Here is a 57,671-nt window from a genome sequence, read left to right on the forward strand (position 1 = left end):
GTTATGCGGTATTAGCTACCGTTTCCAGTAGTTATCCCCCTCCATCGGGCAGATCCCCAGACATTACTCACCCGTCCGCCGCTCGCCGGCAAGGAAGCAAGCTTCCTTCCGCTGCCGCTCGACTTGCATGTGTTAGGCCTGCCGCCAGCGTTCAATCTGAGCCATGATCAAACTCTTCAATTAAAAGCTTGATTTGCTAAGTTAATAGCGATGCTCAAAGAATTTACTGTTCATTCGTAATGAATTAACTGTTGTTCACTCTTCAAGACTTTTTCGTATCTGATTGCGATAGTGTCTTGTGAGTGCCCACACAGATTGTCTGATTAAATTGTTAAAGAGCGTTTCGTTGCCGCCGTGGCGACTAACGTGAGGCCGCGTATACTACGCTTGCCTCATTCAGAGTCAACGACTTTCTTCGTTTTTCTCCGACTGTCACCGCGTCGCGTTGTCCGCTTTGCCGTGTCAGTGGGAGCGCATTATAGGGAGTTATTTCGGGCTGACAAGCGTTAATATGAAAAATATTATCGAGTGGATTTTTTTTACCCAAAGCGGATGTAAAAACCGCGATTTACCGCCATATCGTCTATAAATCACGCACCGTCAGCAACGATGACGATATGTCCCTACCGACTCCCGGACTGCCAGCTCCGGCGTCAACGTCAAAACATTCGGCGGAGAGTCCGGATCCGTCATTCGATACAGCAGTGTATCGATAGCGAGTTCACCCAATTCATCCTTAGGCTGATGAATCGTGGTCAACGGAGGAGAGAGATAGCGCGCCAGTTCTATATCGTCGTACCCCATCACAGCCATATCCTCGGGAATGGACAACCCGGCCTGATGCAACGCACGGTAAACGCCCACCGCCATTGCATCGTTACAGGCAAAAACGGCTTCCGGTGGTTGATCTAACGTTAGCAACTGCTGCATTGCGCGATAACCGGAGTCAAATTCGAAATCACCGGAGACCTCATAGAAAGGAAAACGAGGCAATCCCGCATCGTCCATCGCTTTCCGGTAACCCTCCAGACGATTATGCGCCGTGGTTTTATCCAGCGGCCCCGTGATACAGGCAATACGGCGATATCCTTGCGCTATCAGGTACTGTACTGCGATCTCACTGCCCTGCAGCGAATTGTCTTTAATGACTCCGCCGCACCCTTCGAAAGGCGCCCAGTCCATCATGACCGTCGGCATTGTAGGGTATCGGCTCATCATGTCCGGAGAGAGGGGGCAGCTCTCCGAGCACATCAACAGCAGACCATCCACCCGTTTTTGCAACAGCGTCTCCAGACTGCGGCTCATACGCTCGGAGTCGCCTTCCGTATTACACAGGATCAGGCTGTAGCCTCGCTCATAGCAGCTGCGTTCCACCCCGCGCACAACCTCTGCATAAAAGGGGTTGCTGCTCGCCGTCAACAGCATACCGATGGTGCGGGTTTGATTGATTTTAAGACTGCGGGCCAGCGCGGACGGCGCATAGTTCAACTGCTTAACCGCCAGCAAGACTTTCCCGCGCACGGCTTCGCTGACAAAACGGTCGCCATTGATAACGTGAGACACCGTTGACGTGGATACGCCCGCCACTCTGGCGACATCTTTCATCGTTGCCAAGAATTACTCCTGTTCCTGCAAAAAAGCCTCAACTTCATTACGCCACGGTACTGACGGCTGACCCCCACGTCGCGTTACTGCGATCGCAGCAGCAGCATGAGCGAAACGAACGGCTTCCAGCATCGACTTTTCCTCCAATAGCGCCGTCAGCAACGCGCCGTTAAAGGTGTCCCCTGCGGCAATGGTATCGACAGCCTCTACCTGAAAGCCCGGGATCAGCCGTCCGCGCCCCTGTTCGCTCACCCATGCGCCGCGACGTCCCAACGTAATAATGACGCTGCTCACGCCTTTGTCATGCAACACTTGAGCGGCGTGTCGGGCATCGTGCTCCGTTTCAACACAGATACCGGTGAGATGCTGCGCCTCGGTTTCGTTGGGCGTCATTATATCCACCTGCGTCAGGAGNTCGTCCGGCAGCGAACGCGCAGGCGCGGGGTTGAGGATGACGCGGGTGCCGTGTCGCCGCGCTAACGCCGCAGCGGCCATCACGGTTTCCAACGGTGATTCCAATTGCATCAACAGCGCGGACGCCTCAGCAATTTTCTGCTGAAACCGCGCCATCACACTTGGGCTTAAGGCCGCGTTCGCCCCCGAGTGAATGGCAATCATATTTTCAGCATCATCGTTGACCCAAATCAGCGCCACGCCGGTCGTCTGGCCGGGAACCGCTTCCACGGCGGAAATGTCGACGCGGTCTTCCGCCAGCTGCTGGCGAATACGTTGACCGATATCGTCGGCCCCCACGCAGGCGATAAAAGCGATATCCGCCCCACAGCGCCCGGCCGCGACGGCCTGATTAGCCCCTTTGCCGCCGAAAGCCACGTGATAATGCTTACCGATCACCGTTTCACCAGGCAAAGGAAACTGCGTCAGATTGAGAATATGATCCGCATTGATGCTGCCCAGCACCACCAGTTTTCCGGCTTTCATAACACGCTCTCCGAATGAAAACGCCGCGTAAGCCGCGACGTATCGTCAATACATCCCTTTGACGTTAGGGTTTGGTCGTTAATTTCAAATCGACGGGGATCACCGCAGGCACTTGTTCACCTTTCAGGACTTTATCCGCCGTCTGAACGCCGATGATACCAATCTGATCCGGTCGCTGAGCCACCGTGGCGGCCAGCTTGCCACCGTTCACCGCTTTTATCCCGTCCTCGGTGCCATCAAATCCCACGACCAGCACATCATCCCTGCCCGCCGTCTGCAAGGCGCGCAGCGCGCCCAGCGCCATTTCATCATTTTGTGCGAATACCGCTTTCACCGTCGGATGCGCCGTCAGCAGATTTTGCATGACATTTAACCCCTTAGTGCGGTCAAAGTCCGCTGGCTGGCTGGCCAAAATGTCAAACTGGTGTCGCTTCGCCGAGGTCATGAAACCGCGACCGCGCTCGCGGGCCGCCGAGGTTCCCGCCAGCCCTTCCAACTGGATGACCTTCGCCCCCTCACCCAGCTTATCGGAGATAAAGTCTGCCGCGGCGGCTCCGCCTGCGGCATTGTCCGACGCCACGTGGCTGACGACCTGACCGCTGCTGGAAACGCGATCCAGCGTAATCACCGGGATGTTGGCCTGATTGGCCATCTTGATGGCATTTCCCACGGCATCAGAGTCCGTGGGGTTAATCAACAACAACCGGGCGCCGCGAACGGTCAGGTCCTGCACGTTCGATAGCTCTTTCGCTGGATTATTCTGCGAATCCAGCACCACCAGGTTGTAGCCCTGCTTATCCGCCTCCTTCTGGACGCCATCCTTTAGTGAAACAAAGAAGGGATTGTTTAAGGTCGACACCACCAGCGCGATGGTCTCTTTGGCCGCCGCCTGCGTGGCAAGCGTTGCGCTTAAGGCAACGGCGGTCATCAACGTCACAAGCATTTTAATTTTCATCTTGATGATTCCTATATAGATGACGGTTATTTACTGCTTTTGTTGTCTACCAGAACCGCCAGCAGAATCACGGCCGCTTTGACGATCATTTGGTAGTAAGACGACACGCCCAGCAGATTCAGCCCATTGTTCAAGAACCCCAGAATCAATGCACCGATCAGCGTCCCCATGACTCGCCCTTTGCCACCGGCCAGGCTGGTGCCGCCCAGAACAACGGCGGCGATCGCATCCAGTTCATAGCCCGATCCCGCCGTAGGCTGCGCGGACGACAGACGCGCGACTTCGATAATGCCCGCCAGCGCCGACAGCAGACCGCACACCGCGTATACCGCAATTTTGACCTTATCCACGCTGATGCCGGAGAGACGCGTCGCCGCCTCATTGCCGCCCAGTGCATAGATGTAGCGTCCGAAACGGGTATGATGAAGGACATACCACGCCGCCAGAAACACGCCTGCCATCAGCCAGATAGGCGTAGGCACGCCCAGCGGACGCCCGATGCCGAACCAACCCAACACGTCCGCCGACGCTGAAAACCCGGCGTTGATCGGGCTGCCGTTGGTATAAACCAGGGTGACGCCACGCAACAGCAACATCATGACCAACGTCGCGATAAAAGCCTGTACGCGACCTTTAGCAACAATAAAGCCAGTGCCAGCGCCGATCGCCGCCCCCAACCCCAGCGCGACGAACACCGCCACCAGCGCATTGACCTCCATTCCCACCAGCGACGCCGCCACCGCGCCGGTCAACGCCAGCAGCGACCCGACGGACAAATCAATGCCCGAAGAGAGGATCACCAGCGTCATTCCCACCGCCATAATGGCGTTCACCGACGTCTGCTGGAGAATATTGAACAGATTGTTCAAAGTGAAAAAGTTGGGGCTTAGCGCCGACACCACAGCAATGAGGATCAGCAGCGCGATCAGCGACTTTTGTTCCAGCAGCCACGCTTTGCCGAACCGGCGCTTTGCGATGATAGTGTGAGTGCTCATATCGGCCTTACTCCTGCTCTATGCGGTAGTGTTGTTTTCCGACGGCGGCCGCCATCAGCGCTTCCTGCGTCGCTTCATCGCGGGAGAACTCGCCGCTCAGCCGCCCTTCGTGCATCACGATGATACGATCGCTCATCCCCAGAACTTCGGGCATTTCGGACGACACCAAAATGATGCTCAGCCCTTCTTGCTTGAACTGGTTAATCAACTGGTAGATTTCTTTTTTGGCGCCGACGTCCACGCCGCGCGTCGGCTCATCGAGGATCAGGACCTTCGGCCGCGTCATCAGTCCGCGCGCTATCGCCACTTTTTGCTGATTGCCGCCGGAGAGCAATCCGATAGGCTGCTCCATCGATGGGGTTCGGATATGAAACAGGCGGATAAAGTCGCTCACGGCCTGCGCTTCTTCACCGTGTTTCAGCGTTCCGCCGGTATGGCTGAAATAACGCAGCGCCGTCAGAGACATGTTTTCCTTTACCGACATACCGAGCACCAGACCGTCGCGCTTGCGATCCTCGGAAATATAGACGATGCCGTTCGCCAAACCGTCCTGCGGTGAGTGAGTCACCACGTCCCGCCCCTCCAGCGTCAGCGTGCCGCCGGTGCGGGGAAGGGCGCCGTAGAGGATTTTCATCAACTCTGTGCGTCCCGCGCCCATCAGGCCGGAAACACCGAGAATTTCGCCTCTGTGCAAGGTAAAGCTGACCGGCAGTACGCCCGGCCCGGAGACCCGATCGACGTTCATCCGGATCGCGCCCGGCGCCTGAGCCAGGCGGGGATATTGATCTTCCAGCTTGCGGCCCACCATCATCTCGATCAGCCGCTCTTCCTGCAGATCGCCCACGGGCAGCTCACTGATGAATTGCCCGTCACGCATCACCGTTACGTCATCGCAGACCTCGAAGATCTCCTTGAGGCGATGAGAGATGTAAACCAGCCCACAGCCCTGCGCTGTCAACTCGCCGATGACGCTGAATAAGGAGGCGGTTTCGGTATCGGTTAACGCATCCGTGGGTTCATCCATCACGATAACCCGGGATTTGAAGCTGAGCACCTTGGCGATTTCCACCATTTGCTGGTCGCCGATAGACAGCTCTCCCACCGGACGACGGCTGTCATAACGCAGATTCAAACGCTGCAACAGGCGATCCGCTTCGGCATACATTCGCTTCCAGTCGATGCGGCCCAGCGGCGTCGTGAATTCACGCCCCAGGAAGATGTTTTCCGCGATGGTGAGCTGCGGGATCAAATTCAGTTCCTGATGGATGATGCCAATCCCCGCTTCCTGCGACGCTTTAGGCCCGCTGAAGGCCACCTCTTCGCCGAGGAAACACACGCTCCCGGCGTCTTTGCGGTATATCCCGGTCAACACCTTCATCAGCGTGGACTTACCCGCGCCGTTCTCGCCCACCAGCGCCATGACTTTGCCCGGATAAACGTTCAGTCCCGCGCCAGACAGCGCTTTAACGCCCGGAAAAGATTTGGTGATGCCGTGCAGTTGCAGTAAAGGTTGCATAGCGGCCTCAGAAAGTGACGCCCGCGCGCAGGATGACGTTCGCATAAGGGGAGCACTCCCCGCTGCGGATCACGGCCCGGCTTTGAGCGCTTTGCTGTTTGAATGCGTCATGGGTGACGTAATGAAGCGAAATCGTATTGCCTTGACGTTGTTCAAGCTGGAGTAAATGCTGCAATAGCGCATCGTGAATACGAGGATTGTTCTCGATGATCTCTTTGGCCAGAATGGCCGCTTCCACCTGCATTTCTTCAGTCACGGCCGCCACGACCTGCATAAACTCGGGCACGTTGTGGGTGAGCGCCAGATCGATGCGGAGAATCTTCTCCGCCACCGGCAGTCCGGCATCCGCGATCGCGATGCTGTCGGTATGACCCAGACGAGCTATCACCTCAGAAATCGCGGTATTCAGCAACACACCTTTTTTCATCATTCCCCCTCAGCGAAACGTTTCGCTTGCCCGGATAATGAGCAAACGGGGCTGGGAAGACAATCATGATGTAACCAAAATGTGATCGCTATCGAAACGTTTCGCTCACACCATAAAAACAGCGGAGAGACCGTAAGAAAGGTGGAGGAAAGTGAAAGGATGCGAAGAGGGGCGGGGTAACCCGCCCGGAAAGGAGAGGTGTTCGAGACGTGTCAGTTCTGGATTTTCTTCACCTGTTTGACATCCAGCTCTGCCGAATTGAAGCCTTTATCCATCTCGCCTTGCAGCTCCACCTTGTCGGTCGGCGTCACGTTCTGGCCGTTCCAGTATTTGTCGTCGATCTCGACCGTTATCGTGCCGGTTTCGTCGCGGAACTGATAATCCTCGCTGCCGACGCGGCGTTCAATATGGCCGCGCACCGTCACCCAACTGTCGTCTTTCAGCTCTTTGGCTTTCGCTACCGTCGTCACGCTACCGTCGGGACCGGAAAACCCGCCGGCGGAATGTGCCGGGGATGAGGAGGCATTAGGTTCCACAAATCCGCCGGTCTGAGCGGCAAAAGCCGGGGCGGCGCACAGTGCGGTGATAGCGAATAACGCTGCTGTTTTTTTCATATAAAGACTCCTTATTAATATTTGATTGCCGTAGGGTAAAACTGCGTTTCATTTGCCTTACAGCGCCACTTAAACAAAATCTTCTTAACAGGATCTTAAGGATAGCCAATCATCCGTTATCTTTATCCATACGGTGGTCTGCGCCACATTTCCGAACCTTTGGGCTGTTCTGTCAGTACCGTCCCCCGATAACATCCCCCCAACGCAAGGTGGAAAAAAATGAGAATACTGCTGATAGAAGATGACCGGCTGATAGGCGACGGCATCAAAGCCGGATTGACCAAACTGGGGTTTAGCGTCGACTGGTTCGTGCAAGGCGAACAGGGTATGCAGGCGCTGCACGCCGCCCCTTACGACGCGGTGGTGCTGGACCTGAGCCTGCCCGAAATCGATGGTCTGGTCATTCTGCGACGCTGGCGGCAGGCCGGGGAGACAATCCCCGTACTGATTCTGACCGCGCGCGACGCGCTGGAAAATCGGGTTCAGGGATTGCAGGAGGGCGCAGACGACTACCTGTGCAAACCGTTCGCCCTCACCGAAGTGGCCGCTCGGCTACAGGCGCTGATCCGCCGCCGTCACGGCGAGCTGCGGCCAAAGCTCGTCTACGATAACGTGGCGTTAGAGCCGGGAACGCGCGCCGTCACCGTCGACGGTCGGCCGGTCGAGCTGAAGNCGCGCGAACTGGCGCTGCTGGAGCTGTTCATGATGAACGCAGGTCGGATCCTGACGCGCGCTCAGTTGGAGGAAAAGCTGTACGGCTGGGACGATGACGTCTCCAGCAACGCCGTGGAAGTCCACATTCATCATCTGCGCAAAAAACTGGGCAGCCATGTCATTCGAACCGTCCACGGCGTGGGTTACCGACTGGGAGAGGCCCCATGAGCCGTTTGAATCTGCGCCTGCGTCTGCTGCTGGGATTTATGCTGCTAACGCTGCTGTGCTGGGGCGCAGCCGCCATACTGGCCTGGCAACAGACTCGGCATAACATCAACGAGCTGTTCGATACCCAGCAACTCCTGTTCGCCAAACGGCTGGCCACCCTCACGCCGCAGGATCTCCAACCTCAGGCGCTACCGGCCGCCCGGCAAATCACGAAAAAGGCGCGAGGCGAACAGGATGAGGATGCGCTGGCCTTCGCCATTTTCCGGACCGACGGACAGCGGGTACTGAGTGATGACGATAACGGCAAACGGTTTCTGTTCTCGGACTATCGACACGATGGCTTCACCACCGGCCAATTGCACGACGACGATGATCTCTGGCGGCTGGTCTGGCTGACCATGCCGGATAAACGCTATGTGGTGGCCGTCGGGCAGGAGGTGGAATATCGTCACGATATGGCGCTCGATATCGTAAAAACCAATCTCACGCCCTGGCTGGCCGCCCTGCCAGTGATGCTGATCCTGCTGTTCCTGCTGGTCACCTATGAGCTGCGGCCGCTGACGCCTATCGCGCGCCAGCTCGGACAGCGCCGTCCCGACGACGACTCGCCCATCAGNGCGCAGAGAGTTCCGCCAGAGGTGCGCCCGCTGGNAGATGCGCTGAACGGCCTGTTCGCCCGCATCAACGCCATGCTGACGCGGGAGCGTCGTTTCACCTCCGATGCCGCCCATGAACTGCGCAGCCCGTTAGCCGCGCTGAAGGTGCAGGCCGAAGTGGTCCAGTTGGCTCATGACGATGACGCGATGCGTCGACGCGCGCTCGGTCAGTTGGACGCGGGCATCGACCGGGCGGCCCGGTTGGTCGATCAGTTGCTGACCCTTTCTCGTCTCGACGTCGACGACAATCCTGCCTCTTCGGAAACGGTGCATTGGCAGCCGCTGCTTCAGCAGGCCGTCGCCGATCAGACCGAGGAAGCCCGGCGTCAGGGCATGATGCTGAAGCTCACTATGCCGGAAACGCCCGTAGAAACGGCGGGCAATGCGTTGTTGTTGACGCTGCTGGTGCGCAATTTGCTGGATAATGCCCTTCGTTATGGCAGTAACGGCACAGGCGGCGTCGTGCGCATCATGTTAACGAGGGAGGGTTTGGAAGTGGCCGACGAAGGGCCGGGCGTACATGAGGAGATTTTGCAGCGATTGGGCGAACGCTTCTTTCGTCCGCCCGGTCAGGAAGCTTCGGGAAGCGGACTGGGCCTGTCGATAGTGAACCGGATCGCCCACCTGCATGGTATGACGACACGGTTCGCTAATCTGCCGGGCGGCGGATTCTCCGCCCAGCTGACCTGGCCACTAACCCGAGGTCACTAGATTTCCACCTGGATACCAAGCTCAATCAGCCGGTTAGGCGGTATTTCGAACTGGTCTGCAGCTCTCAGCGCGTTGCGGCTCAGCATCATGAACAGCTTGCCGCGACCGCGCATATACCAAGGCCGTTTTCCCATAATCAGCGATTCGTTAGACATGAAGAAAGTGGTTTCCAGCATCTGACAGGTCAGGCCGTCCTGCCAGCAGCGGTGGAAGACCTCTTCCACATTAGGCGTTTCCCGCCACCCATAGCTGGCGATAACGCGCCAGAAGGACGGAGAAAGCTGTTCGACCGTTACCCGGCGAGCGTTATGCACGTACGGCGCATCTTCGGTCCTCATCGTCAGCAGAACCACGCGTTCATGCAACACCTTGTTATGTTTCAAGTTATGCAGCAACGCAAAGGGGATGACGTGCGTGGCGCGGGAAAAATAAACCGCCGTGCCCGGCACCCGTACCGGCGGGTTTTTNTCCAGTGAAGCAATCATCGCCTCCAGCGAGTTGCCGTGTTCATTTAACCGCCTCATCAACCGGAAACGCTCACTCTTCCAGGTGGTCATGATGATGAACATCACCATGCCCAGCGCCAGAGGCAACCAGCCGCCAGAGAAAATTTTCACGGCGTTGGCCAGGAACATCGGCACATCGATCATCAGCAGTAACGCCAACATCAGATAGACCACATAGCGATACCAGTGCCAGTTTTTGACCGCGACGATACACACCAGAATACTGGTCAGCACCATCGTGCCAGTCACCGCAATCCCATACGCCGCAGCCAATCGGCTCGAGTGTTCGAAGCTGACGATCACTAACACGACCGCCACATACAGCAGCCAGTTGATCACCGGAATATAGATTTGCCCGGACTCCATATCGGAGGTGTGCACAATCTTCATCGGCGGCAAATAACCGAGACGAACCGCCTGACGGGTAAGGGAGAAAACGCCAGAGATGACCGCCTGCGAGGCGATGATGGTCGCTAAGGCGGCCAGTACCAACAGCGGGATCAGCGCCCAGTCAGGGGCCAGCAGGAAGAAGGGGTTTTTAATGGCTTCGGGATCTTTCAGCAGCAGCGCGCCCTGACCGAAATAGTTAAGTATCAATGATGGCAGCACCACCAGGAACCAGGCGATACGAATAGGGAGTTTGCCGAAGTGGCCCATATCGGCATATAAGGCTTCCACCCCGGTGATGGCCAGCACCACGGCGCCCAGCGCGAAGAACGACACCATCTTATATTTGACGAAGAAATTCACGGCCCACATCGGGTTTAGCGCCTGCAAGACCTGCGGATTATCGATCACGCTGCGCGCGCCGAGAATGCCGAGCGTCAGGAACCATACCAGCATCACCGGCGCAAACAGACTCCCCACGCGTCCAGTACCGTGTTTTTGGATCATGAACAGCAGCGTCAGAACGGCGATGGAAACGGGGACAATATAAGATTCTAATGAGGGCGCGACGATATCCAACCCCTCTATCGCCGACATCACTGAGATAGCCGGTGTTATGACGACTTCGCCGTAGAAAAAGCTGCCGCCGATCAACCCCATAATAACGACTATCGCCGTGACCCGGTCCGTGGTGTTGCGCCCGGCCAGAGACATCAACGTCAATATGCCCCCTTCCCCGGCGTTGTCCGCCCGCATGACGTAACTCAGGTATTTCATTGAAACGACGAGTATCAACAACCAGAAAATCAGCGACAGAAACCCGTAGACAGAATCTGATCCCACCCCGAAACCGAACTGCCCGGACAAACATTCCCTGAGCGTATAGAGAGGACTAGTACCGATATCGCCGTATACTACCCCTATAGCTGCCAGCGTAATTGCTGGCAATGGACGTTTATGTTCTGAATTCATAAAGCCTATCTTCTATAGTCCATTAACACATAGAACCACCCGTTCGTTGAGCGGCCCCAAAAACGCTCAGTATGCACAAATCACGCTAAAAGCCCATTTTTAAAACCCGCCTTACCGTTTCGTTTACGGGACAATTATTGATTAACGCGGCTAACAATGCCCATAATCAGCTAATAATTCTCCTGCCAGACTGGTAATCTCAAACCGTGATTGACGGCAATGATGGATAAATAATGATACAACCCACCGCGCTGGCTGACCGAATCGCCCGCCTGAGCCAAGCCCTCGAACACGGTCTGTATGAAAGACAACATGCCATACGCTTATGCCTGCTGGCCGCGCTCAGCGGAGAAAGCGTCTTTTTACTTGGTCCGCCGGGGATTGCGAAAAGCCTTATCGCCCGCCGTCTGAAATATGCGTTCAGGGACTCCCGGGCTTTCGAATATCTGATGACGCGTTTTTCCACGCCGGAAGAAGTCTTCGGACCGTTGTCTATCCAGGCGCTGAAAGACGAAGGACGCTACGAGCGTCTGACCTCAGGCTNCCTGCCGGAAGCGGAAATCGTTTTTCTGGATGAGATATGGAAGGCGGGTCCGGCAATACTGAATACCCTGCTGACCGCCATCAACGAACGACGTTTTCGCAATGGCGACAGCGAAGAGCCTATTCCCATGCGCCTGCTGGTCACCGCCTCTAACGAACTGCCAGAAGCCGACAGCAGTCTGGAAGCGCTATACGACCGTATGTTGATCCGCCTGTGGCTCGGCCGCGTGCAGGATAAACAGAACTTCCGGGCCATGCTGACCACCAGCAACGGGGAACGCGAGAATCCGGTCAGCGACGCCTTGAGCATCAGCGGCGAAGAGTATGTGAAGTGGCAATCACTTATTAATCAGATAACGTTGCCGGATGCGTGCTTCNATTTAATTTTCCAACTACGCCAGCTGCTGGACTCGCAGGAAAACGCGCCCTACGTCTCCGATCGCCGGTGGAAAAAAGCTATTCGTCTGCTTCAGGCCAGCGCCTTCTTCAGCGGGCGGGACAACATCACGCCGGTGGATATCATCCTGCTCAAAGATTGCCTGTGGCACGACAATACCTCGTACGATCTGGTGAAACAGCTGATGATTCAACTGATGACCGAGCATGCCTACCAGCAGCAGACGCTGCTTTACCGACTCCAGCAGCTCAATCTCGAACGGCAGCAGTATGAACAGCAACAGAGNGAGCTTCAGGCCTTTCGGGTGGAAAAACAGGGGAATTTCTTCGCTCGCAAGCCGCATTACACGCTGCCTGAAACCCTCGCCGACGAGACACTGACGCTGGTGCTGCGAACCCCGCTGGTGCTGAATGACCGAACGGTCACCCATCTGGTCTTCGAGACCAAGGCTTTGTCGCACTGGCTGAATGCCGGAGGAGAGATTCGCGCCAAACTCAATGGGCTTGGATTCGGGCAGCGTATTGATATGAAAGTGGACGACGCCCAGCATCTGGTGGTCCATGACATCAGCCTCCAGAGCACCACGCTTTCATTGCCGGACAAAAACAACATCAAGCTGCCCGAGTCTTTGGTACAGCAGTACGACACGCTAAAACTTCAGCTCAAGGAACAGCAGCGCCGCTTCTCGCAGCATCAGCCTTGTCTGTTCGTCCCTAAAGAGTGGTTCGCAAGGATTGAAGAAAGCCTGCGGCTGGTCGATGAACAGATAGAACAGTCTCGACAGGAGTAATCCCCAATGCTGACGCTGGAATCGCTGGAACTCCTGCTTTCAATCGATGAAAACCATCTCCTGGACGATATGCTCGTCACGCTGCTGTCGACGCCGCAACTGGCGATGTTCTTCGAAAAGCACCCGCGACTAAAATCCGCCGTCATGAACGATCTCCCCAGGTGGAAAACGCTGTTGCAGCAGCGGCTCCATACCACCGCGGCCCCGGAAGAACTCGAAAAGGAAGTGGAAGGCTACCAACGGGCGCTGGCCACCAGNCGCCATACTTTGCCATCCCGCCTGCCGGAGCTGATGACCCTGCTGAAAGAAGTCAATTCGCCGTTTCTGGCTCAGGCGGACAAACTACGCCACTCGCCGGATGCCGCCGACCATGAGATGAGCGCGGGATTACACNCGTTATTTATCCAGCGCTGGCGCGCCAGCCTGACACAGCAGACGCTGGAACTGCATCATCGAATCGTCGATCAGGAGCGGGATACGCTTTTGGAGGAGTTACAGCAGCGTCTCACCGTCACCGAATCACTGATTCCGGTGCTGGCGGAAAACGACACCGCCGCCGGCCGTCTATGGGATCTCAGCGTTGGAAAGCGCCTGACCCCGGCTCTGCAACCGCTGCTCGCCACCAGCGCCTTCTTGCAGCAACAGCCCGAGCTTCAGCAATTGGCGGAACGCCTGGGCCGCAGCAATGCAACCAAAACGGTACTCAGCCAGACGACGCCGCTCGAACCGTTCAAGGTGAGGATTCGCGAGCCGTCCTTGACGCCGGAACAGGTCAGCGGCATCCACCAGAGTGACGATATTCTGCGGCTGATCCCGACTGAACTGTCGACGCTTGGCGTCGACGAACTGGAGTACGAGTTTTATCGCCGCCTGGCGGAACACCGACTGCTCACTTACCGGTTGCAGGGCGAAGGCTGGCGCGAAAAGATTCAGGAGCGTCCAGTCGTTCATCAAAATCAGGAGCAGCAGCCGCGCGGCCCCTTCATCGTCTGCGTGGATACCTCCGGCTCGATGGGCGGTTTCAATGAACGCTGCGCCAAAGCCTTCTGTCTGGCGTTGATGCGTATCGCGCTGGAAGATAACCGCCGCTGCTACATCATTCTGTTCTCGACGGGCGTCGTGAGCTACGAGCTGACGTCCGCCAACGGTCTGGATGAAGCGATTCGTTTTCTTAATCAGTCGTTCCGCGGCGGTACGGACATGGCGGACTGCATCGCCGCCCTGCTAGATATCATGGCCAGTCGGCAATGGCAGGATGCGGATGCCGTCATGATCTCGGACTTTATCGCCCAGCGTCTTCCCGAGCCGTTGATCACGGAAGTCCGTCGGCGCCAGCGTCAGTATCATCATCGTTTTCATGCGGTGGCGATGTCCGATCACGGGAAACCGGGCATCTTAACTATTTTCGACCATATCTGGCGCTTCAATACCGGTCTGAAAAGCCGTTTGCAACGTCGCCTGCATCATACGAAAAACTGAACACCCGCTCGGTTTTTTCCGACTCCTCCGTGATAGACGTTGCTTCAATCCAGCATTCGCAGTAAAACGCAGAAACAGACAACAATAGAGACGAGATATGGCCGACACCTATTCAATGGACGAACTCGACCGCAGTATCCTCAGCGCGCTAATGGAAAATGCGCGTACGCCCTATGCGGAGCTTGCCAAGCAGTTCGCTGTCAGCCCCGGCACCATCCACGTTCGGGTAGAAAAAATGAAGCAGGCGGGCATCATTGTCGGCACGCGTCTGGACGTAAATCCCAAGCAGCTGGGTTACGACGTATGCTGTTTTATCGGCATTATCTTGAAGAGCGCCAAAGATTACCCCGCCGCGCTCGAAAAGCTGAATAACCTGGAAGAAGTGGTGGAAGCCTATTACACCACTGGGCACTACAGCGTGTTCATCAAGGTGATGTGCCGCTCTATCGACGCATTGCAGGATGTACTTATCAACAAGATCCAAACCATTGATGAAATTCAGTCCACGGAGACCTTGATCTCCCTGCAAAACCCCATCATGCGGACCATCACGCCCTAACCCTTTTTTACTATCCCCCTATTATCCACAGGTAGATCCCACCAAAATCACAGCGTACAATGTCCCGTCTTTTCATCCGACGGGATCGTGTATGACCCATATCNCTCTTATTAGCGGTAGCACGCTTGGCAGCGCGGAGTACGTCGCAGAGCATTTGGAAACCCTGCTGCAACAGGCTGACTTTTCCACCACGCTGTTGCATGGCCCAGAACTCAGTGAAGTGCCTACGGAAGGGTTATGGCTGGTGATCACCTCTACGCACGGCGCTGGCGACCTGCCTGACAACCTGAAAACGTTGTTTGAAGAAATAGAAGNGAATAAACCCGACCTCTCGGAGATCGGGTTTGGCGCTATCGGGATCGGCAGTAAAGAGTACGACACATACTGCGGCGCGATCCTGACCGCTGACCGCGTTTTGCAGGATCGNGGCGCGAAAAGGATCGGTGAAATCCTCAAGATCGACATCACCGAACACGAAATACCGGAAGATCCGGCGGAAGAATGGCTGGGATCGTGGATTAATTTACTCAGATAATGCCTTTTTTTACACCTTTACCTGTGGATAAAACACGTTATATCACGGGTAAAACCGGTAGTTATCCCAGTAACAACTACTGTTTGTTTTCTGACCTGTGCATAAAGTCCCATTCAGATCCCAGCTTATACGGAGTGGGATCACCGATCTTTCACAGCTAATGATCCCGCTTAATCGCATGATCATTCTCGCTTATTTAGGGTTATCCACAGATATGGTCGATCCTAATAAGAGATCTAATAAAGAGATCTTTAAATAAAAAGATCTTTCTTTAATTACCTGACGATCAACCGCGCTTGGTCGTTCGAACAAACTTGAGTAGAATCCCCCACCCCAGGGCCGTAACGATCGTTCGCAACCACGCGAGGTGCAGTACCATGTTTTATCCAGATCCTTTTGACGTCATTGTGATCGGCGGAGGNCACGCCGGCACAGAAGCCGCGATGGCTTCTGCTCGAATGGGACGTCAAACCCTTTTACTGACGCATAACATTGATACGTTAGGACAAATGTCATGCAATCCAGCCATCGGCGGGATCGGAAAAGGTCATCTGGTCAAANAGATCGACGCCATGGGCGGCCTGATGGCCAGCGCTATCGACCAGGCGGGTATTCAGTTTAGGATACTAAACATCAGCAAAGGGCCTGCGGTGCGAGCGACTCGTGCTCAGGCAGACCGCGTCCTGTATCGGCAAGCGGTAAGAACGGCGTTGGAGAATCAGGAAAACCTGACGATCTTCCAGCAGGCCGTTGACGATCTCATCGTGGAGAACGATCGCGTGGTGGGTGTCGTGACCCAGATGGGGCTGAAATTCCGCGCCAAATCCGTCGTCCTGACCGTCGGAACTTTCCTTGACGGTAAAATTCATATCGGAATGGATAACTATAGCGGTGGCCGAGCGGGCGATCCGCCATCCATACCGCTCGCCAAACGTCTGCGGGAGTTGCCGCTTCGTGTCGGTCGGCTGAAAACCGGGACGCCGCCGCGTATCGACGCACGCACTATCGACTTCAGCGTTTTGGGTCAACAGCATGGCGATACGCCGATGCCGGTCTTCTCCTTCATGGGAAAGGCCAGTCAGCATCCGGCGCAGATGCCGTGCTACATCACGCACACCAACGAACGTACGCATGAAGTGATCCGCAACAATCTGGATCGCAGCCCAATGTACGCTGGCGTTATCGAAGGCATTGGTCCTCGCTACTGTCCGTCGATCGAAGACAAAGTCATGCGCTTTGCTGACCGCAATGCTCACCAGATTTTCCTGGAGCCGGAAGGGCTGACCAGTAACGAGATTTACCCGAACGGCATTTCCACCAGCCTTCCTTTCGACGTGCAATGGCAGATTGTTCGCTCGATGGCCGGGTTGGAAAACGCACGCATCATTCGTCCGGGCTATGCGATCGAATATGACTTTTTCGATCCGCGCGATCTCAAACCGACGCTGGAAAACAAATTTATCCACGGCTTNTTCTTCGCCGGTCAAATCAATGGCACCACCGGTTACGAAGAAGCCGCCGCTCAGGGTATGTTGGCGGGGCTAAACGCCGCACGACTGGCCTTCGAGCAGGAAGGGTGGACGCCTCGTCGCGATCAGGCCTATATCGGCGTGCTGGTGGACGATCTCTGCACGCTGGGCACGAAAGAGCCATACCGCATGTTCACTTCACGAGCGGAGTATCGTCTGATGCTGCGTGAAGACAACGCAGACCTGCGTTTGACCGAGCAAGGTCGACAGCTGGGCATGGTGGACGATATGCGCTGGGCGCACTTCAACGAGAAGCTGGAGAGCATCGAAAAAGAGCGTCAGCGTCTGCGCGATGTTTTCGTCCACCCACATTCTGAGCAGGTCGCCCAGATCAACACGCTGCTGAAGGCGCCGCTGTCGCGTGAAGCCAACGGCGAAGATCTGTTGCGTCGCCCTGAAATCGACTACGCGCTGCTGACCCAGCTGCCGATGTTCGCTCCGGCGCTGGCCGATGCCAAAGCGGCTGAACAGGTCGAGATTCAGGTCAAATACGAAGGTTATATCGCCCGTCAGCTGGAAGAGATCGAAAAACAGCTGCGTAATGAAAATACGGTGCTGCCGGCTGAGCTGGACTATCGTCAGGTCAGCGGCCTCTCGAACGAAGTGGTCGCCAAGCTCAACGATCACAAGCCTGGCTCCATCGGCCAGGCGTCTCGTATCTCTGGCGTCACGCCTGCCGCCATCTCCATTTTGCTGGTGTGGCTGAAGAAACAAGGGATGCTGCGTCGCAGCGCCTAAAAGAGCGCGGCCGACCGCATGACGTCGGCCGCGCTTCATCATGTCTATCAAGCTAACAGAACGAAAAACCAGGATTTTTGCGTGCTTACGAAATTAAACCACCTGTTGGACAGCGCTGGCATAACGTTGNCCGATCGCCAGAAAACGCAGCTGATCCAGTATGTCGAACTGCTGAATAAGTGGAACAAGGCCTACAATTTGACTTCGGTGCGCGACACCGACCAAATGCTGGTGCGCCACATCATGGATAGCTTGGTGGTAGAACCCCATCTGGAAGGGCAACGGTTCATAGATGTCGGCACTGGCCCCGGCCTGCCTGGCATTCCGTTGGCCATCGTCCGTCCTGATTCCCATTTCGTTCTGTTAGACAGTTTGGGTAAGCGCGTACGCTTTCTGCGTCAGGTGCAGCATGAGCTACAGTTGGAAAACATCGAACCGGTACAGAGCCGCGTAGAGGACTTCCCCGCGGAGCCTGCTTTTGACGGCGTCATTAGCCGCGCCTTCGCTTCGCTGCAGGATATGGTGAAATGGTGTCACCATCTTCCCGCGCGTCCTCAGGGGCGTTTTTACGCCCTTAAAGGCGTGCTTCCCGATGATGAGCTGCATGCGCTGCCGGAGGGCGTTTCTGCCGAGTCGATCGTCAAATTGAGCGTCCCCGAGCAAGAAGGGGAGCGTCATCTGGTGATATTGCGTTAGCTTTAATGTTGTTTTTTATCAAATAAGCACGAAGTAATTGCACTTTTCACACGATAGTCAGGGCCGTGCGCGTGATAAATTAGCGGCCTCAGTAATTTTTAATGTGATGTTACACAGCGGTGTCTTTGATGCATTTTGACGGGAAAGTGGCTGTGTTTTTTTTAAACAGTCGAGCAATTTCGGTGCCGTTTTAAGTGACGGATATGTGTTAATGATGTGAGATAAAATTATCCGGAATGTCAATAACCGGTTTTCGCTGTGGTTTTGTTATGTTTGCTGAGTGTTGGTTTTTAACTATTTGAAATTAAATAAATAAAAATAGCTATTTTTGCTAAAGACAAAAAAAAAGCCGATCGTATATAAAACCCTGTAGCGCGTTTTATGTGAGTAATATCACACAATGTAGCCGATTTAGTGCTGGTTTTATTAAAGCGGTGTTAACAGCATAGTTAGTAAAAATAAGGCTTCTGAAATAAATTTAAATAATCGTTCACCTTTTGGCTACTTATTGATTGAATTCGCTTGGCTGAAACGTATAATTTGCTCGTTTTTTGCTGCTTGACTCGATGCTCTAAAGGCAGTTTTATACGACTTTGTTCAGCATACCTCTGAAAAAAGGTACGGGGAGAGCAAGCGTCATGTCTGTACCCCTTTACAATGGGAAAGTCGCGTTGCATTCGTTGCTGATACAATGCGTGGCGATGATAACGTTGAGCGCTATTTTCGCCACGGTCAGCCAGAAAGCGGCGGTTTCCGCATTAGGCGGGGGATTGGCAGCCTGGTTGCCGAATATGGTGTTTATGCTGTTTGCCTTACGGCAGAACGTGCAGACACCGTCAGCAGGACGCATTGCCTGGTCATTTGCTGTGGGCGAGGCGCTGAAAATGCTCTTCACCATGGCATTGTTGGTGGTGGCGTTAGGCGGGTTACATGCGGCGTTCCTTCCGCTTGGCCTGACATACTTGTCGGTGTTGGTTATCCAAATCGTGGCACCCGCTGTCATTAACCGTTACCGTAGTTAACAACAAAAAGGGTAAGGGACATCATGTCTGCTTCAGGAGAAATCTCTACTCCGCAAGAGTATATCGGCCATCATCTGACGCATTTACAGGTGGGTTCGGGCTTCTGGGCGATCAACATCGATTCGATGTTTTTCTCAGTCGCTCTCGGTATACTCTTTCTGGTCATCTTTCGTTCAGTCGCTAAAAACGCAACCAGTGGCGTGCCTGGCAAGCTGCAGACAGCAGTTGAGCTGGTCGTCGGTTTCGTGGATAGCAGCGTGCGTGATATGTATCACGGCAAGAGCAAATTGATTGCTCCTTTGGCGCTGACCATTTTCGTCTGGGTTTTCCTGATGAACTTTATGGACCTGCTGCCGATCGATTTGCTGCCGCAAATTTGGGCGAAGATTTATAGCGTCGCCGGGCACGATCCGGCCCATGCTTATTTGCGCGTGGTACCTTCTGCCGACGTGAACATTACGCTTTCGATGGCGTTAGGCGTTTTCATTCTGATTCTGTTCTACAGCATCAAAATGAAAGGCATAGGCGGCTTTGTCAAAGAGCTGACTCTACAGCCGTTTAATCATCCTGTCTTTATCCCTATCAACCTGATTCTTGAAGGTGTCAGCCTGCTGTCCAAACCCGTTTCACTGGGATTGCGACTGTTTGGCAACATGTATGCGGGTGAGTTGATTTTCATCCTGATTGCCGGCTTGTTGCCGTGGTGGTCTCAATGGTTGTTGAATGTCCCTTGGGCCATTTTCCACATCCTGATCATTACGCTTCAGGCTTTTATTTTCATGGTTCTGACGGTTGTTTATCTCTCGATGGCATCTGAAGAGCATTGATTTTCTTTCAACACAATAACGTTTTAACTGAAACAAACTGGAGACTGTCATGGAAAACCTGAGTGTGGATCTGCTGTACATGGCTGCCGCGTTGATGATGGGTTTGGCGGCTATCGGTGCTGCGATCGGTATCGGCATTCTGGGTGGTAAATTTTTGGAAGGCGCTGCACGTCAGCCCGATCTGATTCCTCTGCTGCGTACACAGTTCTTTATCGTAATGGGTCTGGTGGATGCAATCCCGATGATCGCTGTTGGTTTGGGTCTGTATGTGATGTTTGCGGTCGCCTAAGCAAGCTTGTGCTTGCCCGGTGATGGAACATCAACCATTTAACTTACGAAGAGGCATTGTGCTGTGAATATTAACGCTACAATCCTCGGCCAGGCCATTGCGTTTGTCCTGTTTGTCCTGTTCTGCATGAAGTTCATATGGCCGCCGATTATGGCTGCCATCGAGAAGCGTCAAAAAGAAATTGCTGACGGTCTGTCTTCTGCAGAACGCGCCAAGAACGATCTGAACCTAGCGCAGGCCAATGCGACCGATCAACTGAAGAAAGCTAAAGCGGATGCTCAGGNCATTATTGAGCAGGCGAATAAGCAGCGCGCTCAGATTCTGGAAGAAGCGAAAGTGGAAGCAGAAACGGAACGCAACAAAATTGTGGCGCAGGCCCAGGCTGAGATTGACGCTGANCGCAAGCGCGCTCGCGAAGAACTGCGTAAGCAGGTCGCTTCGCTGGCCATTGCGGGTGCCGAGAGAATCATTGAACGTTCCGTGGATGAAGCTGCCAACAGCGACATCGTCGATAAACTGGTCGCTGAACTGTAAGGAGGAAGGGGCTGATGTCTGAATTTGTCACGGTAGCTCGCCCCTACGCCAAAGCAGCTTTTGACTTTGCCGCAGAACATCAGGCGGTTGAACACTGGCAGTACATGCTGGCATTTGCTGCGGAAGTAAGCCGAGATGAACAGATCGCCGAACTGCTTTCCGGCGCTGTCGCGCCGCATACGCTGGCGAATACCTTCATTGAGGTCTGCGGTGATCAACTAGATGATGCGGGCCAGAACCTGATTAGGGTTATGGCCGAAAACGGGCGTTTACCGGTGCTTACTGAAGTACTGGAACAGTTTGTTCAACTTCGCGCGGCACAGGAATCGACAGTTGATGTCGATGTGATTTCTGCCGCGACGCTGAGCGAGCAGCAGCTATCCAAGATAGCGGTTGCAATGGAACAACGTCTGTCACGTAAAGTGAAGCTGAATTGCAAAATTGATAAGTCTGTTATGGCCGGCGTGATCATTCGCGCAGGCGATATGGTGATAGACGGCAGTATTCGTGGTCGTCTGGATCGTCTGGCAGACGTCTTGCAGTCTTAAGGGGACTGGAGCATGCAACTGAATTCCACCGAAATCAGTGAACTGATCAAGCAGCGGATTGCTCAGTTCAATGTTGTGAGCGAAGCTCATAACGAAGGTACTATCGTTTCCGTCAGTGACGGGATCATCCGCGTACACGGTCTGGCCGATGTGATGCAGGGGGAAATGATTTCCCTGCCCGGCAACCGTTATGCCATCGCCCTGAACCTGGAGCGCGACTCCGTAGGGGCTGTGGTTATGGGTCCTTATGCGGACCTGGCCGAAGGCATGAAAGTGAAATGTACCGGCCGTATTCTGGAAGTTCCGGTCGGCCGCGGCCTGCTGGGCCGAGTGGTTAACACTCTGGGTGCGCCTATCGACGGCAAAGGTCCGGTAGAGCACGACGGTTTCGCCGCAGTTGAGGCGATTGCGCCGGGCGTTATCGAACGTCAGTCTGTCGACCAGCCGGTTCAGACCGGTTACAAATCCGTCGATGCGATGATTCCGATCGGCCGGGGTCAGCGTGAGCTGATCATCGGCGACCGTCAGACGGGTAAAACCGCACTGGCCGTTGATGCCATCATCAACCAGCGTGATTCCGGCATCAAATGTATCTACGTCGCTATCGGTCAGAAAGCATCCACTATTTCCAACGTGGTGCGCAAACTGGAAGAGCACGGCGCGCTGGATAACACCATCGTGGTTGTGGCTACGGCTTCCGAATCTGCCGCTCTGCAGTACCTGGCGCCTTATGCCGGTTGCGCTATGGGAGAATATTTCCGTGACCGTGGTGAAGATGCGCTGATCATTTACGATGACCTGTCCAAACAGGCTGTCGCTTATCGTCAGATTTCTCTGCTGCTGCGCCGTCCGCCGGGCCGTGAAGCATTCCCGGGCGATGTGTTTTATCTGCACTCCCGCCTGCTGGAACGTGCTGCGCGCGTCAACGCCGAGTACGTAGAAAAATTCACCAACGGTGAAGTGAAGGACAAAACGGGTTCTCTGACGGCGCTGCCTATCATTGAAACCCAGGCTGGAGACGTTTCCGCGTTCGTACCGACCAACGTCATTTCCATTACCGATGGTCAGATCTTCCTGGAATCCACCCTGTTCAACGCCGGTATTCGTCCTGCGGTTAACCCGGGGATTTCCGTATCCCGTGTAGGTGGTGCGGCTCAGAGCAAGATCATGAAGAAACTGTCCGGTGGTATTCGTACCGCACTGGCACAGTATCGCGAACTGGCGGCGTTTTCTCAGTTTGCTTCCGATCTGGATGATGCAACGCGTAAGCAGCTGAACCACGGTCAGAAAGTCACTGAACTGCTGAAACAGAAACAGTATGCGCCGATGTCTATCGCGCAGCAGTCTCTGGTACTGTTCTCGGCAGAACGCGGTTACCTGGAAGACGTTGAGCTGTCTAAAGTGGGAAGTTTCGAAGCAGCGCTGCTGGCCTATGCCAGCCGTGAGCACGGCGAACTTCTGCAGCAGATCGACCAGACGGGTGCTTATAACGATGAAATCGAGGGGCAATTCAAAACTATCCTCGATACCTTTAAAGCAACCCAGTCCTGGTAATCGCCCGCGGTCTGCCNCACAGCAGACCGCTAGGCTATTGAGGAGAAGCTAAGATGGCCGGCGCAAAAGAGATACGTAGTAAGATCGGAAGCGTCCAGAATACGCAGAAGATCACTAAAGCGATGGAGATGGTCGCCGCTTCCAAAATGCGTAAATCGCAGGATCGTATGGTGGCCAGCCGTCCTTATGCTGAAACTATTCGCAAAGTGATTGGTCACCTTGCGTTAGGTAATTTGGAATATAGACATCCGTACCTGGAAGAGCGCGAAGTGAAGCGCGTCGGGTATTTTGTAGTGTCTACGGACCGTGGCCTGTGTGGTGGCTTGAATATTAACCTGTTCAAAAAGCTTCTGGCCGAGATGAAAGAGTGGGGCGACAAGGGCGTCGAAAGCGATCTGGCGCTGGTAGGGGCAAAAGGCGTCTCTTTCTTCAATTCCGTTGGCGGAAACATTGTCGCTCAGGTGACTGGAATGGGCGATACCCCCAGCCTATCTGAATTGATCGGATCGGTAAAAGTCATGCTGCAGGCCTATGACGAAGGTCGTCTGGACAGGCTGTATGTGGTGAGCAACAAGTTCATCAATACCATGTCTCAGGAGCCTCAGGTTGTTCAGCTTCTGCCTCTGCCCCCGGCGGAAGACAGCGCGCTGAAGAAGAAATCCTGGGATTACCTGTATGAGCCGGACCCTAAAGCACTGCTGGATACCCTGCTGCGCCGTTATGTGGAGTCTCAGGTTTATCAGGGCGTCGTAGAGAACCTGGCCAGCGAGCAGGCCGCGCGAATGGTTGCGATGAAGGCCGCCACCGATAACGGCGGCAATCTGATTAAAGAGCTGCAGTTGGTATACAACAAAGCTCGTCAGGCCAGCATCACTCAGGAACTCACCGAGATCGTCGGGGGAGCCTCCGCGGTTTAAGCAGGTTTACGAATTACGTATTGTCGAATTACGTAGAGGATTCAAGATGGCTACTGGAAAGATTATCCAGGTAATCGGCGCCGTGGTGGACGTCGAGTTCCCTCAGGATGCCGTACCGAAGGTGTACGATGCGCTTGAGGTTGAAAACGGTGCTGAAAAACTGGTGCTGGAAGTACAGCAGCAGTTAGGCGGCGGCGTTGTTCGTTGTATTGCAATGGGTTCTTCAGACGGTCTGCGTCGCGGCCTGGACGTTGCTAACCTCGGTCACCCTATCGAAGTGCCGGTAGGTAAAGCGACGCTGGGTCGTATCATGAACGTACTGGGCGAGCCAGTCGACATGAAGGGCGACATCGGCGAAGAAGAGCGTTGGGCTATCCACCGTGAAGCGCCGGTTTACGAAGATCTGTCCAACTCACAGGAACTGCTGGAAACGGGTATCAAGGTTATCGACCTGATGTGCCCATTCGCCAAAGGCGGTAAAGTCGGCCTGCTCGGCGGCGCGGGTGTGGGTAAGACCGTCAACATGATGGAACTGATCCGTAACATCGCTATCGAGCACTCCGGTTACTCCGTCTTTGCGGGCGTAGGGGAACGTACCCGTGAAGGTAATGACTTCTACCACGAAATGAGCGAATCCAACGTTTTGGATAAAGTATCGCTCGTGTATGGTCAGATGAACGAGCCGCCGGGTAACCGTCTGCGCGTAGCACTGACCGGCCTGACCATGGCGGAAAAATTCCGTGATGAAGGCCGCGACGTTCTGCTGTTCGTCGATAATATCTACCGTTATACGCTGGCCGGTACCGAAGTGTCCGCTCTGCTGGGACGTATGCCTTCCGCGGTGGGCTACCAGCCGACGCTGGCGGAAGAAATGGGTGTGTTGCAGGAACGTATCACTTCCACGAAAACCGGTTCCATCACATCCGTACAGGCCGTTTACGTCCCTGCGGATGACTTGACCGACCCGTCGCCAGCCACCACCTTTGCTCACTTGGATGCAACCGTGGTACTGAGCCGTCAGATCGCGTCTCTGGGGATCTACCCGGCCGTTGACCCGCTGGATTCCACCAGTCGTCAGTTGGATCCGCTGGTTGTGGGTCAGGAACACTATGATGTCGCTCGTGGCGTGCAGTCCATTCTGCAGCGTTACCAGGAACTGAAAGACATCATCGCGATTCTGGGTATGGACGAACTGTCTGAAGAAGACAAACTGGTTGTATCCCGAGCTCGTAAGATTCAGCGCTTCCTGTCTCAGCCATTCTTCGTGGCAGAAGTGTTTACGGGTTCTCCGGGTAAATTCGTTTCTCTGAAAGAGACCATCCGTGGCTTCAAAGGCATCATGGACGGCGAATACGACCACCTGCCGGAGCAGGCGTTCTACATGGTGGGTTCCATTGACGAAGCCGTGGAAAAAGCCAAGAAACTGTAACGCCTTGATAGGAGGGTGACATGGCTGCTATGACTTACCATCTGGATGTCGTGAGTGCGGAACAGGCAATGTTCGCCGGTCTGGTACAGAAAATTCAGGTGACCGGTAGCGAAGGCGAGCTGGGGATTTACCCTGGTCACGCCCCCCTGCTGACGGCCATTAAGCCTGGTATGGTGCGTATTGTTAAGCAACACGGTGATGAAGAGTTCATCTACCTGTCTGGTGGTACCCTTGAGGTACAGCCGAACGCGGTCACCGTTTTGGCTGATACCGCCATCCGTGGGCAGGATCTTGATGAAGCGCGGGCTTTGGAAGCGAAGCGCAAGGCTGAAGAACATATCCGCAGTTCACACGGTGACGTGGATTACGCTCAGGCCTCTGCTGAACTGAGCAAAGCCATTGCCAAACTGCGCGTTATCGAGCTGACCAGAAAATCGATGTAACAGAAACAATCTCCAAAAAGCCGGCCGGTGTTTACCTGCTGGCTTTTTTTATACCCGTGGCCCGGGCGATGTTTAAGGTGGTTAAGACTCAAAACCGTCGCTAAATGGACGCCTTTGAGGTTGAATCCGCCAATTCGTCGGCGTTATCACGCAAAAAGCGGCCAAGCGGGATTTTTCGCTGAAAAATATGTAGTAATCCGGTGTAATAATAGGGTTAACTTTCATTCGTCCCACTTGGTGGGCACCAATCAGTTTCAGTCAGGATGCCTATGTCGAACAGTGCTATCAGCGTCGTCATTCTTGCCGCCGGCAAGGGAACGCGCATGTATTCCGATCTTCCCAAAGTTCTCCNCCCGCTGGCTGGCAAGCCGATGGTTCAACACGTGATTGATACCGCCATGAAGGTGGGCGCCGAGCGTATTCATTTGGTTTATGGTCACGGCGGCGATCGCCTGAAAAAGATGTTGTCCGGCGAAGCGCTGAACTGGGTGTTGCAGGCCGAACAGCTGGGGACGGGGCATGCGATGCAGCAGGCGGCGCCAGCATTTACCGATGACGAAGATGTCTTGATGTTGTACGGCGATGTGCCGTTGATCGCCGAAGCGACGTTAAAGCATCTCGTGCAGGCGAAACCCGAGGGCGGCATCGGCCTGCTGACCGTACAAGTCGACGATCCTACCGGATACGGCCGCATTGTACGGCAGGACCAGGCGGTGGTCGGTATCGTGGAACATAAAGACGCCAGCGAAGCGCAGCGTGAAATCTGCGAAATCAATACCGGAATTCTGGTGGCGGGCGGCCGCGATCTGAAGCGTTGGCTGAGCCAACTGAGCAACGACAATGCGCAAGGCGAATTTTATATCACCGATATCATCGCGATGGCTGCTCAAGAAGGCCGTCACGTCGCCGCAGTACACCCAGAACGCCCCAGCGAGGTGGAAGGCGTCAACAATCGCCTCCAACTGGCGCGTCTGGAGCGCATCTATCAGCAGGAACAGGCGGAAAAGCTGTTGATGGCAGGGGTCATGTTGCAGGATCCGGCGCGGTTCGATCTGCGCGGCGACGTGAAGTTTGGCCGTGACGTCACCATTGACAGCAATGTCATACTGGAAGGCCACGTCACTTTGGGGGATCGCGTGACGATTGGTGCGGGCTGCGTGATCAAAAACAGCGTCATTGGTGATGATTGTGAAGTCAGTCCATACTCGGTGTTGGAAGACGCCGTGCTGGAAGCGAAGTGCACTATCGGGCCTTTTGCGCGTCTGAGGCCTGGCGCCGAGCTGGCGGAAGGCGCTCACGTCGGNAATTTCGTTGAAATGAAAAAAGCGCGTTTGGGGAAAGGCTCTAAAGCCGGCCACCTGACCTATTTGGGCGATGCGGATATCGGCGCGAACGTGAATATTGGCGCGGGTACTATCACCTGTAATTATGACGGGGCCAACAAGCATCAAACCCTCATCGGCGATGATGTCTTTGTCGGTTCGGATACCCAGCTGGTGGCGCCGGTTCGCATTGCCAATGGAGCGACTCTTGGCGCTGGCACCACGGTGACTCGCGATGTGGGCGAAAATGAGCTGGTACTTAGCCGCGTCAAACAGACAAGCATCGCGGGTTGGCATAGGCCGGTGAAAAAGAAGTAAAACGTTGTGATGGCGGCGGTGGATATACGCGCCCTCGTCAAACAGCTCATCCCGTCCCAGCAGGGCGGGATGAGCATTGTCTTGATGAAAGACGGTTTTGTCCTGCATTTTCTTATTGATGCGCGAACTGGCAGGCCAAAACATAATAATTCCCCACTCTACAAGGCTCGGGGAGCCCGGAATACACCGGATTAATCAGGTCAAAGACTTCATCGGCGACACAGTATGTCGCCTCTATAGGAATACCATTGTATGTGTGGAATTGTAGGCGCAGTCGCGCAACGAGATATTGCTGAAATCCTGCTGGAAGGGTTACGCCGTCTGGAATACCGGGGCTATGATTCGGCCGGTCTGGCGGTTGTCGATAACGAAGGGCATATGACCCGTCTGCGTCGTTTAGGGAAAGTCCAGATGCTGGCCCAGGCGGCGGACGAACATCCGCTGCACGGCGGCACCGGGATCGCCCATACGCGTTGGGCGACGCACGGCGAACCGTCGGAAGCGAATGCGCATCCGCATGTGTCCGAAAACATCGTTGTCGTGCACAACGGCATCATTGAAAACTATGAGCCGCTGCGTGAAACGCTGACCGCGCGGGGTTTTGAATTCGTTTCCGAAACAGATACGGAAGTCGTCGCGCATTTAGTGCGTTGGGAACAGAAAGAAAACGGCGGATCGCTGATTGATATCGTCAAACGCGTCATTCCTCAGCTGCGTGGCGCTTATGGCATGGTGCTGATGGACAGCTCCGATCCCAACGTTCTGGTGGCCGCGCGTTCCGGCAGTCCCCTGGTCATTGGTCGCGGCGTAGGGGAAAACTTCATCGCTTCCGATCAGCTGGCGCTGCTGCCGGTAACCCGCCGCTTCATCTTCCTGGAAGAAGGCGATATTGCTGAAGTCACTCGCCGTACGGTACGTATTTTCGATCGTCAGGGTGCGGAAGNGACGCGCGAAGAGATCGAATCCAACGTGCAGTACGATGCCGGAGACAAAGGCGCCTACCGTCACTACATGCAGAAAGAGATTTACGAACAGCCTCTGGCGATCAAAAACACGCTGGAAGGCCGCTTCAGCCATGGCGAGATTGATTTGTCCGAGCTGGGCGCGCATGCAGACGAACTGCTGTCGAAAGTCGAGCATTTGCAGATTATCGCCTGTGGAACCTCCTACAACTCTGGAATGGTGTCCCGCTACTGGTTTGAGTCGCTGGCGGGTATTCCATGCGACGTCGAAATCGCTTCTGAATTTCGTTACCGCAAGCCGGCTGTGCGGCGTAACAGCATGATGATTACGCTGTCCCAGTCCGGGGAAACCGCCGATACGCTGGCCGCGCTGCGTTTGTCCAAGTCGCTCGGCTATCTAGGTTCGCTGGCGATCTGCAACGTGGCCAGTTCATCGCTGGTGCGCGAGTCCGATTTGGCGCTCATGACCAAAGCCGGCACGGAAATCGGCGTGGCGTCGACCAAGGCTTTCACTACTCAGCTGACGGTATTGCTGATGCTGGTGGCGCGAATTGGGCGCCTGCGCGGTATGGAACCTCAGGTTGAGCACGATATCGTGCACGCCCTGCAGGCCTTGCCCGCGCGTCTAGAGCAGATCCTGTCTCAGGACAAGCTGATTGAATCGCTGGCGGAAGGCTTCTCAGACAAGCACCACGCGCTATTCCTGGGTCGTGGCGACCAGTATCCGATAGCGATGGAAGGGGCGCTCAAGCTGAAAGAAATCTCCTACATTCACGCGGAAGCGTACGCAGCCGGCGAATTAAAACATGGTCCGCTGGCGTTGATTGATACGGATATGCCCGTTGTAGTGGTTGCGCCTAACAATGATTTGCTGGAAAAACTCAAATCTAACATTGAGGAAGTACGCGCCCGAGGCGGTGAGCTATATGTCTTTGCGGATGAAGAAGCGGGATTCACCTCGGACAACGATATGATGAAAATCATTTCTCTGCCACATGTAGAAGAGGTTATTGCCCCCATCTTCTACACCGTGCCGCTTCAACTGCTGGCTTACCATGTTGCCTTAATAAAAGGCACCGATGTTGACCAGCCACGTAATCTGGCGAAGTCGGTCACCGTGGAGTAATTAAATCTGCCTCNCCAGCCAGAGAAATCATGTTCATATTCTCTGGCTGGCGTTATTTTCCCCTTTTCTTTAACTTCTTTATAAATTTTTCCCTGCCGCCGCCGTTTTATGCCTGACCGACTCGATTTTATTGGGGGCTTCCCGTTGAGTTGGTTGTTTTAAGCGCAATTGGTTGTCTGTTTTAGGATAACTTTTGTAAAAATATTTTAATCTTGGGTAAAATGTGCGCAATGATGCATGGTCGTTTCAGGCTTCGCATCCATGACTGCCGTCTTAACCCAGGCAGACCTAATGGTGACATTCTTACAGGGATTCTATGAAAAAGTTTCGTATTTTGGCCGCGTGTCTGGTGTGTTTTTTCACGTTGGTGGGGTGTTCTTCCCGAAGCGCCTATATTATGAATGTGAATCAACCCATCGCAGCCCATTACAGCATTGAACAGGTAAAAACAGCCATTATTCAGGCAGGGCAGCAGCGTGAGTGGGTCATGACGCCTGTCGCTCCTGGCGTGATCAACGGTCATATCAACCAGCGCGGCCATATCGCGGATATCCGCATCAACTACTCGACCAGCAGTTATTCCATCAACTACGTCAGTAGCCAGAATCTCAGGGCTGCCAATGGAAAAATCCATCGTAATTACAATCGCTGGATAAACAATTTGGATCGCGAAATTCAATTGCGCCTGTCTGCCCAGCTTATTAAATAACAATCAGGGCCGAATATTTATCATTCGGCCTTTTGCTTTCTGTTCATTTTTCAGGGAAATGCGGTGTTTCACGGATACGATAAAGATAATATCAGCGCTTTAGACGCGATTACCGAAGCTCAGCGTATCGCATTTGCCCCGATGCTGTTTCAGGCAGCCGTTAATTTGCGCAATTATGGCATCTTGTCTTTCTTAGATGAGCGTGGACAGACGGGCGCTTTATTGGATGATATTATCTCCGCCGTTAATTTAGAACGCTATGCTGTCGCGAATTTGTTGGATGCGGGATTAAGCGGCCGTCTTATTTACCTGAAAAATGAACATTATATTCTGAGTAAAACCGGTTATTTCCTCCTTCACGATCGCATGACGCGAGTGAATATGGATTTCNCCCAAGACGTTTGTTATCAGGGCATGTTCTATCTCGATAAAGCCTTATCAGAAAACAAACCGGCGGGATTACGCGTTTTTGGCGATTGGCCGACGATCTATCCGGCTTTGAGCGTGTTACCGCCTAAGGCGCGGGAAAGTTGGTTTGCTTTCGATCACTTTTACTCGGATGCGGCGTTTAAAGCCGCGCTGCCCTACGTGTTTCATTATGGTCCCCGACAGTTGTATGACGTGGGTGGCAATACCGGTAAATGGGCGATGTTGTGCCATGACTACAACCCGGATGTCCACATCACTTTGGTCGATTTACCTGAACAGATAGCGTTAGCGGAAACGGCCGTGGCGCAAGCCGGCAAGTCTGGCCGCATCAGCGGCGTGGCCGCCGACATCCTTTCTGACGATGTTCTGCCGACAGAGGCCGATATCTGGTGGATGAGCCAATTTCTCGATTGCTTCAGCGAAGAGCAGATTGTGTGGATTTTACGCAAGATCACGCGGAGTATGCAGCCGGAAGCCAGGATTTGCATTCTGGAAATATTCTGGGATCGACAGAAATGGGAAGCGGCCGCATTCAGCCTCAATATGTCGTCGCTTTACTTTACCTGTCTTGCCAACGGTAACAGCCGTTTCTATGCCGCGAAGCGCTTTATACCGTTGTTGGCTCAGGCGGGGCTGGACGTAGAGCAGCAGGTCGACAATATCGGCGTGGGACATACGCTATTGGTCTGTAAAAAAGCCGATGTATCAATAAATTAACGTCAGGGAAAGCGAGTGATCGTGACACGAATAGAAGAAAACCAAGTATGAATTTTGCTTTTACACTCCTTGACTGGCAAGCGAGAGCGCCGGGCTTAAATGATCTTGCCGACTGGCAGCGTTGGGGGAAAACGTCCTGTGCCATCGATCCTGAGCTACCCGTGGGCAAATGCCGTCATCTGCCGATGATGACGGCGAGACGTCTCAATAGCGGTAGCCGGCTCTCGGTCGACTGCGGATTGTCTTTGTTACAACAGCATGGCGGCGACGCCGTCGTATTTACCAGCCGTCACGGCGAACTGGAGCGTAACCTGCGCATCCTGTTGGCGCTGTCGCAGCAGGAAAGCCTGTCTCCTACCGACTTCACGATGTCTGTGCATAACTCCGCTGTGGGAAGTCTGACCATCGCCGCCCGATCATCATTAGTATCGACGTCGATTGCGGCAGGGCTGGACTCCTTTCAGCAGGGGCTACTGGAAGTCGCCGCGCTGCATAAGGCGGGATATCGTCATGTCGTGCTGGTGGATTTCGATGGCGCGGTACCTGCCTTTTTCGACGATAAACTGCCGGAACAGGTGCCGCGTTACCCTTATGCGGTTGCGCTGCTCTTGGCTCCCGGCGATGACCTGACGTGTGCATCCTCTCCTTTAAGTGAGGCGGAAGAGCCTGGAACGCCCCAGAGTCTGCAATTTTTGCAGGCAGTATTAGCGCAAAAAAGGGCATTCAACATTGAGGGCGCCAACGTGAGCTGGCAGTGGAAGGCGCGCTATGAGTGATGATGCTATTGCGCCAATGGCTCCCTCTTCCTGGCTAAACCGAGCCTGGCGGCTGGCGATGACCGGGTTCTGTTTCGCCATGTTCAGCCTGGGCGGACTACTGCTTTCGTTGGTGTGGTTCAACTTACTGCTGCTGATGCCCTGCGGCGCATTACGCCGCCGGCAGCTGGCGCGCCGCAGCATCTCCGCGAGCTTTCGGTTTTTCCTCTGGTGCGTTCGTTCATTGGGCGTGCTGGACTACAAAATAGAAGGGGTGGAAACGCTCAGGAGAGACCGCGGTTGTCTCGTTGTCGCCAATCACCCAACGCTGATTGACTACGTCATGTTGGCATCGGTCATGCCTGAGGTGGATTGTCTCGTGAAGGCGGAGTTGCAGAAAAATGTGTTCTTTCGCGGGGTGATCCGTTCGGCAGACTACCTGATCAACAGTCAGTCATACACATTATTGCCGGAGTGCGAACGGCGTTTGAAGCGCGGCGAGGCCATCATGATTTTCCCCGAAGGGACTCGAACCGACCCCGGTCGGCCGCTGGTGTTGCAACGCGGCGCGGCGAACATCGCCGTTCGCTGCGGCTGCGATCTCCGCGTCGNCCATATTCGTAGTACCCAGCAGACGTTGGGTAAACACGACCGCTGGTACCACATTCCCCGCGTAAAACCGTTTTTGACCGTCACGGTTCAGGAGCGTATTCGCAGCCAGGATTTTGTCGGACAGGGCGACGAACCCTCTTTGGCCGCGCGACGCCTGACTCGTTTTTTACGGGATTCGTTAACGCTTTAATTTCATTATTATTCAAAAAAAACAGGTATGAGTTATGGATAGTCTTTTTATTGAAATCAAACAGATGATTATTGATGCACTGAATCTCGAAGAGGTGAGCGTCGATGAGATTGAGAACGATGCGCCTTTATTTGGCGATGGGCTCGGTTTGGATTCTATTGATGCACTTGAACTAGGGTTGGCGGTTAAAAACCGTTATGGCGTCGCGCTTTCCGCAGAAAGTGAAGAGATGCGTCAGCATTTCTTCTCTGTCGCCACTCTGGCTGCGTTCATCAACGCACAGAGTTCCATTAATTCTGATAATAAAACAATGGGTTAATTATGGATAAGAGCGATATTTATCAGGAAGTCACCGGGTTGCTGGTTAAGCTTTTCGAGCTTGATGCGGATGATATCACCCCTGAATCCCGCTTGTATGAGGATCTGGAACTCGACAGCATCGATGCTGTGGATATGGTGGTTCACCTGCAAAAACGTATTGGACGGAAAATATCTCCAGAAACCTTTAAGTCTGTACGAACCGTACAGGACGTCGTTACTGCGGTTGAACATCTACTCAATGAAGGGCAATAGTGGTTCACCGTCAGGGAAAATCCTCTCCCGGTTGACGGCCGGGCTGAGCGCACTGCTTACGCTGAGCTGGCCTTTTCTGGTGTGGTTTAGTGTCACGCACCCCCATCAACGCTGGATCCTGCCTCTGCTGGTCCTGGTTTTTCTACTGCGTTTTTACGCGTTATCCAGAGATAAGCGGCTGTTCAGAGAAACCGGGGGCCTGTTGGCGGGCATCGGGGCGCTCCTTTGCCTGACGAGCCTGTGGTTGCAGGATACCCAGTGGCTAATGGGGTATCCGGTGGTGGTGAATCTAGTGATGCTGGGGTTATTTGGCGGATCGCTGTACAGCCGCATGCCGCTCGTTGAACGGCTGGCTCGCTTGAAAGAACCTGACCTGCCCCCTCAGGCCATTCGCTATACGCGCAAAGTAACGCAGATGTGGTGTTTGTTTTTCGTGTTTAACGGCAGCGTAGCGGCATGGACCTGTCTGGCGGGCAATCTCCGCTGGTGGGCTCTGTGGAATGGGCTGATGAGTTACGTGTTGATAGGGATAGTGATGGGTGGAGAATGGTTGATACGCCAACGCCTGAGAAAGAGATGATGAAGACGATAAAAGTCTCTCCGGTCAGCGACTGGTTATCGCTGAAGAATGGTGCGCAACGCCGAGNGGCCAGCCAAGGTTCGCAGGTGTTTACGCTTGCCATGCTGCGTCAGCAGGTGACTTTATTGTGCGAGCAGCTGTTGGCTCACAACGCCCAGCGGTGGGCGCTGTGTTTTGAAGACAGCTATCTGTTTACCGTGGGGTTGCTGGCGTCGCTGCATGCGGGTAAGACACCCATTATTCCCGGCCACTGCCGTTCGTCGGTGCTGCAAGAGCAGATGAGCGATTTCGATGGCGTACTCACGGATATCGCGCTGCCTTTGGATTGTCCCGTTGTGACCCTCAACGCCGAAACGCATCCGGCATCGCCCGCCGGCGATCTGCCGACGATGCCGGATAACGCCTGCGTGGTCCTGTTCACCTCGGGATCTACCGGCAAACCCCGGCAGGTGGTTAAGCCGGTCAGCTGCCTCGATGAGGAGNCGCGTTGGCTGGGGGCGCTGTGGGGCGAGCGTTTGCAAGATTGCCACGTCGTGGCCTCCGTTACGCATCAGCACATGTACGGCCTGACATTCTGCATCTGGTTGCCCATGGCATTGGGCCTGAGTTTCGAGAGTCGACAAATCATGTACACCGAACAGCTGGCGGCATTCCCCTGCGAACAGCGCTACGCTTTTATCAGCAGTCCGGCCTTCTTGCGGCGTCTGGATTACGCATTGGCGGTGCCGCGCTGTCAGCTGATTGTTTCCGCAGGAGGCGCGCTGCCCTGGGGGGCCGCGCAGAAAGCAGCTCAGGGGTTAGGCCATCCGATCGACGAGATCTACGGCAGTACTGAAACCGGCGTTATGGCATGGTGTTCGCGTGACGGAGAAAAGACCGTCTGGACACCGTTCGACGGCGTGACGCATCAGGCGGATGATTCGGGCGACTGGTGGGTACGTTCGGCCCTGATTCCACAGCCGGAAGGGATTCGACTGGATGACAAGCTGGCGTTCACCGGCGACGGGCGATTCGAACTGTGCGGTCGTCACGATCGTATTTTGAAAGTCGAAGATAAGCGTATTTCTCTCAGTGAAATCGAACGCCGACTGCTGTCACTGCCTGAAATCGAAGACGCGGTAGCGGTGCAGGTCAAGCGGGGCGACCGTGCATGTATCGGCGTGGTGCTGGTCCTCAAAGCCTCTCATCTGGCCGCCGACCTGCCGAATTTGAAACGAAAATGGCGTCATGAGCTGCACCAGTGGCTGGAACCGGTCGCGATGCCGCGGTTATGGCGCATCGTCGAGGCCATTCCCGTCAACACGCAGAGCAAGCGCGCCTGGCCACAAATACAGGAGCTTTTCCATGCTGCCCGTTGAGATCTCCCGGACAACCCATGAGGGCCAGGCGGAGCTGATGCTGCGCGCCGACGAGCGTCTGTTTTGGTTCCGCGGCCATTTCCCCGAACAACCGCTGCTCCCCGGCATCGCTCAGCTCGACTGGGCGATGCGTTATGGCGTGGAGATCCTGGCGCCGCAGTGGCGTTTCAGCGCGGTGGAAAGCCTTAAATTTCAACGCCCCGTACTCCCGGGCAACTCGTTGCGTCTTACCTTGAACTGGAGGGAAGACAAGCGACAGCTGGCGTTCAGCTATCACATTGTGCGGGCGCGAGGTGACGAACTGCCGGCGAGCAACGGGAAAATCACCCTATGTCAATGAACCGCGATTTCTTACCCTGCGTAGTGATCCCCTGCTATAACCACGGGGGCATGGTGCCCGGCGTCCTGGCGCGACTGGCGTCTTTCGATCTGCCCGTTTTTATCGTGGATGACGGCAGCGAGACGGCCACGCAGCAGCAGTTGGCGCAACTGGCCCGCGAAAACGATCGCGTGGCGCTGGTGCGCCTTGCGAAGAATCAGGGTAAAGGCGCGGCGGTGATCGTGGGGTTCGAAACCGCCGCCGCCGCAGGCTATACGCACGCGTTGCAGGTGGATGCGGACGGACAGCATCAGATAGAGGATATTCCTCGTCTGCTGGACGACGCCCGCGAACACCCCGATAGCCTGATTTCGGGCCGTCCGCGTTATGATGCCTCCGTGCCTAAATCTCGCCTCTACGGCCGCTACGTCACCCATTTCTGGGTCTGGGTCGAGACGCTTTCCCTCTCGATCAAAGACAGCATGTGTGGATTTCGGGTTTACCCGTTGGCAGCTACGCTGGAGCTGACGTCTCAAAAGACGATAGGCCGACGGATGGATTTCGACACGGAAATCATGGTCCGGCTTTACTGGCAAGGCACCGCCAGCCGTTTCATTGAGACGCGCGTCACCTATCCAGACAACGGTCTCTCGCATTTTGACGCGCTGCGAGACAATCTTCGTATCTCCTGGATGCACACCCGTCTGTTTTTCGGCATGTTGCCGCGCATACCCTCTCTCTTGTTCCGCCGTCGCCGCACTCACTGGGCGCGGATTGCCGAACGTAAAGGTCTGCTGGGCATGCGCATCATGTTGACCGTCTATCAATGGCTGGGACGGCGAGGTTTTTCCCTGCTGCTGTGGCCCGTCATCGCTTTTTACTGGTTGACTGGAAAGGCGCAGCGGCAGGCGTCTACCCAGTGGTTGGCCCAGGTTCATGACTATGCGGATGGGCAGGGCATTGCGCTGCCGCGTCCCTTGAACAGCTATCGCCATTTTCTGCGTTTTGGCTACGCGATGCTGGATAAAATCGCCAGCTGGCGCGGGGAGCTGCACTGGGGTAAGGAGATCGACTTTGCGCCGGGCGCGCTGGACGTCATCCATCAAGGACGGGAGCGGGGGCAATTGATCCTGGCCTCCCATCTCGGCGACATCGAAGTGTGTCGTGGTATGGCCCAACAGGTCAGTGGATTGGTGATAAACGCCCTGGTGTTTACCGATAATGCCCAACGTTTCCGGCAGATTCAGGAGAGCATGGCGCCGCAGGCGGGTGTGAATCTGATCCCCATTCGCGACATCGGACCCGAAACCGCGATGCTGTTGCAGCAAAAACTGGATGCGGGCGAGTGGGTCGCGATAGTCGGCGACCGCCTTGCCGTCCATCGTCATCGCGGCGTTCAGCAGCGCGTCGTCTGGAGTGATTTTATGGGACGTCCCGCCCCTTTCCCGCAGGGGCCGTTTATTCTCGCGGCCGCGCTGCGCTGCCCGGTGTTATGTATGTTTGTCCTTCGTGAGCAGAACCAGCTTCGGGTTTACTGCGAGCCATTCGCCGATCCGATTGTGCTGCCCAGAAGGTCGCGCCAGGAAGCGTTGCAACAGGTTATCGACCGCTATGCCGGGAGGCTGGCGCACTATGCGCTGAAAGCCCCTCTCGACTGGTTTAATTTTTTTGATTTTTGGAGTTTGCCGGACGAGACGTCGGCAGATAGGAAAAAACAATGAGTGCACTGAACGATCCCCGCCTGAGTCACGATGTGGAGATAACGGTTTCATTCCACGATTGCGNCCCTATGGGCGTGGTGTGGCATGGCCACTACTTCCGCTTTTTCGAGGTGGCGCGTGAAGCGCTGTTGAGCAAGTTCAACTATGGCTACCGGGAAATGAAGGCATCCGGCTATGTCTGGCCGGTCGTGGATACCCGCGTTAAATACCGCTCGCCGCTGACCTACGAACAGCGTATTCGCGTTCGCGCGACGGTGGAGGAAGNGGAGAACCGGCTGCGGATCGCCTACCAAATTTTCGATGTAGAGAGCGGACAACGCACCACTACCGGCTACACCATTCAGGTGGCGGTGGAGGAAGGAAGCCAAACGCTGAGCTTTGTCTCGCCCGATATCCTGCTGGAACGACTGGGAGTAACACTGTGAAAATAGTCGGTTTTGCCGTGATGATGATGTTCAGCCTGACGGCGCAGGCCATTACGCTGGAAGCGCTACAGCAGCGTTTCAGCAGTCAGCCGGTCGTGCGGGCGGCGTTTACCCAGACGCGTGAAATCAAGGGGATGGCGCAACCGCTTAAATCCAGCGGAGAAATGCTGATCGCACAGCAAAAAGGGCTGTGGTGGCATCAGGCCAAGCCTTTCCCGCTGACGCTGGTGCTGGACGAGCAACGAATGGTGCAGGTCATGAACGGGCAGGCGCCGCAGATTGTGACCGCGGAGAGCAATCCGCAGATGTTTCAGTTCAACCACCTGCTGCGCGCGCTGTTTCAGGCCGACCGTCAGGTGCTGGAGCAAAACTTCACGCTTGATTTCGCCGACCTGGGCGATCGGCGGTGGCGGCTGGTATTAACGCCGAAAACCTCGCCGCTGGATAAATTATTCAACGCCATCACCCTCAATGGCCGTGAATATCTGGACCAGATAGAGCTCAACGACCGTCAGGGCGATCTCACCCGGATAACCCTTAGCAACCAGCGTCTGACGCCCCGGACATTGAGCGATGATGAGCAAAAACGATTCGTTTTCTAAATGGCATCGCCGGGCGGCGTTCGTCTGGGGCGGATGCTGCGTGGCGTTATTGGTGGCGCTGACGCTGCTGTGGCCGCAGGCCCGCATCAACAGCAGCGTGCTGGCGTTATTGCCCGATAAGTCGATGGGCGACATCCCGCCGGAACTGCAGGCGGGGTTTATGCAGCGGCTCGATCAGCAGATGGTCTGGCTCGTCGCGGCGGGGCAACAGGACGNTCCGGCTCCCGCCGCGTGGTGGCTCCAGCAACTGCGGACGTGGCCGGAGCTCAAGCAGGTCAAAGGCCCTATCGACGCCGAGCAGCAGAAGGCGTGGGGCAAGTTTGCTTACGAACATCGTAACGGCTTGATCGACAACGCCACGCGCCAGCGCCTACAGCAGAGCGGCGGCGCGCAGGCTGACTGGGTGCTGGCGCAGCTCTATTCCGCCTTCTCCGGGGTCAGCGGTCAGGAGCTGGCGCACGATCCGCTGATGCTGGTTCGAGGTTCGCAATTAGCGTTGCAGCAGCAGGCCAGCCAGCTTGGGCTATCGCAAGGATGGCTGAGCGCGCAGGATAAGAACGGTCAGCGCTGGTACTTTTTACATGGCGAGCTGAACGGCGNCTCGTTCGATATGGCGCAGGGGCAGCGGCTGGTCGAGAAGTTGACGCGTTTACAGGAGGGGCTGAAAACCCGATATCCCGACGCGCAGGTGCTGACGCGCGGCACCGTGCTTTTCAGCCACCATGCCAGCCAGCAGGCGAAGCAGGATGTCTCTACGCTGGGCTCGGCGACCATTGTGGGCGTGCTGCTGTTGGTGTTTTCCGTCTTCCGCTCGCCCCGGCCGCTGTTGCTGTGCGCGCTCTCCGTGGCGATTGGCGCGCTGGCCGGAACGGTCTTTACGCTGCTGCTGTTCGGCGAACTGCACCTGATGACGCTGGTGATGAGCGTCAGTATTGTCGGCATTTCGGCCGACTACACGCTGTACTACCTGACCGAGCGCATGGTGCATGGCGGCGCGGTATCGCCGCTGGAGAGTTTACGTAAGGTTCTGCCGTCCCTGCTGTTGGCGTTAGGGACAGCCGTGGTGGCCTATCTGATCATGGTGCTGGCGCCGTTCCCCGGATTGCAGCAACTGGCGATCTTCGCCGCGACGGGGCTGGCCGCCTCCTGCCTGACGGTCGTTTGCTGGTATCCGCGCTTGGTTCGGGGGCTGCCAGTGCGTCCGATTCCGGCGATGGCGCTGCTGGGACGCTGGCTGGCGGCATGGCGTCGAAATCGGCGGGTGCGTTGGGGGATCCCCTTCGCCCTGCTGGTGTTCGCCGTTATCGGCATGTGGCAGCTCAAGATCGACGACGATATCTCGCAGTTGCAGTCGATGCCCGCCGCGCTGATGCAGCAGGAGCGCCAGGTCACCGCGTTAACCGGACAGGGCGGGGATCAAACCTGGTTCGTCGTGTACGGCGACAACGCTGAGCAAACGCTGCAGCGCCTGGAACAGTTGGCTCCCCGGCTCCGAGAGGCTCAACATCAGCGCTGGCTGATGTCCTACCGGTTGCTGCCGCTGGTCTCGCGGGCGCAGCAACAGCAGGATGAACGACTCATCGCCGCCGCCGCGCCGACCGTGGTGACGCGACTGCAAGAGGCGGGCGTGAGCGTGTCTGCGCCGGATGTGAAGCCGATGCCGGTGTCGCCGGAGGTCTGGTTGAACAGTCCCCTGAGCGAGGGATGGCGGCTGCTCTGGCTGACATTGCCTGACGGCCGTAGCGGTGCTCTGGTACCGGTCAATGGCGTTCGCGACGGCGCGGCGTTGGCGCGTCTGGCCGAGGAAACGACGGGTGTTATCTGGATCGACCGCAAAAGCAGCTTTGATCACCTGTTCGGCTTCTATCGCGTCATGCTGAGCTGGCTGCTGATCGCGGCGGTCGCGGTGATCACGTTGAGCTATGTGGTGCGTCTCGGCGTACGCAAGGGCTTGCTGAGCGTGGTGCCGTCAGTCCTGTCTTTGGGCGGCGCCCTCGCCCTGCTGGCGCTGAGCGGCCATGCGCTTAACCTGTTTTCTCTGCTCGCGCTCGTGCTCGTGCTCGGCATTGGCATCAACTACACGCTGTTCTTCAGCAACCCACGCGGCACGCCGATGACCTCGTTGTTGGCGGTGGTGCTGGCGATGTGCACGACGTTGCTGACGCTCGGCATGCTGGTCTTTAGCGGCACACAGGCCATTAGCAGCTTTGGCATCGTTCTGTGCGGTGGTATTTTTATCGCCTTTTTACTGGCGCCGCTGGCTTTACCGGATTCGAAAGGAAAGAAAAAATAATGTTATTACGCAATGTGGTGCTGGTATTTTTTAGCCTGTTATTGGCCGCCTGCGCCGGTAAATCGCAGGACAACCGCCCTCAGGCCTGGCTTAAACCGGGCGTGAGGGTCACTCTGCCCGCGCCGGCGATAACGTCCGCGGTCAATCAGCAGCAACTGCTGACCAGTACTTACAAGGGAAAACAGCAGTCGTTGTTGGTGATGCTGAGTGCGGATGAACAGCGTCTTTCGCTGGCCGGATTGTCCTCTTTGGGGATTCGTCTTTTCCTTATCACGTATGATTCGGCGGGCATCCACACCGAACAAGCCCTCGTCCTGCCCGAAATGCCNCCCGCCAATCAGGTGCTGGCGGACATCATGCTCAGCCACTGGCCTATCGCCGTCTGGCTGCCGCAGCTTCCGGCGGGATGGTCGTTACGCGATAGCGGCGACGTCAGGCAGCTGCGCGATAATCGCGGCAATCTGATTACGGAAATTCGTTATATGACCAGAAATAACCTGCGCGAGCCGGTCAGCGTTCAGCAGTTCGTCTTCGGCTATAAGATTGGCATTCAACCGTTGGATGGCGAGTCATGATATATATCCATGCTGCGGGCATGTTGAATGCCTTGGGCAACGATAATGACGATATTGCCCGGAATCTGTCGCGCTCCGTCGCGCCCGGTATGAGCCCCGATCACCGCTGGTTATTGCACGACAAGGCCTGCTGGACGGGTAAGGTGATGGCTGAATTACCGGCGATCCCCGATGCGCTGGCGAAGCATAAAACCCGCAATAACCAGCTGCTGCTGGCTGCGTTGCAACAGATACTTCCGCAGGTTAACGCGGCGATAGCCCGGTTTGGGGCGGAACGCGTGGCCGTCGTGATGGGAACCAGCACCTCTGGCTTGGATGAGGCGGATTGCTACGTTAGCGACCAGACGGTGGATTATCACTATGAACAGCAGGAGCTGGGCGATCCGTCGCGTTTTCTAGCCTCTTACCTCGGTCTGCACGGGCCGGCTTACACCATATCCACCGCCTGCTCCTCCAGCTCGCGTGCGCTCATCAGCGGAAAACGGCTGATCGATGCGGGGCTGGCTGATGTCGCCATCGTCGGCGGGGCAGACACGCTGAGCCGGATGCCGCTAAATGGGTTCGACAGTTTGGAATCGCTGTCCGAGAAACGCTGTACGCCGTTCGGAAAACAGCGCGACGGCATTACCATCGGAGAAGGCGGAGCGCTGATGTTGATTGGCCGGGAACCGGCCGAGATAGCCGTGCTCGGCGTTGGCGAGTCGTCGGATGCTTATCATATGTCCGCGCCGCACCCGGAGGGCGAGGGCGCCGAACGGGCGATCCGCATGGCGTTGGACGACGCCGGCCTGAATCCGCAAGATTTGGGCTACATCAATCTGCACGGTACGGCGACGAAGCTTAACGATCAGATTGAATCTCATGTGGTTCACCGCGTGTTTGGCTGCACGGNCCCCAGCAGCTCCACCAAACATCTGACCGGCCACATGTTGGGGGCGGCGGGGATTGGCGAGGCCGCCTTGTGCTGGCTGCTGTTGATGCGCGGCCTGCCGCTGCCGCCGCAGGATTTTTCGCAGAGCGAGCGGGACGATGAACTCCCGCCGTGCGGTGTCCTGACTGAACCCGCGGAATTGGCGCGTCCCGTCATTCTGTCCAACTCTTTCGCCTTTGGCGGCAACAATGCCTGCCTGATACTGGGGAGGAATGATGGCTGAATATGCTGGCGCAGAGCGTTACCTGCCTCACCAGACGCCGATGGTGATGGTGGAAGAGGTGGTCGCCATTCACGACGACAGCGCCCATTGCCGGGTGAGCGTCTCGGATAACGGCCTACTGGCGCCTTTTCTGGATACTGAGGGGAATCTGCCTGCCTGGTTCGGCATTGAGATTATCGCCCAGACCGTCGGCGTTTGGTCCGGCTGGCATCAGCGACAGGTTCAGGACGTTAAGCCACAGCCCGGCATGCTTTTGGGCGGACGCGGTTATCGTTGTCAGCAGGAGTACTTTCCCGCTGGATCGCTGCTGGATATTCGCGTCAGGCTACTGATGCGCGATGAGAAGATAGGCAGCTTCGAAGGGGATATCTCGATCGCGGGAACGCCGTTCGCTTCCGGCAGGCTGAATACCTACCAGCCGGACAAAGCCGAGTTGCAACAATTATTAGAGCAGGAAGAAAACGAATGAGTCGTTCAGTCTTGGTAACAGGCGCCAGCAAAGGGATTGGCCAGGCCATCGCTTTGAGTCTGGCGGCGGACGGGTTTACGGTGGCGGTGCATTATCATCGCGATCGGGAAGGCGCCGAGCAGACGCTGCGCCAGATGGTTGAATCGGGCGGTCAGGGCCGCATTATCGGATTCGATATCGCCGATCGTGAGCAATGCCGCACGGAGATTGAGCAGGATATCGAGCGTCACGGGGCTTATTATGGCCTCGTCAATAATGCGGGCATCACCTGTGACGGCGCCTTTCCCGCGCTCGATGAAGACGCGTGGGATCGGGTCATTCACACAAACCTCGATAGCTTCTACAACGTGATACACCCCTGCGTCATGCCAATGATCGGCCTGCGTCAGGGGGGCCGCATCATTACGCTATCTTCCGTCTCCGGCCTGATGGGAAACCGCGGTCAGGTAAACTACAGCGCCGCCAAGGCCGGCATTATCGGCGCGACGAAAGCGCTGGCCATCGAACTGGCTAAACGCAAGATCACGGTGAACTGCATCGCGCCGGGGTTGATTGATACCGGCATGATTCAAATGGAGCCCGTTGCGGTGGACGAGGCGATGAAAATGATCCCCATGAAGCGCATGGGGCAAGCAGAAGAGGTCGCCGGATTGGCGAGCTACCTGATGTCGGATATCGCAGCTTATGTGACCCGACAGGTGATTTCGATTAATGGAGGCATGCTGTAATGCGTCGTGTGGTGGTGACGGGAATGGGCGGGGTAACCGCGTTTGGCGAATCCTGGGCAAGCGTCTCCCGCGGTTTGTTGTCCGGTCGCAACGCGGTAAGTAAAATGCCGGAATGGCAGGTCTATGACGGCCTGAACACGCTGCTGGGCGCGCCCATAAAGTCGTTCCAGCTGCCTGAGCACTATACGCGCAAGCGCATCCGCTCAATGGGCCGGGTGTCGTTATTGGCGACGCGGGCGACGGAGCTGGCGTTGGAACAGGCGGGTCTGCTGGGGAATCCTGTCCTGACCAACGGCGAGACCGGCATTGCCTACGGCTCTTCCACTGGCAGCACCGGGCCGGTCAGCGAATTCGCCACCATGCTGACGGAGAAACACACCAACAACATCACTGGAACGACGTATGTCCAGATGATGCCTCATACTACGGCGGTCAACGCCGGCTTGTTCTTCGGCCTGCGGGGACGGGTGATCCCGACATCCAGCGCCTGTACGTCCGGCAGTCAGGCCATCGGTTATGCATGGGAAGCCATCCGGCATGGCTATCAGACCGTCATGGTGGCGGGCGGCGCTGAAGAACTGTGTCCGTCGGAAGCGGCCGTTTTCGATACGCTGTTTGCCACCAGCCAGCGCAACGACGCCCCGGAAACGACCCCGGCGCCGTTCGATGCCGGACGCGATGGTCTGGTGATCGGCGAAGGGGCTGGGACGTTAATTCTGGAAGAACTGGACCATGCCGTGGCGCGCGGTGCGACCATCTATGCGGAACTGGTGGGCTTCTGCACTAACTGCGATGCGGCGCATATCACCCAACCTCAGCGCGAAACCATGCAACTGTGCATTGAGGGCGCCCTGCGCGTCGCCGGTTTGTCGCCGGAAGATATCGGCTATATCAATGCGCATGGCACGGCGACGGATCGCGGCGATATCGCGGAAAGCCTGGCGACGGCGGCGGTATTTGGTCGAACTACGCCGATCTCCTCATTGAAAAGCTACTTCGGACATACGCTGGGAGCCTGCGGTTCGCTGGAAGCCTGGATGTCGATTGAAATGATGCGCGAAGGGTGGTTTGCGCCGACGCTGAATTTACGGCAACCAGCCGAAGAGTGTGGCGAGTTGGACTACATCATGAGTGAACCTCGGCGTATTGAGGCGGATTATGTGCAGTCGAATAATTTTGCGTTCGGCGGCATCAATACCTCGCTGATTTTCCACCGCTGGAAGTAAAACGAGTTCTTATTTACCGGATAACCTGTTTCACCCGCAGGTTATCCGACATCGCGATTTAGTCTAATTTTAATCCCCTCCGTTTTTTATAAGAACTTAAGCAGCGCCTTTCCATTCTTACGCCCATTCATCGATTCGAAAGGCGTTGACGCCATTATTTTGATATTTCAGTTACGTAATGTCTCGAATGGTTTTGCTGCTAGTGGTTGATTTTATGGATGATTATAGTTCTTCTCTTGGCGAGTCAATATAGCGATTTTATTTTCCTTAATGAGTGACATTAATTCGTCATCGCTACCGTGAAAGGCATTATTCACCGCATGATGAGGGGGGAAAGGAAATAAATCGACGTAGCGTTTAATTCGGCGTTCATGCCCTGAAGATAGTGAAGAGAAATGAGCGTAGAAAAGCGAAAAAAAACGGAAATTAGCGGCGAAATAGAGCATTCATTAATTCGTTCTTTTAAATACCGGGGCTGTCATAAAAATGTCATATTTCGTACATTTTACTGTCACCGAATTGACCTATTTTTTGCTGCAGCAAACTACACTCTGATAATACACGCTCGCTCTGGGTCTACATGTCGATAATATCCCACAGGAGGGATTATGAAACTGATTCGTACCACTGTTGCCGGTCTTGTTGCAGCAGGTGTTTCTCTGACCGCCGTTTCTGCCTTCGCTGCCGTTAACATTACCGGCGCAGGCGCGACTTTTCCCGCTCCGGTCTATGCCAAATGGGCTGACTCCTACCAGAAAGAAACCGGCAATAAAGTCAACTATCAAGGCATTGGTTCTTCCGGCGGGGTGAAGCAGGTGACGGCTAAAACCGTAGACTTCGGCGCATCCGACGCTCCGCTGAAGGATGAGAAGCTGGCTCAGGATCATCTGTTTCAGTTCCCGACCGTCATTGGCGGTATCGTGCTGGCGGTCAACGTTCAGGGCGTGAAGCAGGGCGAATTGACGCTGGACGGCAAAACGCTGGGTGATATCTACCTGGGCACCATCAAAAAATGGAACGATCCGGCCATCGCCAAGCTGAACCCGAATGTGACGCTGCCGAACCAGGATATCGCCGTGGTCCGCCGCGCCGATGGGTCAGGCACGTCGTATGTCTTCACCAGCTACCTGGCGAAAGTGAATGCGCAATGGAAAGAGAAAGTCGGTTCCGGCAACACGGTGAACTGGCCGACCGGTCTGGGCGGTAAAGGCAACGATGGGATCGCCGCTTTCGTACAGCGCCTGCCGGGGTCGATCGGCTACGTTGAATACGCTTACGCCAAACAGAATAACCTGGTTTACACCAAGCTGATCTCCGCAGATGGCAAAGCGGTCAGCCCATCAGGCGCCTCGTTCAGCAACGCGGCGAAAGGCGTGGACTGGAGCAAGTCCTTCGCGCAGGATCTGACGGACCAGAAAGGCGACGATGTGTGGCCGATTACCTCTACCACCTTCATCTTGCTGCAAAAAACCCAGGGTAAACCTGAGATCGGCAAAGAAGTGCTGAAGTTCTTCGACTGGGCATACGATAAAGGCGCCGCTCAGGCGGAAGCGCTGGATTACGCGACGCTGCCGAAAGAAGTGGTTGAACAGGTTCGCGCCGCATGGAAAACCCAGATTAAAGACAGTGAGGGTAAAGCCCTGTACTAATCGTACGTTGTACGATAGAACGTTTCCCATTAGGCGGTCACTGAGAGGTGGATAAACCGGAAACGGCCTATCCACCTTTGAACATTTCATTGGGTTATCCCAGTTTATTAGGAAGAGAGTTGTATGGCTGAATATAAGCCAACCATTACTCCACCAGGAAAACATGGCGACGTGATCTTCGGCGCGGTGGTCCGGTTGGCGGCGCTGTTAACGTTGCTGCTGCTGGGCGGTATTATCGTTTCGCTGATTATTGCGTCGTGGCCCAGTATTCAAACCTTCGGTTTTTCATTCCTATGGACGAAAGAGTGGGATGCGCCTGCGGGGAAATTCGGCGCTTTGGTGCCGATTTACGGCACTGTCGTCACCTCCCTGATCGCGCTCATCATCGCGATTCCCATCAGTTTCGGCATCGCGTTGTTTCTGACGGAGCTGGCTCCCGGCTGGTTGAGGCGTCCGCTGGGCGTCGCCATCGAGCTGCTGGCGGCTATCCCCAGCATTGTGTACGGCATGTGGGGGCTGTTTATTTTTGCGCCGCTGTTCGCGCAATATTTCCAACAGCCGGTAGGAAACGTGTTGTCCGCGATCCCGTTCGTGGGTTCCTTGTTCTCCGGTCCTGCCTTCGGCATTGGTATTCTGGCCGCAGGCGTGATTCTGGCCATTATGATCATCCCTTATATCGCCGCCGTCATGCGCGACGTCTTCGAGCAGACGCCGGTGATGATGAAAGAGTCGGCTTACGGCATTGGGTGCACCACCTGGGAAGTGATCTGGCACATCGTGCTGCCATTCACTAAAAATGGGGTCATTGGCGGCGTCATGCTGGGGCTGGGGCGCGCGCTGGGCGAGACCATGGCGGTGACCTTCATTATCGGTAATACCTATCAGTTGGACAGCGTTTCGCTGTTTATGCCCGGTAACAGCATCACCTCCGCGTTGGCCAACGAATTCGCCGAGGCGGATACCGGCCTGCATACCGCGGCGCTGATGGAGCTGGGGCTGATTCTGTTTGTGATTACGTTCATTGTCCTGGCCTGCTCAAAATTCATGGTCATGCGACTGGCGAAAAATGAGGGAGCGAGCTGATGGCGACGATGGATATCGAACGCAGCGACGAGGTCGCGCGTAATCGACGCAAAATGCAGTCCTGGCGTCGCCAGAAAAACCGCATTGCGCTGTGCTTGTCGATGTTGACCATGGCGTTTGGGCTGTTCTGGCTGATCTGGATTTTGTTCTCCACCTTTACCCGGGGATTCGACGGCATGTCGATGGCGCTGTTCACTGAGATGACGCCGCCGCCCAATACCCCTGGAGGCGGTTTGGCGAATGCGATCGTCGGCAGCGGGTTGCTCATCTTATGGGCCACATTGTTCGGCACGCCGCTGGGCATTCTGGCCGGGATCTACCTGGCGGAGTACGGCCGTAAATCACTGATTGCCGAAGTGATTCGCTTCATTAACGATATTTTGCTGTCGGCGCCTTCCATCGTGGTGGGTCTCTTCGTCTATACGCTGGTCGTGGCGAAGATGGAGCATTTCTCCGGCTGGGCTGGCGTGATCGCATTGGCGCTGTTGCAGGTGCCGATCGTGATCCGCACGACTGAAAACATGCTGAAGCTGGTGCCGGACAGTCTGCGCGAAGCCGCCTATGCGCTGGGAACGCCGAAGTGGAAAATGATTTCCGCCATCACCCTGAAAGCCTCCGTGTCAGGCATCATCACCGGGATTTTGCTGGCGGTGGCGCGTATTGCCGGGGAAACGGCGCCGCTGCTGTTCACCTCGTTGTCGAATCAGTTCTGGAGCACCGACCTGATGAACCCGATAGCTAACCTGCCGGTGACGATCTTCAAGTTCGCCATGAGTCCGTTCAAAGAGTGGCAGGATTTGGCCTGGGCGGGGGTGTTGCTGATTACGCTCTGCGTTCTGTTGCTGAATATTGTGGCGCGCGTGCTGTTCGCTAAGAAAAGCGCCTAAAACCCTGTCGAGTGNTGCGAAGCAGCAGCACCGCTATAAGAGAGAAGTCTTGATGAGTATCGTTACTGAGACATCCACCAGCAAAATCCAGGTGCGTGATCTGAATTTCTATTATGGAAAATTTCACGCGCTGAAAAACATCACGCTGGATATCGCCCAGAATCAGGTCACTGCGTTTATCGGTCCGTCAGGGTGCGGTAAATCGACGCTGTTGCGCACATTGAACAAAATGTATCAGCTTTATCCGGAGCAGCGCGCCGAAGGAGAAATCCTGCTGGATGGAAACAACATCCTCACTGATAGCCAGGATATCGCCCTGTTACGCGCCAAAGTGGGCATGGTTTTCCAGAAACCGACGCCGTTCCCGATGTCGATTTATGACAACATCGCCTTCGGCGTTCGTCTGTTTGAGAAGCTGTCTCGCGTAGAGATGGACGAACGTGTGCAATGGGCGCTGACCAAGGCGGCGCTGTGGCAGGAAACCAAAGACAAGCTGCACCAGAGCGGTTACAGCCTGTCCGGCGGTCAGCAGCAGCGNCTGTGCATCGCACGCGGGATCGCCATCCGGCCTGACGTTCTTTTGCTGGATGAGCCCTGCTCGGCGCTGGACCCGATCTCCACGGGTCGCATCGAAGAGCTGATCTCCGAATTGAAGAAAGACTACACGGTGGTGATTGTTACCCATAACATGCAGCAAGCAGCGCGCTGTTCCGATCATACGGCGTTCATGTACCTGGGAGAGCTGATTGAATTCAGCGACACCGACACGCTGTTTACTGCGCCACAGCAGAAACAGACCGAAGACTACATCACCGGTCGCTACGGTTGATCAGGGGAGTTTGATGGAAAACCTCAATCTGAATAAACATATCTCCGGTCAGTTCAATGCGGAACTTGAGCATATTCGCACTCAGGTGATGACGATGGGCGGGCTGGTCGAACAGCAACTGACGGACGCCATCACGGCGATGCATAACCAGGACGAAGACCTGGCCAAGCGCGTCATCGAAGGCGACGCCAAGGTCAATATGATGGAAGTGAGCATTGATGAGGCCTGCGTGCGCATCATTGCCAAACGTCAGCCCACGGCGAGCGATCTGCGTCTGGTCATGGCGATCATCAAGACGATTTCCGAACTGGAGCGCATCGGCGACGTGGCGGACAAAATCTGCAGCACGGCGCTGGAGAAATTTTCCCACCAGCACCAGCCGCTGTTGGTCAGCCTGGAGTCTATGGGGTTGCACACGGTGCAGATGCTGCACGACGTGCTGGACGCGTTTGCCCGTATGGATCTGGAAGAAGCGATCCGCATCTATCGGGAAGATCGCAAGGTGGACAAGGAGTACGAGGGCATCGTGCGTCAGCTCATGACTTACATGATGGAAGACTCACGCACCATCCCGAGTGTGCTGACCGCCCTGTTTTGCGCGCGCTCCATCGAACGAATCGGCGATCGCTGCCAGAACATTTGCGAAATTATTTTCTATTTCGTCAAGGGTCAGGATTTCCGCCATGTCGGCGGCGATGCGCTGGAAAAACTGCTCATCGAAAATGATGCGAAAAAAGACCGCTAACGTCCTGGTTCCGGTATGACCTATCAGCCCCGCATTGCGGGGCTTTTTCTTTTCCCGTCAGACGAAATGCGTGACCGGCGAGATATGTAACATAACATTATATTATAGTCGGATATGTTATTTCCCTATATTTTGTCGGGTGTTAGCCTATAACCAATAAAAAATGGGGCAGGGATAACACATGAAACATCGCTTTTTGGCGTTAACGCTGGTGGCCGGACTGGCCGCGATTTCAGGGACCGCGCAGGCGGATAAATTGGCGGATATTCAGAAGTCAGGNGTGGTGAAAGTCGCCGTTTTCGACAGTAATCCGCCGTTTGGCTATGTGGACCCGCAGAGCAAAAAGCTGGTGGGCTACGATGTCGATATTGCTGAAGCCGTCGGCAAGGCGTTGGGCGTTAAAGTCGAGCTGCGCGCGACCAACCCCGCTAACCGTATCCCTCTGCTGGTGTCCAAAAAAGTCGATCTTATCGCCGCCAACTTCACCATCACCGACGAACGCGCCAAACAGGTGAACTTCAGTATTCCTTATTTCTCCACCGGACAAAAATTCATTGCCCGTAAAGGCGTGTTGAAAACCCCGGAAGACATCAAAAATCTGCGCATTGGGGCGGATAAAGGCACCGTGCAGGAAATTACGCTGCGCGAGCACTACCCTACGGCGAAAGTCATTTCCTATGACGNCACCCCACTGGCCTTCGCCGCTTTGCGTAACGGCAATGTGCAGGCGATAACGCAGGATGACGCCAAACTGGTTGGTCTGCTGGCGAACGTACCGGCGGCGCAGAAGGCGGAGTTTGAAATCTCTCCGTTCAGCATCACGCGCGAATATCAGGGGGTGGGGATTCCCAAAGGGGAAGAGGCGCTGACGCAAAAGGTCAATGAAGCACTGGCGGATCTGGAAAAGCGCGGCGAGGCAGAGAAGATCTACAACCGGTGGTTTGGGCCGGATTCGCTTTCCGCCCAGCCGCGCGGCGACTTTAAATTCGCGCCGTTAGATCAACAACCTAAAAGCTGATCTCCCCACAGATGACTGACGTTCTCATTCGCCCTCCGTACCTCGAAGGGCATCGTTGTTTATGATGTTTCCTGAACCGATACAACACTGGCTGACGCAGTGGCTGCTTGCGCCGAACTATCTGGCATGGCTGTGGCAAGGTTTCCTGATGACCCTCGGCCTCTCCGCCGCCACCGTGGTCATGGCTACGCTATTTGGCATGGTGCTGGCCGCCGCCCGCGACAGTCACGTGCACGTTATGCGTTGGCTGGCTATCGCCTATAGCGCGCTGTTTCGCAACACGCCGCTACTGGTTCAGCTATTTTTCTGGTACTTCGGGGCCGGGCAGCTGTTTCCGTCGTCGGTGATGCAGTGGCTGAACGCCCCGCATGAACTTTCTGCGTTGGGATTCGCACTGCCGTGGCCTTCCTTTGAATTTCTCGCCGGACTGCTGGGACTGACGCTCTATTCCAGCGCCTTTATCGCTGAAGAACTGCGCGCGGGGATGGCCGGCGTCGCGACAGGGCAGAAGTATGCCGCGCAGGCGCTCGGCCTGACCGGCTGGCAGGCGATGCGCTATGTGCTGTTGCCGCAGGCGCTGCGCATCGCCTTTCCGCCGTTGCTGGGGCAGTACATGAACGTCATCAAGAACTCGTCGCTGGCGATGGCGATCGGCGTGGCGGAACTGTCATACGCATCACGTCAGGTGGAAACCGAAACGCTCCGCACCTTTCAGGCCTTCGGCGTCGCCACGGTGTTTTATATCGGCGCCATTGCCGTGCTCGAAGGATGGGGCATGTGGCGTCAACAGCGGCAGTCGACGGAGGGGCGCTGAAATGGATTTTACGATCATCCGCGATAACGTTACCTATCTGATGTGGGGCACGTTTCCCGAAGGGCCACTGGGCGGGGCGGCGCTGACGTTAGCGATCAGCCTGATGGCGGGCGNTGCCTCGGCCGTGCTGGGCACGGTGCTCGGCATCGCACTCGCCATGTCCCGGGGCTGGCTGGCCGCGCTGCTGGCGATGGTGCTGGGATTTTTCCGTGCTATTCCCGTCATCATGCTGATTTTCTGGACTTATTTCCTACTCCCGGTGCTGTTCGGCGTGGATATACCGGAGATCACCACCGTCGTTTGTGCGCTGGCGCTGATCGCCTCCGCTTATCTGGCGCACGGGGTTAAGGCCGGGATTGTGGCTATTGGGCGTGGTCAGTGGCAGGCGGGGCNATCGCTTGGCTTTAATCGCTGGCAGACGTTAGGCTACATCATCTTGCCGCAGGCGCTCCGCATGATGGTGCCTTCGTTCATCAACCAGTGGATTTCCCTGATCAAAGATACGTCGCTGGCGTATATCGTGGGCGTCGGCGAGCTGACGTTTCTGGCGACGCAGGTCAACAACCGCAGCATGGTGTATCCGCTGGAGGTCTTCTTGTTCGTGGCATTGGTTTATTTCGTTATGTGCTTGGTGCTAGATGTGCTGGCGACCGGCATCAGCCGCCGCTACGGCGGCCGTCGGGTCCAGAAAGTCGCCGAAGGAAAGGCGACGGCCTGACGGCTCAGCGCTCTGGCGTCAACTGAGACCAGCCACGCTCACGCCAGAGCGTGGGCAGTTGGCGCATATCGTCGAACTGGGTGACCAGCGGGTGATGAATGGGCCGGTTGAGCGCATCGGCGCAGTAGTAAAACACCGGGATCCCGGCGGAGATGCCGGCTTGTACGCCGGCCTCTGAGTCCTCGACTAAAATGCACTGTTCGATCGCCACCTTCATCTGGTCAGCGGCGTAGTAGAGGATCGCCGGATCCGGTTTCCAGGTCTGAATGTCATAGCCGCTGTAAAGATTGTCGCCGAAAAAGGGCAGAAGTGCCGTCTTCCCCAGCGTACGCTGCATTTTACTCACCGGCCCGTTCGAGACGNCCGCCGTCGGCACCTGCAGTTTTTCCAGCAGGTCGCGTACGCCCGGAATGGGTTGCAGGGCTGCATCAAACAAACGGGCTATCTCGTCGCGGTACTCCTGCTCCAGCACGGCCGTGTCTTGCGTCAAATGATAACGTTCGCAGGTGCGGAGAATAATGTCGTGGAGCCTGACGCCTTTAAACTCGGCGATGAATTGTTCTAATGCCAGCGATACGTTGTAGGCGGCAAACACATTGACATAGGCCTGACAGCACAAAACTTCGGTATCGACCAACGTTCCGTCGCAGTCAAAGAAAATGCACTCAATCTGGGACATGAGCGTCCTTACCGGGGAGACAAAAGATAACCTTACTTTACTGCACAATGATGCGGTTGTAATGGCTTGTGTCCGCGGGAAAAGGTCGGATTCGCCCGCAAACGCGACGTGTTCTCAGCGTCACTCTGCGGACTTTTCTTGCCTATGCATAGGATGTCCTTATGGTAGATAAAAAAACGGGGCAACAGCGTCAACCGCTGAGAATTTTGGTATAGGATACCTGACGGATAATCTTTCCCTTTCTTCAGGCTATTATGACTCATGGATAAATCTCAAACTGGCTCCGCGTCTGAGCGTGGGCTGTTGCAACGCGTGTTCAAATTACGTCAGCACGGCACCACGGCGCGTACTGAAACGATCGCGGGCTTTACGACGTTCCTGACGATGGTCTACATCGTTTTTGTTAACCCGCAAATCCTCGGCGTGGCCGGTATGGATACGCAGGCTGTCTTTGTCACCACCTGNTTGATCGCCGCCTTCGGCAGTATCCTGATGGGCCTGCTGGCGAACTTGCCGGTGGCGTTGGCGCCTGCGATGGGGCTTAACGCCTTTTTCGCTTTTGCCGTGGTCGGCGCGATGGGCCTGCCCTGGCAGGTAGCGATGGGCGCTATTTTCTGGGGCGCAATCGGTTTCCTGCTCTTGTCCGTGTTCCAGATCCGCTACTGGATGATCGCCAATATCCCACAGTGTCTGCGTCTGGGTATCGCCAGCGGCATCGGCCTGTTTATCGCGATGATGGGGCTGAAAAACGCCGGGATCATCGTGCCGAATGCGGACACGTTGGTTGCGGTGGGTAAACTGACCTCACACAGCGTGTTGTTGGGTGTACTCGGCTTCTTCATCATCGTGGTACTTGCCTCCCGCAGCATTCATGCCGCGGTGCTGATCTCCATCGTTATCACAACGGCCATCGGCCTGCTGCTGGGTGATGTGAAATATACCGGCGTCTTCTCGCTTCCGCCGAGCGTCACTAACGTCGTTGGTCAGGTCGATTTGGCGGGAGCGTTGAATCTCGGACTCTCCGGCGTCATTTTCTCCTTCATGCTGGTTAACTTGTTCGACTCCTCCGGTACGCTGATCGGCGTGACCGAGAAAGCCGGGCTGGCGGACGAAAAGGGCAAGTTCCCTGGGATGAAGCGAGCGCTCTATGTGGACAGCATCAGCTCAGTCGCGGGCGCCTTTATCGGAACGTCCTCGGTTACCGCTTATATCGAAAGCTCCTCCGGCGTTTCTGTCGGCGGTCGCACCGGCCTGACGGCCGTTGTGGTGGGCGTGTTGTTCCTGCTGGTGATGTTCCTGTCGCCGCTGGCGGGGATGGTGCCGGCTTACGCGGCTGCGGGCGCGCTGATCTACGTGGGCGTACTGATGACGTCCAGCCTGTCACGCGTGAAATGGGAAGACCTGACGGAAGCCGTGCCGGCGTTTATCACCGCCGTCATGATGCCGTTCAGCTTTTCTATCACCGAAGGGATCGCCCTTGGGTTTATCTCCTACTGCGTGATGAAAGCGGCGACCGGACGCTGGCGTGAAATCAGCCCCTGCGTGGTGGTGGTCGCGGTGCTGTTCCTGCTGAAAATTGTCTTCGTCGACGCGCATTAATGTATGACAAACTTAACGCGGCGACAGCCGCGTTATTTCTTCTCCGCCGAGCGGCTGGTCAGTTTCATAAACCGCGTTGATTGGCGCTGTTGTTGAATAATCTCCGNCGTTTTACTAAGCCCTCCCGCCACCGTGTAGTTCCACAGTACCAGCCGGTTTAGCTGCGGCGTCCGGGCGCAGGCCCACGCCAGATAATCGTCAATGTCGCTCATCGCCTCCACTTCCGGCAAATACGCCACGCGCAGTCGCCCTGACGCCGGATGAAGCTTCAACGACTTACTGCCGTCCAGATTGAATCCCGGTATTTTGAGCACGGACTGGCGGATGACGGCGAGCTGAGAGGCGGCTTCCAGCGGATCGATCTGAGCGTCTACCCACGCCTTCTCCGCCTGCGTTTGCCACACCGACTGCGGCTGTTGCGACGCTCGCACGTGAACGATCTCCATACTCATCCCCACACTGCCCGTCTCGCTCAATAGCAGTCCGATGGTATTCCCCGCATAGCCCAGGCTGAAACTGGGCAGGTTGATATCGCTAAAGCAGGGGCGGCCGTTAGGCGCGGTCATCAAAGGGGGCAGCATCGGATAGCCAAACAGATAAAACATGAGTTCTGCCAATAACGCCCGGCTTTTCAGATAGCGTTCGCGCCGTTTCATCGAAAAACTCTGCGTTGAGGCGATCAGGTCGTCAGACAGGCGTTGCAGACTGGGCAAAACTTCCGTGCTGGTCCACCTGACGAAATGGCAGGTCATAATTCACTCCATGATAATGACGCAAATCGGGGCGTCCGAGGTTAGCTGAGACGATATAAACGCTGTGATGCTATATATCACAGACAAAAATATTAACTAAGCACAAATTAACGGATTAATGTTCAACAGTGAGTGCGTATGTTGTTTTCGCCAAAATTCTCTCCTTGCCTCGTTGAAACAAGGAGAGTTGCCGTCAGCAGGATCGCCCGGGAGACAAGGGCACGGCTTGATGGGATGACCGATGTTTTTATGTCCAATCTGCTGTCGTGGCGCCAAAACTGCCTGTAACGCTACTGCGTGTGCGAATGGGAACGCTCTCCAGCCGACTGCCGTTGCCGCTCTTCCCTTTGTTGGCGCAGCCCGTCGGGCGTTACCAGCCGCAGGGCCGAGGTCGGGCAGACTCTGACGCAGGATGGTCCATCTGCCACGTCATGGCACAAGTCGCACTTGTGCACTTCGCTGCGGGCGTGCGGTTCTCCCTTCTCCTGTGGCGAGGTCACCACCCGAATCGCACCGAAGGGACAGGCAATGACGCAGCTTTTACAGCCGATACATTGTGATGAAACCACCTGAATGCTGTCGTTCTGGGCGACCAAGGCTCCCTGCGGGCAGGCGCTGGCGCAGGGAGCGTTCTCGCACTGGTGGCAGAGCACCGGCACGCTGACCTCGGCGCTTTTGATCACCGTTAGCCTGGGGGCGAATGACGCGGTATTCAGGCTGCTTANCCCGCCGCTCGTGTGGGCGACGGCGCAGGCGACTTCACAGGTGCGGCAGCCAATGCATTGGCTGGCGTCGGCAATCACGAACGCATTCATCGCACCAGCTCCTGCGAGTCGACGCGGGATGTCGACGTGGCAGTTTGCGGTTCGCTCATCGCATTGATCATACTGCGCGCCGCCTTACGGCCGTCAGCGATCGCCGTGACCACCAGATCGGCGCCGCGTACGGCGTCACCGCCGGCGANAATGCGTGAATGACTGGTTTGGCAGGCATTGCGGCCGACCGGTTGAGCCTCGATCTGCCCCCNCTTGTTGCGCTGTACCTGTGCGTCATCCAGCCACGGCATCGCATGAGACTGAAAGCCGAACGCCGTAATCACCGCATCCACCGGGTGGATGAACTCGGAGCCTTCAACCGGCTGCGGACGCCGGCGGCCGCTGGCATCCGGCTCTCCCAGCTCGGTACGGATGAGGCTGACGCCGCAGACTTCGCCCTGTTCGTTGAGGCAGATTTTCTGCGGCTGTACGTTGAACATGAACTCCACCCCTTCCTCGCGAGCATTTTTCACCTCTTTTTTCGACCCCGGCATATTCGCCTCGTCGCGACGATAGGCGCAGGTGACCGACTCCGCCCCTTGTCGGATTGAAGTGCGTACGCAATCCATGGCGGTATCGCCGCCGCCGAGCACCAGCACGCGTTTGCCCTGCATCGAGACATAAGGTTCATCTTCCAGGTCCGGCAAGCCCATAACCCGTTTGGTATTGGCCACCAGGAACGGCAGCGCATCATAAACGCCCGGTGCGTCTTCATTATCCAGACCGGCTTTCATGGAGCGGTAGGTGCCGACGCCGACGAAAACGGTGTCGAATTCATTCAACAGTTGCGTCAGCGAGATATCGCGCCCGNCCTCGGTATTGAGATGAAATTCGATGCCCATGCCCTCAAACAGAACTCGGCGCTGGATGAGTACATCTTTATCCAGCTTGAAGGAGGGGATACCGAATGTCAGCAGGCCGCCTAT

The 57,671-nt window shown here is 55.8% G+C and carries 58 protein-coding genes and 1 rRNA gene (1 of these 59 running past the window's edge); 46 read left to right on the plus strand and 13 right to left on the minus strand.

Features of this window, described 5'->3' with window-relative positions; genetic code table 11:
• From RZ35_RS13245 to RZ35_RS13280, 8 genes are all read right to left on the minus strand, one after another.
• A 16S ribosomal RNA gene (locus RZ35_RS13245) occupies positions 1 to 183 on the minus strand; the annotation flags it as partial.
• A 417-nt stretch (positions 184 to 600) separates the two neighbouring features.
• Complete coding sequence (gene rbsR / locus RZ35_RS13250) at positions 601 to 1,614, minus strand: ribose operon transcriptional repressor RbsR (protein ID WP_026743742.1); 1,014 nt, start codon at positions 1,612 to 1,614, stop codon at positions 601 to 603.
• Between the two features lie 3 nt (positions 1,615 to 1,617).
• Entirely contained in the window at positions 1,618 to 2,544 is a 927-nt protein-coding gene (gene rbsK, locus RZ35_RS13255; protein ID WP_026743743.1) for a ribokinase, read from the minus strand.
• A gap of 64 nt (positions 2,545 to 2,608) precedes the next feature.
• Positions 2,609 to 3,499, minus strand: coding sequence for a ribose ABC transporter substrate-binding protein RbsB (gene rbsB / locus RZ35_RS13260; protein WP_026743744.1), 891 nt, complete (start codon positions 3,497 to 3,499; stop codon positions 2,609 to 2,611).
• A 26-nt stretch (positions 3,500 to 3,525) separates the two neighbouring features.
• Positions 3,526 to 4,494: a ribose ABC transporter permease gene (rbsC, locus tag RZ35_RS13265; protein WP_026743745.1), complete on the minus strand. Its 969-nt coding sequence runs from the start codon at positions 4,492 to 4,494 to the stop codon at positions 3,526 to 3,528.
• A 7-nt stretch (positions 4,495 to 4,501) separates the two neighbouring features.
• Complete coding sequence (gene rbsA, locus RZ35_RS13270) at positions 4,502 to 6,010, minus strand: ribose ABC transporter ATP-binding protein RbsA (RefSeq protein ID WP_026743746.1); 1,509 nt, start codon at positions 6,008 to 6,010, stop codon at positions 4,502 to 4,504.
• Positions 6,011 to 6,017: 7 nt separating this feature from the next.
• Entirely contained in the window at positions 6,018 to 6,437 is a 420-nt protein-coding gene (gene rbsD / locus RZ35_RS13275; RefSeq protein WP_026743747.1) for a D-ribose pyranase, read from the minus strand.
• Positions 6,438 to 6,649: 212 nt separating this feature from the next.
• On the minus strand, positions 6,650 to 7,051 hold the full coding sequence (locus RZ35_RS13280) for a YgiW/YdeI family stress tolerance OB fold protein (protein WP_026743748.1): 402 nt from the start codon (positions 7,049 to 7,051) through the stop codon (positions 6,650 to 6,652).
• A 219-nt stretch (positions 7,052 to 7,270) separates the two neighbouring features.
• Between RZ35_RS13280 and qseB the strand changes: the two genes are divergently transcribed.
• The gene (gene qseB, locus RZ35_RS13285) at positions 7,271 to 7,933 is read left to right on the plus strand and encodes a quorum sensing response regulator transcription factor QseB (RefSeq protein WP_026743749.1); all 663 of its coding nucleotides are present in this window, start codon (positions 7,271 to 7,273) and stop codon (positions 7,931 to 7,933) included.
• The gene (gene qseC, locus RZ35_RS13290) at positions 7,930 to 9,300 is read left to right on the plus strand and encodes a quorum sensing histidine kinase QseC (protein WP_026743750.1); all 1,371 of its coding nucleotides are present in this window, start codon (positions 7,930 to 7,932) and stop codon (positions 9,298 to 9,300) included. The genes qseB and qseC overlap by 4 nt, the downstream gene beginning before the upstream one ends.
• On the opposite strand, the gene kup is transcribed toward qseC, so the two are convergent.
• Positions 9,297 to 11,165 (minus strand): low affinity potassium transporter Kup, encoded by a 1,869-nt coding sequence (kup, locus tag RZ35_RS13295; RefSeq protein WP_026743751.1) that lies wholly within the window; start codon positions 11,163 to 11,165, stop codon positions 9,297 to 9,299. The two genes, qseC and kup, sit on opposite strands and share 4 nt — an antisense overlap.
• 233 nt (positions 11,166 to 11,398) lie before the next feature.
• Here kup and ravA point away from each other — a divergent pair, with 233 nt between their 5' ends.
• The 43 genes from ravA (at position 11,399) to RZ35_RS13515 (ending at position 52,900) form a co-directional block, all read left to right on the plus strand.
• On the plus strand, positions 11,399 to 12,895 hold the full coding sequence (gene ravA, locus RZ35_RS13300) for an ATPase RavA (RefSeq protein ID WP_026743752.1): 1,497 nt from the start codon (positions 11,399 to 11,401) through the stop codon (positions 12,893 to 12,895).
• A gap of 6 nt (positions 12,896 to 12,901) precedes the next feature.
• Positions 12,902 to 14,374, plus strand: a complete 1,473-nt coding sequence (gene viaA, locus RZ35_RS13305; RefSeq protein WP_026743753.1) for an ATPase RavA stimulator ViaA — start codon at positions 12,902 to 12,904, stop codon at positions 14,372 to 14,374.
• Positions 14,375 to 14,471: 97 nt separating this feature from the next.
• Positions 14,472 to 14,933: a transcriptional regulator AsnC gene (gene asnC, locus RZ35_RS13310; protein WP_026743754.1), complete on the plus strand. Its 462-nt coding sequence runs from the start codon at positions 14,472 to 14,474 to the stop codon at positions 14,931 to 14,933.
• Positions 14,934 to 15,024: 91 nt separating this feature from the next.
• Positions 15,025 to 15,468 (plus strand): FMN-binding protein MioC, encoded by a 444-nt coding sequence (mioC, locus tag RZ35_RS13315; protein WP_026743755.1) that lies wholly within the window; start codon positions 15,025 to 15,027, stop codon positions 15,466 to 15,468.
• Positions 15,469 to 15,845: 377 nt separating this feature from the next.
• The gene (gene mnmG, locus RZ35_RS13320) at positions 15,846 to 17,735 is read left to right on the plus strand and encodes a tRNA uridine-5-carboxymethylaminomethyl(34) synthesis enzyme MnmG (RefSeq protein WP_026743756.1); all 1,890 of its coding nucleotides are present in this window, start codon (positions 15,846 to 15,848) and stop codon (positions 17,733 to 17,735) included.
• Between the two features lie 81 nt (positions 17,736 to 17,816).
• Positions 17,817 to 18,431 carry a 16S rRNA (guanine(527)-N(7))-methyltransferase RsmG gene (gene rsmG / locus RZ35_RS13325; protein ID WP_026743757.1) on the plus strand — a complete coding sequence of 205 codons (615 nt, stop codon included), beginning with the start codon at positions 17,817 to 17,819 and terminating at the stop codon, positions 18,429 to 18,431.
• Positions 18,432 to 19,069: 638 nt separating this feature from the next.
• Positions 19,070 to 19,453, plus strand: coding sequence for a F0F1 ATP synthase subunit I (gene atpI / locus RZ35_RS13330; RefSeq protein ID WP_026743758.1), 384 nt, complete (start codon positions 19,070 to 19,072; stop codon positions 19,451 to 19,453).
• Positions 19,454 to 19,476: 23 nt separating this feature from the next.
• Positions 19,477 to 20,280 carry a F0F1 ATP synthase subunit A gene (gene atpB / locus RZ35_RS13335; protein WP_026743759.1) on the plus strand — a complete coding sequence of 268 codons (804 nt, stop codon included), beginning with the start codon at positions 19,477 to 19,479 and terminating at the stop codon, positions 20,278 to 20,280.
• Between the two features lie 49 nt (positions 20,281 to 20,329).
• Complete coding sequence (atpE, locus tag RZ35_RS13340; protein WP_005976545.1) at positions 20,330 to 20,569, plus strand: F0F1 ATP synthase subunit C; 240 nt, start codon at positions 20,330 to 20,332, stop codon at positions 20,567 to 20,569.
• 63 nt (positions 20,570 to 20,632) lie between these two features.
• Complete coding sequence (gene atpF / locus RZ35_RS13345; protein WP_026743760.1) at positions 20,633 to 21,103, plus strand: F0F1 ATP synthase subunit B; 471 nt, start codon at positions 20,633 to 20,635, stop codon at positions 21,101 to 21,103.
• A 14-nt stretch (positions 21,104 to 21,117) separates the two neighbouring features.
• Complete coding sequence (gene atpH, locus RZ35_RS13350; RefSeq protein ID WP_026743761.1) at positions 21,118 to 21,651, plus strand: F0F1 ATP synthase subunit delta; 534 nt, start codon at positions 21,118 to 21,120, stop codon at positions 21,649 to 21,651.
• A 12-nt stretch (positions 21,652 to 21,663) separates the two neighbouring features.
• Positions 21,664 to 23,205, plus strand: coding sequence for a F0F1 ATP synthase subunit alpha (gene atpA / locus RZ35_RS13355; RefSeq protein WP_026743762.1), 1,542 nt, complete (start codon positions 21,664 to 21,666; stop codon positions 23,203 to 23,205).
• A gap of 53 nt (positions 23,206 to 23,258) precedes the next feature.
• Positions 23,259 to 24,122: a F0F1 ATP synthase subunit gamma gene (atpG, locus tag RZ35_RS13360; RefSeq protein ID WP_026743763.1), complete on the plus strand. Its 864-nt coding sequence runs from the start codon at positions 23,259 to 23,261 to the stop codon at positions 24,120 to 24,122.
• Between the two features lie 46 nt (positions 24,123 to 24,168).
• Complete coding sequence (gene atpD, locus RZ35_RS13365) at positions 24,169 to 25,551, plus strand: F0F1 ATP synthase subunit beta (protein ID WP_026738604.1); 1,383 nt, start codon at positions 24,169 to 24,171, stop codon at positions 25,549 to 25,551.
• A 29-nt stretch (positions 25,552 to 25,580) separates the two neighbouring features.
• Positions 25,581 to 25,994 carry a F0F1 ATP synthase subunit epsilon gene (locus RZ35_RS13370; protein WP_026738603.1) on the plus strand — a complete coding sequence of 138 codons (414 nt, stop codon included), beginning with the start codon at positions 25,581 to 25,583 and terminating at the stop codon, positions 25,992 to 25,994.
• Positions 25,995 to 26,263: 269 nt separating this feature from the next.
• Positions 26,264 to 27,634 (plus strand): bifunctional UDP-N-acetylglucosamine diphosphorylase/glucosamine-1-phosphate N-acetyltransferase GlmU, encoded by a 1,371-nt coding sequence (gene glmU / locus RZ35_RS13375; RefSeq protein ID WP_026743764.1) that lies wholly within the window; start codon positions 26,264 to 26,266, stop codon positions 27,632 to 27,634.
• A gap of 252 nt (positions 27,635 to 27,886) precedes the next feature.
• Entirely contained in the window at positions 27,887 to 29,722 is a 1,836-nt protein-coding gene (glmS, locus tag RZ35_RS13385) for a glutamine--fructose-6-phosphate transaminase (isomerizing) (RefSeq protein WP_026743766.1), read from the plus strand.
• Positions 29,723 to 30,038: 316 nt separating this feature from the next.
• Positions 30,039 to 30,431 (plus strand): hypothetical protein, encoded by a 393-nt coding sequence (locus RZ35_RS13390; RefSeq protein WP_026743767.1) that lies wholly within the window; start codon positions 30,039 to 30,041, stop codon positions 30,429 to 30,431.
• Between the two features lie 63 nt (positions 30,432 to 30,494).
• Positions 30,495 to 31,577, plus strand: coding sequence for a methyltransferase (locus RZ35_RS13395; RefSeq protein ID WP_026743768.1), 1,083 nt, complete (start codon positions 30,495 to 30,497; stop codon positions 31,575 to 31,577).
• A gap of 47 nt (positions 31,578 to 31,624) precedes the next feature.
• The gene (locus RZ35_RS13400) at positions 31,625 to 32,353 is read left to right on the plus strand and encodes a beta-ketoacyl synthase chain length factor (protein WP_026743769.1); all 729 of its coding nucleotides are present in this window, start codon (positions 31,625 to 31,627) and stop codon (positions 32,351 to 32,353) included.
• Positions 32,346 to 33,134, plus strand: a complete 789-nt coding sequence (locus RZ35_RS13405; protein ID WP_026743770.1) for a lysophospholipid acyltransferase family protein — start codon at positions 32,346 to 32,348, stop codon at positions 33,132 to 33,134. Before RZ35_RS13400 ends, RZ35_RS13405 begins: the two co-directional genes overlap by 8 nt.
• Positions 33,135 to 33,168: 34 nt before the next feature.
• Positions 33,169 to 33,453, plus strand: coding sequence for a phosphopantetheine-binding protein (locus tag RZ35_RS13410; protein ID WP_026743771.1), 285 nt, complete (start codon positions 33,169 to 33,171; stop codon positions 33,451 to 33,453).
• 2 nt (positions 33,454 to 33,455) lie between these two features.
• Complete coding sequence (locus RZ35_RS13415) at positions 33,456 to 33,707, plus strand: acyl carrier protein (RefSeq protein WP_026743772.1); 252 nt, start codon at positions 33,456 to 33,458, stop codon at positions 33,705 to 33,707.
• Positions 33,694 to 34,287 carry a COG4648 family protein gene (locus tag RZ35_RS13420; RefSeq protein ID WP_051625577.1) on the plus strand — a complete coding sequence of 198 codons (594 nt, stop codon included), beginning with the start codon at positions 33,694 to 33,696 and terminating at the stop codon, positions 34,285 to 34,287. Before RZ35_RS13415 ends, RZ35_RS13420 begins: the two co-directional genes overlap by 14 nt.
• Positions 34,287 to 35,645, plus strand: a complete 1,359-nt coding sequence (locus RZ35_RS13425; protein WP_026743774.1) for an AMP-binding protein — start codon at positions 34,287 to 34,289, stop codon at positions 35,643 to 35,645. The genes RZ35_RS13420 and RZ35_RS13425 overlap by 1 nt, the downstream gene beginning before the upstream one ends.
• Positions 35,632 to 35,985, plus strand: a complete 354-nt coding sequence (locus RZ35_RS13430; protein ID WP_026743775.1) for an ApeI family dehydratase — start codon at positions 35,632 to 35,634, stop codon at positions 35,983 to 35,985. The genes RZ35_RS13425 and RZ35_RS13430 overlap by 14 nt, the downstream gene beginning before the upstream one ends.
• Complete coding sequence (locus RZ35_RS13435) at positions 35,976 to 37,685, plus strand: glycosyltransferase family 2 protein (RefSeq protein ID WP_026743776.1); 1,710 nt, start codon at positions 35,976 to 35,978, stop codon at positions 37,683 to 37,685. Before RZ35_RS13430 ends, RZ35_RS13435 begins: the two co-directional genes overlap by 10 nt.
• Positions 37,682 to 38,110 carry an acyl-CoA thioesterase gene (locus tag RZ35_RS13440; RefSeq protein ID WP_026743777.1) on the plus strand — a complete coding sequence of 143 codons (429 nt, stop codon included), beginning with the start codon at positions 37,682 to 37,684 and terminating at the stop codon, positions 38,108 to 38,110. Before RZ35_RS13435 ends, RZ35_RS13440 begins: the two co-directional genes overlap by 4 nt.
• 20 nt (positions 38,111 to 38,130) lie before the next feature.
• The gene (locus RZ35_RS13445; RefSeq protein ID WP_036153498.1) at positions 38,131 to 38,712 is read left to right on the plus strand and encodes a LolA family protein; all 582 of its coding nucleotides are present in this window, start codon (positions 38,131 to 38,133) and stop codon (positions 38,710 to 38,712) included.
• Positions 38,684 to 41,005, plus strand: coding sequence for an MMPL family transporter (locus RZ35_RS13450; protein WP_026743779.1), 2,322 nt, complete (start codon positions 38,684 to 38,686; stop codon positions 41,003 to 41,005). The genes RZ35_RS13445 and RZ35_RS13450 overlap by 29 nt, the downstream gene beginning before the upstream one ends.
• Positions 41,005 to 41,580: a DUF3261 domain-containing protein gene (locus RZ35_RS13455; protein ID WP_175527809.1), complete on the plus strand. Its 576-nt coding sequence runs from the start codon at positions 41,005 to 41,007 to the stop codon at positions 41,578 to 41,580. Before RZ35_RS13450 ends, RZ35_RS13455 begins: the two co-directional genes overlap by 1 nt.
• A complete protein-coding gene (locus tag RZ35_RS13460) occupies positions 41,577 to 42,734 on the plus strand; it encodes a beta-ketoacyl-[acyl-carrier-protein] synthase family protein (protein WP_026743781.1) in 1,158 nt (385 codons plus the stop codon). The genes RZ35_RS13455 and RZ35_RS13460 overlap by 4 nt, the downstream gene beginning before the upstream one ends.
• Positions 42,727 to 43,203 carry an ApeP family dehydratase gene (locus tag RZ35_RS13465; protein WP_026743782.1) on the plus strand — a complete coding sequence of 159 codons (477 nt, stop codon included), beginning with the start codon at positions 42,727 to 42,729 and terminating at the stop codon, positions 43,201 to 43,203. The genes RZ35_RS13460 and RZ35_RS13465 overlap by 8 nt, the downstream gene beginning before the upstream one ends.
• The gene (locus RZ35_RS13470) at positions 43,200 to 43,931 is read left to right on the plus strand and encodes a 3-ketoacyl-ACP reductase FabG2 (protein WP_026743783.1); all 732 of its coding nucleotides are present in this window, start codon (positions 43,200 to 43,202) and stop codon (positions 43,929 to 43,931) included. Before RZ35_RS13465 ends, RZ35_RS13470 begins: the two co-directional genes overlap by 4 nt.
• Positions 43,931 to 45,157 (plus strand): beta-ketoacyl-ACP synthase, encoded by a 1,227-nt coding sequence (locus tag RZ35_RS13475; protein ID WP_026743784.1) that lies wholly within the window; start codon positions 43,931 to 43,933, stop codon positions 45,155 to 45,157. The genes RZ35_RS13470 and RZ35_RS13475 overlap by 1 nt, the downstream gene beginning before the upstream one ends.
• 608 nt (positions 45,158 to 45,765) lie before the next feature.
• A complete protein-coding gene (gene pstS, locus RZ35_RS13480; protein ID WP_026743785.1) occupies positions 45,766 to 46,806 on the plus strand; it encodes a phosphate ABC transporter substrate-binding protein PstS in 1,041 nt (346 codons plus the stop codon).
• Between the two features lie 123 nt (positions 46,807 to 46,929).
• Positions 46,930 to 47,889, plus strand: coding sequence for a phosphate ABC transporter permease PstC (gene pstC, locus RZ35_RS13485; protein WP_026743786.1), 960 nt, complete (start codon positions 46,930 to 46,932; stop codon positions 47,887 to 47,889).
• On the plus strand, positions 47,889 to 48,776 hold the full coding sequence (gene pstA / locus RZ35_RS13490; protein WP_026743787.1) for a phosphate ABC transporter permease PstA: 888 nt from the start codon (positions 47,889 to 47,891) through the stop codon (positions 48,774 to 48,776). Before pstC ends, pstA begins: the two co-directional genes overlap by 1 nt.
• 52 nt (positions 48,777 to 48,828) lie before the next feature.
• Positions 48,829 to 49,605: a phosphate ABC transporter ATP-binding protein PstB gene (gene pstB / locus RZ35_RS13495; protein ID WP_026743788.1), complete on the plus strand. Its 777-nt coding sequence runs from the start codon at positions 48,829 to 48,831 to the stop codon at positions 49,603 to 49,605.
• Positions 49,606 to 49,618: 13 nt separating this feature from the next.
• Complete coding sequence (gene phoU, locus RZ35_RS13500; protein ID WP_026743789.1) at positions 49,619 to 50,350, plus strand: phosphate signaling complex protein PhoU; 732 nt, start codon at positions 49,619 to 49,621, stop codon at positions 50,348 to 50,350.
• A gap of 181 nt (positions 50,351 to 50,531) precedes the next feature.
• Positions 50,532 to 51,368, plus strand: coding sequence for an ABC transporter substrate-binding protein (locus tag RZ35_RS13505; RefSeq protein ID WP_026743790.1), 837 nt, complete (start codon positions 50,532 to 50,534; stop codon positions 51,366 to 51,368).
• 64 nt (positions 51,369 to 51,432) lie between these two features.
• Positions 51,433 to 52,182: an amino acid ABC transporter permease gene (locus tag RZ35_RS13510; protein ID WP_394296487.1), complete on the plus strand. Its 750-nt coding sequence runs from the start codon at positions 51,433 to 51,435 to the stop codon at positions 52,180 to 52,182.
• A gap of 1 nt (position 52,183) precedes the next feature.
• The gene (locus RZ35_RS13515) at positions 52,184 to 52,900 is read left to right on the plus strand and encodes an amino acid ABC transporter permease (protein WP_051625578.1); all 717 of its coding nucleotides are present in this window, start codon (positions 52,184 to 52,186) and stop codon (positions 52,898 to 52,900) included.
• 4 nt (positions 52,901 to 52,904) lie between these two features.
• Here the strand turns inward: RZ35_RS13515 and yieH are convergent, their stop codons facing one another.
• Positions 52,905 to 53,579, minus strand: a complete 675-nt coding sequence (yieH, locus tag RZ35_RS13520) for a 6-phosphogluconate phosphatase (RefSeq protein WP_026743792.1) — start codon at positions 53,577 to 53,579, stop codon at positions 52,905 to 52,907.
• A 261-nt stretch (positions 53,580 to 53,840) separates the two neighbouring features.
• Between yieH and RZ35_RS13525 the strand changes: the two genes are divergently transcribed.
• Positions 53,841 to 55,178: an NCS2 family permease gene (locus tag RZ35_RS13525; RefSeq protein WP_026743793.1), complete on the plus strand. Its 1,338-nt coding sequence runs from the start codon at positions 53,841 to 53,843 to the stop codon at positions 55,176 to 55,178.
• A gap of 32 nt (positions 55,179 to 55,210) precedes the next feature.
• Here RZ35_RS13525 and RZ35_RS13530 read toward each other — a convergent pair whose 3' ends face one another.
• From RZ35_RS13530 to aegA, 3 genes are all read right to left on the minus strand, one after another.
• Positions 55,211 to 55,930 carry a 4'-phosphopantetheinyl transferase family protein gene (locus RZ35_RS13530; protein WP_026743794.1) on the minus strand — a complete coding sequence of 240 codons (720 nt, stop codon included), beginning with the start codon at positions 55,928 to 55,930 and terminating at the stop codon, positions 55,211 to 55,213.
• A 290-nt stretch (positions 55,931 to 56,220) separates the two neighbouring features.
• Positions 56,221 to 56,745: a 4Fe-4S dicluster domain-containing protein gene (locus tag RZ35_RS13535; protein WP_026743795.1), complete on the minus strand. Its 525-nt coding sequence runs from the start codon at positions 56,743 to 56,745 to the stop codon at positions 56,221 to 56,223.
• A protein-coding gene (gene aegA / locus RZ35_RS13540; RefSeq protein ID WP_026743796.1) for a formate-dependent uric acid utilization protein AegA crosses the window boundary here: on the minus strand, positions 56,742 to 57,671 show its final stretch. Its footprint extends 1,077 nt past the window's final position; the window shows 930 of its 2,007 coding nt (coding positions 1,078-2,007); its start codon lies beyond the right edge, outside the window; it ends in the stop codon at positions 56,742 to 56,744. Before aegA ends, RZ35_RS13535 begins: the two co-directional genes overlap by 4 nt.

The sequence above is a fragment of the Lonsdalea quercina subsp. quercina genome, from assembly GCF_000688655.1.
Taxonomy (GTDB): Bacteria; Pseudomonadota; Gammaproteobacteria; order Enterobacterales; family Enterobacteriaceae; genus Lonsdalea; species Lonsdalea quercina.

Coding starts and splice junctions, on each gene's coding strand:
- rbsB (WP_026743744.1), bottom strand. CDS start 3,499: ATGAAAATTAAAATGCTTGTGACGTTGATGACCGCCGTTGCCTTAAGC.
- rbsC (WP_026743745.1), bottom strand. CDS start 4,494: ATGAGCACTCACACTATCATCGCAAAGCGCCGGTTCGGCAAAGCGTGG.
- rbsA (WP_026743746.1), bottom strand. CDS start 6,010: ATGCAACCTTTACTGCAACTGCACGGCATCACCAAATCTTTTCCGGGC.
- rbsD (WP_026743747.1), bottom strand. CDS start 6,437: ATGAAAAAAGGTGTGTTGCTGAATACCGCGATTTCTGAGGTGATAGCT.
- RZ35_RS13280 (WP_026743748.1), bottom strand. CDS start 7,051: ATGAAAAAAACAGCAGCGTTATTCGCTATCACCGCACTGTGCGCCGCC.
- asnC (WP_026743754.1), top strand. CDS start 14,472: ATGGCCGACACCTATTCAATGGACGAACTCGACCGCAGTATCCTCAGC.
- atpI (WP_026743758.1), top strand. CDS start 19,070: ATGTCTGTACCCCTTTACAATGGGAAAGTCGCGTTGCATTCGTTGCTG.
- atpB (WP_026743759.1), top strand. CDS start 19,477: ATGTCTGCTTCAGGAGAAATCTCTACTCCGCAAGAGTATATCGGCCAT.
- atpE (WP_005976545.1), top strand. CDS start 20,330: ATGGAAAACCTGAGTGTGGATCTGCTGTACATGGCTGCCGCGTTGATG.
- atpH (WP_026743761.1), top strand. CDS start 21,118: ATGTCTGAATTTGTCACGGTAGCTCGCCCCTACGCCAAAGCAGCTTTT.
- atpA (WP_026743762.1), top strand. CDS start 21,664: ATGCAACTGAATTCCACCGAAATCAGTGAACTGATCAAGCAGCGGATT.
- atpG (WP_026743763.1), top strand. CDS start 23,259: ATGGCCGGCGCAAAAGAGATACGTAGTAAGATCGGAAGCGTCCAGAAT.
- atpD (WP_026738604.1), top strand. CDS start 24,169: ATGGCTACTGGAAAGATTATCCAGGTAATCGGCGCCGTGGTGGACGTC.
- RZ35_RS13370 (WP_026738603.1), top strand. CDS start 25,581: ATGACTTACCATCTGGATGTCGTGAGTGCGGAACAGGCAATGTTCGCC.
- RZ35_RS13390 (WP_026743767.1), top strand. CDS start 30,039: ATGAAAAAGTTTCGTATTTTGGCCGCGTGTCTGGTGTGTTTTTTCACG.
- RZ35_RS13400 (WP_026743769.1), top strand. CDS start 31,625: ATGAATTTTGCTTTTACACTCCTTGACTGGCAAGCGAGAGCGCCGGGC.
- RZ35_RS13410 (WP_026743771.1), top strand. CDS start 33,169: ATGGATAGTCTTTTTATTGAAATCAAACAGATGATTATTGATGCACTG.
- RZ35_RS13415 (WP_026743772.1), top strand. CDS start 33,456: ATGGATAAGAGCGATATTTATCAGGAAGTCACCGGGTTGCTGGTTAAG.
- RZ35_RS13420 (WP_051625577.1), top strand. CDS start 33,694: ATGAAGGGCAATAGTGGTTCACCGTCAGGGAAAATCCTCTCCCGGTTG.
- RZ35_RS13430 (WP_026743775.1), top strand. CDS start 35,632: ATGCTGCCCGTTGAGATCTCCCGGACAACCCATGAGGGCCAGGCGGAG.
- RZ35_RS13435 (WP_026743776.1), top strand. CDS start 35,976: ATGTCAATGAACCGCGATTTCTTACCCTGCGTAGTGATCCCCTGCTAT.
- RZ35_RS13445 (WP_036153498.1), top strand. CDS start 38,131: ATGATGATGTTCAGCCTGACGGCGCAGGCCATTACGCTGGAAGCGCTA.
- RZ35_RS13465 (WP_026743782.1), top strand. CDS start 42,727: ATGGCTGAATATGCTGGCGCAGAGCGTTACCTGCCTCACCAGACGCCG.
- RZ35_RS13470 (WP_026743783.1), top strand. CDS start 43,200: ATGAGTCGTTCAGTCTTGGTAACAGGCGCCAGCAAAGGGATTGGCCAG.
- RZ35_RS13475 (WP_026743784.1), top strand. CDS start 43,931: ATGCGTCGTGTGGTGGTGACGGGAATGGGCGGGGTAACCGCGTTTGGC.
- pstS (WP_026743785.1), top strand. CDS start 45,766: ATGAAACTGATTCGTACCACTGTTGCCGGTCTTGTTGCAGCAGGTGTT.
- pstC (WP_026743786.1), top strand. CDS start 46,930: ATGGCTGAATATAAGCCAACCATTACTCCACCAGGAAAACATGGCGAC.
- pstA (WP_026743787.1), top strand. CDS start 47,889: ATGGCGACGATGGATATCGAACGCAGCGACGAGGTCGCGCGTAATCGA.
- phoU (WP_026743789.1), top strand. CDS start 49,619: ATGGAAAACCTCAATCTGAATAAACATATCTCCGGTCAGTTCAATGCG.
- RZ35_RS13510 (WP_394296487.1), top strand. CDS start 51,433: ATGTTTCCTGAACCGATACAACACTGGCTGACGCAGTGGCTGCTTGCG.